The 57,671-nt window shown below is 44.4% G+C and carries 41 protein-coding genes, 2 pseudogenes and 1 CRISPR repeat array (2 of these 44 only partly in view); of the genes and pseudogenes, 6 read left to right on the forward strand and 37 right to left on the reverse strand.

Annotated features, from left to right (window positions below):
• From DW159_RS04805 to DW159_RS04905, 21 genes are all read right to left on the reverse strand, one after another.
• A protein-coding gene (locus tag DW159_RS04805; RefSeq protein WP_015534796.1) for a peptide deformylase crosses the window boundary here: on the reverse strand, positions 1-380 show its 5' portion. The gene continues 31 nt to the left of window position 1, outside the view; 380 of the gene's 411 nt are visible here — the first part of the coding sequence; its start codon is at positions 378-380; its stop codon lies off the left edge, out of view.
• A 20-nt stretch (positions 381-400) separates the two neighbouring features.
• Positions 401-1,594 carry a class I SAM-dependent methyltransferase gene (locus DW159_RS04810; protein ID WP_117549114.1) on the reverse strand — a complete coding sequence of 398 codons (1,194 nt, stop codon included), beginning with the start codon at positions 1,592-1,594 and terminating at the stop codon, positions 401-403.
• A gap of 66 nt (positions 1,595-1,660) precedes the next feature.
• Positions 1,661-2,110: a YaiI/YqxD family protein gene (locus DW159_RS04815; RefSeq protein WP_117549115.1), complete on the reverse strand. Its 450-nt coding sequence runs from the start codon at positions 2,108-2,110 to the stop codon at positions 1,661-1,663.
• Between the two features lie 26 nt (positions 2,111-2,136).
• Positions 2,137-2,343 carry a YdbC family protein gene (locus tag DW159_RS04820; RefSeq protein ID WP_117549116.1) on the reverse strand — a complete coding sequence of 69 codons (207 nt, stop codon included), beginning with the start codon at positions 2,341-2,343 and terminating at the stop codon, positions 2,137-2,139.
• A gap of 139 nt (positions 2,344-2,482) precedes the next feature.
• Positions 2,483-2,905, reverse strand: coding sequence for an ADP-ribosylglycohydrolase family protein (locus DW159_RS04825; RefSeq protein ID WP_117549117.1), 423 nt, complete (start codon positions 2,903-2,905; stop codon positions 2,483-2,485).
• Between the two features lie 37 nt (positions 2,906-2,942).
• Positions 2,943-3,203, reverse strand: coding sequence for a hypothetical protein (locus DW159_RS04830; protein ID WP_117549118.1), 261 nt, complete (start codon positions 3,201-3,203; stop codon positions 2,943-2,945).
• Between the two features lie 22 nt (positions 3,204-3,225).
• Positions 3,226-9,992: a CRISPR direct-repeat array (repeat unit 32 nt; unit sequence ATTTCAATCCACGCTCCGACGAACGGAGCGAC).
• 175 nt (positions 9,993-10,167) lie between these two features.
• Positions 10,168-10,458 carry a CRISPR-associated endonuclease Cas2 gene (gene cas2, locus DW159_RS04835; protein ID WP_044998422.1) on the reverse strand — a complete coding sequence of 97 codons (291 nt, stop codon included), beginning with the start codon at positions 10,456-10,458 and terminating at the stop codon, positions 10,168-10,170.
• 10 nt (positions 10,459-10,468) lie between these two features.
• Complete coding sequence (gene cas1c / locus DW159_RS04840; RefSeq protein ID WP_117549119.1) at positions 10,469-11,500, reverse strand: type I-C CRISPR-associated endonuclease Cas1c; 1,032 nt, start codon at positions 11,498-11,500, stop codon at positions 10,469-10,471.
• Entirely contained in the window at positions 11,497-12,162 is a 666-nt protein-coding gene (gene cas4 / locus DW159_RS04845) for a CRISPR-associated protein Cas4 (protein WP_117549120.1), read from the reverse strand. The genes cas1c and cas4 overlap by 4 nt, the downstream gene beginning before the upstream one ends.
• On the reverse strand, positions 12,162-13,073 hold the full coding sequence (gene cas7c, locus DW159_RS04850; protein WP_117549121.1) for a type I-C CRISPR-associated protein Cas7/Csd2: 912 nt from the start codon (positions 13,071-13,073) through the stop codon (positions 12,162-12,164). The genes cas4 and cas7c overlap by 1 nt, the downstream gene beginning before the upstream one ends.
• Positions 13,074-14,819 carry a type I-C CRISPR-associated protein Cas8c/Csd1 gene (gene cas8c / locus DW159_RS04855; RefSeq protein ID WP_117549122.1) on the reverse strand — a complete coding sequence of 582 codons (1,746 nt, stop codon included), beginning with the start codon at positions 14,817-14,819 and terminating at the stop codon, positions 13,074-13,076.
• Positions 14,816-15,478 (reverse strand): type I-C CRISPR-associated protein Cas5c, encoded by a 663-nt coding sequence (gene cas5c / locus DW159_RS04860; RefSeq protein WP_117549123.1) that lies wholly within the window; start codon positions 15,476-15,478, stop codon positions 14,816-14,818. The genes cas8c and cas5c overlap by 4 nt, the downstream gene beginning before the upstream one ends.
• Positions 15,479-15,516: 38 nt before the next feature.
• On the reverse strand, positions 15,517-17,658 hold the full coding sequence (gene cas3, locus DW159_RS04865; RefSeq protein WP_117549460.1) for a CRISPR-associated helicase Cas3': 2,142 nt from the start codon (positions 17,656-17,658) through the stop codon (positions 15,517-15,519).
• A 358-nt stretch (positions 17,659-18,016) separates the two neighbouring features.
• Positions 18,017-20,158 (reverse strand): ATP-dependent helicase, encoded by a 2,142-nt coding sequence (locus tag DW159_RS04870; RefSeq protein ID WP_187115850.1) that lies wholly within the window; start codon positions 20,156-20,158, stop codon positions 18,017-18,019.
• Between the two features lie 156 nt (positions 20,159-20,314).
• Positions 20,315-28,618 carry a leucine-rich repeat protein gene (locus tag DW159_RS04875; protein WP_147323103.1) on the reverse strand — a complete coding sequence of 2,768 codons (8,304 nt, stop codon included), beginning with the start codon at positions 28,616-28,618 and terminating at the stop codon, positions 20,315-20,317.
• A 188-nt stretch (positions 28,619-28,806) separates the two neighbouring features.
• The gene (locus tag DW159_RS04880) at positions 28,807-29,505 is read right to left on the reverse strand and encodes a zinc metallopeptidase (protein ID WP_015533113.1); all 699 of its coding nucleotides are present in this window, start codon (positions 29,503-29,505) and stop codon (positions 28,807-28,809) included.
• A gap of 177 nt (positions 29,506-29,682) precedes the next feature.
• Complete coding sequence (locus tag DW159_RS04885; protein ID WP_117549126.1) at positions 29,683-30,468, reverse strand: GH25 family lysozyme; 786 nt, start codon at positions 30,466-30,468, stop codon at positions 29,683-29,685.
• Positions 30,469-30,598: 130 nt separating this feature from the next.
• The gene (locus DW159_RS04890) at positions 30,599-30,922 is read right to left on the reverse strand and encodes a hypothetical protein (RefSeq protein WP_117549127.1); all 324 of its coding nucleotides are present in this window, start codon (positions 30,920-30,922) and stop codon (positions 30,599-30,601) included.
• Between the two features lie 440 nt (positions 30,923-31,362).
• Positions 31,363-31,647, reverse strand: coding sequence for a hypothetical protein (locus tag DW159_RS04895; RefSeq protein WP_117549128.1), 285 nt, complete (start codon positions 31,645-31,647; stop codon positions 31,363-31,365).
• Between the two features lie 793 nt (positions 31,648-32,440).
• Complete coding sequence (locus DW159_RS04900) at positions 32,441-33,451, reverse strand: GGGtGRT protein (RefSeq protein WP_004853826.1); 1,011 nt, start codon at positions 33,449-33,451, stop codon at positions 32,441-32,443.
• Between the two features lie 29 nt (positions 33,452-33,480).
• A complete protein-coding gene (locus DW159_RS04905) occupies positions 33,481-34,182 on the reverse strand; it encodes an iron-sulfur cluster assembly scaffold protein (RefSeq protein WP_004853825.1) in 702 nt (233 codons plus the stop codon).
• A 356-nt stretch (positions 34,183-34,538) separates the two neighbouring features.
• On the opposite strand from DW159_RS04905, the gene DW159_RS04910 reads away from it, so the two are divergent.
• A complete protein-coding gene (locus tag DW159_RS04910) occupies positions 34,539-35,456 on the forward strand; it encodes a PHP domain-containing protein (protein WP_117549129.1) in 918 nt (305 codons plus the stop codon).
• A gap of 35 nt (positions 35,457-35,491) precedes the next feature.
• On the opposite strand, the gene yajC is transcribed toward DW159_RS04910, so the two are convergent.
• From yajC to DW159_RS04925, 3 genes are all read right to left on the reverse strand, one after another.
• Positions 35,492-35,866, reverse strand: coding sequence for a preprotein translocase subunit YajC (gene yajC, locus DW159_RS04915; protein ID WP_015533108.1), 375 nt, complete (start codon positions 35,864-35,866; stop codon positions 35,492-35,494).
• Between the two features lie 19 nt (positions 35,867-35,885).
• Entirely contained in the window at positions 35,886-37,019 is a 1,134-nt protein-coding gene (tgt, locus tag DW159_RS04920) for a tRNA guanosine(34) transglycosylase Tgt (protein ID WP_117549130.1), read from the reverse strand.
• A 310-nt stretch (positions 37,020-37,329) separates the two neighbouring features.
• Positions 37,330-38,976, reverse strand: coding sequence for a S1C family serine protease (locus DW159_RS04925; RefSeq protein ID WP_242992614.1), 1,647 nt, complete (start codon positions 38,974-38,976; stop codon positions 37,330-37,332).
• 181 nt (positions 38,977-39,157) lie between these two features.
• Between DW159_RS04925 and DW159_RS04930 the strand changes: the two genes are divergently transcribed.
• Genes DW159_RS04930 through DW159_RS04945 form a run of 4 tightly spaced genes read left to right on the forward strand, consistent with a single transcriptional unit; the run spans position 39,158 to position 42,239 of the window.
• Entirely contained in the window at positions 39,158-39,430 is a 273-nt protein-coding gene (locus DW159_RS04930) for a hypothetical protein (RefSeq protein ID WP_015533105.1), read from the forward strand.
• Positions 39,431-40,096 carry an ATP-binding cassette domain-containing protein gene (locus tag DW159_RS04935; RefSeq protein WP_055224210.1) on the forward strand — a complete coding sequence of 222 codons (666 nt, stop codon included), beginning with the start codon at positions 39,431-39,433 and terminating at the stop codon, positions 40,094-40,096.
• 19 nt (positions 40,097-40,115) lie between these two features.
• A complete protein-coding gene (locus DW159_RS04940; RefSeq protein WP_022216215.1) occupies positions 40,116-41,231 on the forward strand; it encodes an ABC transporter permease in 1,116 nt (371 codons plus the stop codon).
• A gap of 18 nt (positions 41,232-41,249) precedes the next feature.
• Positions 41,250-42,239 carry an ABC transporter permease gene (locus DW159_RS04945; RefSeq protein ID WP_117549132.1) on the forward strand — a complete coding sequence of 330 codons (990 nt, stop codon included), beginning with the start codon at positions 41,250-41,252 and terminating at the stop codon, positions 42,237-42,239.
• Here the strand turns inward: DW159_RS04945 and DW159_RS04950 are convergent.
• From DW159_RS04950 to DW159_RS05000, 12 genes and pseudogenes are all read right to left on the reverse strand, one after another.
• Positions 42,190-42,810, reverse strand: a complete 621-nt coding sequence (locus tag DW159_RS04950; RefSeq protein ID WP_015533102.1) for a YigZ family protein — start codon at positions 42,808-42,810, stop codon at positions 42,190-42,192. The genes DW159_RS04945 and DW159_RS04950 overlap by 50 nt on opposite strands.
• Positions 42,807-43,274: a transcriptional regulator NrdR gene (nrdR, locus tag DW159_RS04955; RefSeq protein ID WP_015533101.1), complete on the reverse strand. Its 468-nt coding sequence runs from the start codon at positions 43,272-43,274 to the stop codon at positions 42,807-42,809. Before nrdR ends, DW159_RS04950 begins: the two co-directional genes overlap by 4 nt.
• A gap of 100 nt (positions 43,275-43,374) precedes the next feature.
• Positions 43,375-44,160, reverse strand: a complete 786-nt coding sequence (locus DW159_RS04960; protein ID WP_015533100.1) for an RnfABCDGE type electron transport complex subunit B — start codon at positions 44,158-44,160, stop codon at positions 43,375-43,377.
• Positions 44,161-44,173: 13 nt separating this feature from the next.
• Positions 44,174-44,746, reverse strand: coding sequence for an electron transport complex protein RnfA (locus tag DW159_RS04965; protein WP_015533099.1), 573 nt, complete (start codon positions 44,744-44,746; stop codon positions 44,174-44,176).
• A gap of 650 nt (positions 44,747-45,396) precedes the next feature.
• A pseudogene (gene rsxE / locus DW159_RS14180) lies at positions 45,397-46,038 on the reverse strand (electron transport complex subunit RsxE); the annotation flags it as partial.
• Positions 46,038-46,682 carry an RnfABCDGE type electron transport complex subunit G gene (locus tag DW159_RS14185; protein WP_308936786.1) on the reverse strand — a complete coding sequence of 215 codons (645 nt, stop codon included), beginning with the start codon at positions 46,680-46,682 and terminating at the stop codon, positions 46,038-46,040. The gene DW159_RS14185 and the pseudogene rsxE, both read right to left, overlap by 1 nt.
• Before the next feature lie 48 nt (positions 46,683-46,730).
• A pseudogene (locus tag DW159_RS14190) lies at positions 46,731-47,663 on the reverse strand (RnfABCDGE type electron transport complex subunit D); the annotation flags it as partial.
• A gap of 12 nt (positions 47,664-47,675) precedes the next feature.
• The gene (gene rsxC / locus DW159_RS04980; protein WP_015533097.1) at positions 47,676-49,001 is read right to left on the reverse strand and encodes an electron transport complex subunit RsxC; all 1,326 of its coding nucleotides are present in this window, start codon (positions 48,999-49,001) and stop codon (positions 47,676-47,678) included.
• 219 nt (positions 49,002-49,220) lie between these two features.
• On the reverse strand, positions 49,221-49,778 hold the full coding sequence (locus DW159_RS04985) for a Gx transporter family protein (protein WP_117549135.1): 558 nt from the start codon (positions 49,776-49,778) through the stop codon (positions 49,221-49,223).
• A complete protein-coding gene (locus tag DW159_RS04990) occupies positions 49,768-50,136 on the reverse strand; it encodes a NusG domain II-containing protein (protein WP_117549136.1) in 369 nt (122 codons plus the stop codon). Before DW159_RS04990 ends, DW159_RS04985 begins: the two co-directional genes overlap by 11 nt.
• Before the next feature lie 9 nt (positions 50,137-50,145).
• Entirely contained in the window at positions 50,146-51,195 is a 1,050-nt protein-coding gene (locus tag DW159_RS04995) for an FAD:protein FMN transferase (protein WP_117549137.1), read from the reverse strand.
• Between the two features lie 18 nt (positions 51,196-51,213).
• On the reverse strand, positions 51,214-53,010 hold the full coding sequence (locus DW159_RS05000) for a hypothetical protein (protein ID WP_117549138.1): 1,797 nt from the start codon (positions 53,008-53,010) through the stop codon (positions 51,214-51,216).
• Between the two features lie 238 nt (positions 53,011-53,248).
• Here DW159_RS05000 and abc-f point away from each other — a divergent pair, with 238 nt between their 5' ends.
• The gene (abc-f, locus tag DW159_RS05005) at positions 53,249-55,186 is read left to right on the forward strand and encodes a ribosomal protection-like ABC-F family protein (RefSeq protein ID WP_117549139.1); all 1,938 of its coding nucleotides are present in this window, start codon (positions 53,249-53,251) and stop codon (positions 55,184-55,186) included.
• Between the two features lie 179 nt (positions 55,187-55,365).
• On the opposite strand, the gene DW159_RS05010 is transcribed toward abc-f, so the two are convergent.
• Positions 55,366-57,671: the 3' portion of a hypothetical protein gene (locus DW159_RS05010; RefSeq protein WP_117549140.1), read on the reverse strand. It continues 142 nt past the right edge of the window; 2,306 of the gene's 2,448 nt are visible here — the last part of the coding sequence; its start codon lies beyond the right edge, outside the window; the stop codon is at positions 55,366-55,368.

Consider the following 57,671-nt stretch of genomic DNA (forward strand, 5'->3'; position numbering starts at 1 on the left):
TCATGGAGCACTATCTGGGCTATATATCCGTTGAACTTCATACGCTTTTTTGCAAATGATGCATCCTGAAACTCTACTTCTATGTCTCTATACCTTGTCACCTTTCTCGTGCCGTCCAGAGACAGACATCCCTCCTCTGTCTCGTAAGCCCCCGACTTTGACAGGAGTACCGGATTCAGCATGACAACATTGGCAAATCCCATACTGACGATGATTATCCTCTTCTTATATCCGATCATGTTGCCCGCCATGCCGACGCACCTCGCCTGATTTGCCGCTAATGTGTCCTGCATATCTGCTATGATCCCCGCATCCATAGTCGTCATCGGAGATGACTTCTGGCTGAGAAACATCTGATCTCTTACTATCTGTTTTACCATGGTCTATTACCTTTCCTTATCTACTCACCATTCTTCACGTACAGGAATAATTTCGACTTGAGCAGCTTCTTCGGCGTTGCCGAGATCTCGCATATCTCCTCGTATATGCGGTTGCACACGATAAAATACGCAGCCAGGGCAGTCAGCACATTCTTCTGATTTGCGCTCTGGAAATTGTACTTTCCCGTCTTCTCATTCTTCTCGCTTCTGGCATGTTTTACCAGGTTATAGTCATTCCACCAATCCGCGATCCTGCCATCCACAAATGCGCTGAACGGCTTCAACTCGATATCTTCAAATGTGTCTATCGTCCTCACTGCGTCAAGCCTGATAGCCGGGAATTTCCTAAGCACAGGAGTAAGCCTGTCATGTATATTGTACTTCTTCCTGTAATCGTCCTCCTCTACCATCTTGCAATATATCTCAATCAGAGAATCAATATTGCTGCAGATGTTCAGAAACATATTTATGTATCTGCTTGAAAATGTCGGGAAGTTGCTCTTGTGAATGTCCACATACTCCGAACTGATCCTGACATCCTTCTCAATGATCTGGTATTGCTTCCAGAAAATGTTCAGAAATTCCTTCTCAGTTATGACAACTCTGGTCTTCTTCACCAGAACATTTACCCACAAATGTCCCTGACCTATCCTGTCAAGCCTGACATCCTGACTCGTCCATACATCCTCAAGCGATGCGCCTGAAACCAACGCCACCATATCGCAAACCCGGGCCTCAGTATAATTGGCAAATGTCCTTCCATCATCCCGCGTCCGTTCACTCTTGCCGTACTTCCACGAAGCATACAATACCCCGCCGACCCTGAGCGCCTTCATAGCCTTCTCAAGGATCTTGTGCATATCGCTCTTGGCAACATGGAGCAGTGAAGCACATGCCCACACAGCGTCAAATTCATTCTCATAATTCATGTCCTCAATGCGCATATGTACAGCCGCTTTTCCCGTCAGCTCCTGAGTTTTCCTGCACATCGCCTCAGACGCGTCCAGAGACACAACCTTATATCCCTTGTCCAGAAAATATTTGCTGTCACGGCCACTGCCGCAGCCAAGATCAAGTATCCTGCAGCCCGGCTTGAGATTTTCCTCAAAGCGCTTGTAAATATCCGACATGTCAGCATTTCTGGTTACCTCGGAATATCTGTCAGCATATTTGTTGTAGTATTCTATTGTTCTGTTTGTATTTTTATCATCCATTAAAATCTGACCTCTTCCAGTTCATATGTGGTGAGAGTTCGAATCCCCCTCCACTTTCATATGTATCTACAGATTATTTGCCTTTCGCAGCAGCTTCTCAAAAGACTCCGCAAATCTCTGGTCATCCTCTTCTGTCCTCTTCCTCGGCCCTTTGATATGATTCCTGCTCGATGCCCTTCTCGCCTTTTTATTCAAATGTCTCTCCATAAGCATCTGATCGATATTCTCATCCGTATACCATTTGCCCGACTGATGGATCGCATACGCACCTTTGCCAAGCGCCATTGCAGCCACGCCATAGTCCTGAGTAACCACTATGTCGCCCCTGTGACAAATGCTTATCAACTTGTAATCCACGGCATCCGCCCCGGCACCGACCACGATAACCTCACTGTAATCAGATGTGAGGACATGGTTCGTATCGCATAGAAGCGTTACTGGGATGTTGTATTTTGTTGCTATGTCTTCAACTATATCAATCACCGGACACGCATCAGCATCAACAAATATCTTCATTGACCTAGTCCTTTCTCGTGCTGTCTCTACAGCAACGCCTTTAATTTAGACGCCTCCTCTTCTGTAAGTGTCACACCCTTACCCATCTTCTCATGCTCTGGTGCCCACTCTCTGATATCATACTTTGGTGTGCCACCATTCCACGATATCTTATTAAGTTCCTTAGTCCATCCCTTTGCACTTTCCGAGATCACTCCTATGTGCTCTACTATTTCGTATTTAAAATCTGCCATTTTTATGTATCTCCTTTATCCTCTAAAGATAAAGCCCGTCACAACTCTTTGTTTGATGTGATGGGCCGTTGTCTATCATTATATCTGTTTTTATGAGGCTTTTCAATGATACTATATCATCAGGGGGGCGGGATTGTAATTATTTGGACAGAGAAAACAATTCTCGTTCTATCATGTCCATTGACTTCATCTTCGACAGCCACTCAGCCGGTATGCCTTCGTCATCACAACCTCTTCCAGATCTGATCGCGGCAGCGCACGTATTGCCGCAGTCAAATACTTCTCCAAACGGTGTATATACTCCTTCTTTTAGCCATCTGCGGAATCTGTCTCTGATGTCATCCACATCAACTCTGCCACACGCTTTGATACTGGCGCAAGTGGCAAGCGCCATATTGGTATCATCCGACCAGGTTCCCTCCGGCTGATTGTGCGTACCGTAGCCTATCATATCTGTACATTCAAATGCGCCCCTGAATTTAAATTCATATGGAACGCCCAACGCATCACCTACGGCGAGGCCGTAGATGGCGGATTTTAAAGCATTTGTCTTATCATTCATATCTCTTTCTCCCTTAATATATCATCATTCTATAAATTTACATTGTAAACTGATAATCAGTGCATTCCAATTTGACTATCTGTGTTTTCTCCGATTTAACAGGCAATTCTGGTTGAAAACCAGAGGACTGCATGCACACTGCCAGTCTCTGCTGCTTGAACCAGTAGTAATACTGATCTTTTGATATGTTATTTTCAGCAAGCCAGCCCTTTGTTTTCATACCGCTGTTCCTGCAGTCCTTAATATTTGCAATCCAAGTCTCTAACTGCTTTTCCCGAATGGCAAGGCGTGCTGCCATAATCTACCTCCCGAATATTTGGATTTCAATCCATGCTCCGACGAACGGATCGACTAATTTCTTCAAGGTTTTTATATCCGACTACTTGTATTTCAATCCACGCTCCGACGAACGGAGCGACTTTATCTACTATGTCAAAATGAACACGTACCTTTATTTCAATCCACGCTCCGACGAACGGAGCGACCTTCCTTTGTGCCTGCCTTGGTGTTGTTGAACGATTTCAATCCACGCTCCGACGAACGGAGCGACCTCATTCCTGCATTTATCGAATATACTCCATTTAAATTTCAATCCACGCTCCGACGAACGGAGCGACTCAAATAATATATGTGCTGTTTCCAACTGTTTAATTTCAATCCACGCTCCGACGAACGGAGCGACCTCATCATCAATCTCCAGCGCAAACAAAAAACTAATTTCAATCCACGCTCCGACGAACGGAGCGACGTTGACGCAACACCCTGCCACGACGTAATCTCGGTATTTCAATCCACGCTCCGACGAACGGAGCGACTGGAATCAATTACTTTAAGTAACGGAACTTTGTTATTTCAATCCACGCTCCGACGAACGGAGCGACGTTTCAAATATTCTTTGCTTGGTGCAATCAAATAAATTTCAATCCACGCTCCGACGAACGGAGCGACATATCTAGCTATACACATCTGATCGCCATTCTGTATTTCAATCCACGCTCCGACGAACGGAGCGACAGCTGGGCCAGATGTTGCATCAGGTGCTTCTGGTATTTCAATCCACGCTCCGACGAACGGAGCGACGTACAAAAGCATACCGACCAAGCCACATATTAAATTTCAATCCACGCTCCGACGAACGGAGCGACAATTTCATTTTTATGTAATAAAAACGGTCTGAGATTTCAATCCACGCTCCGACGAACGGAGCGACTGAATATATCAATTCTGCCATTGATAGCTATATATTTCAATCCACGCTCCGACGAACGGAGCGACTACTGGTACATGGAGGCAAAATGACATACAACAATTTCAATCCACGCTCCGACGAACGGAGCGACTACAACAACACTGTAAAAATTCCGAACATTGAATTTCAATCCACGCTCCGACGAACGGAGCGACGCCAATGCGTCAGATAAAGCTGGATCACCTGCAATTTCAATCCACGCTCCGACGAACGGAGCGACTGGGACAGGATGCCGCATCTGGCTGGATCCTCGGAATTTCAATCCACGCTCCGACGAACGGAGCGACCTGACACTTGATATCATGGCCGACAGCGCTGATATTTCAATCCACGCTCCGACGAACGGAGCGACGGCTCTGTTTTACCTCTGCTTCCTTTTTAAAGTCATTTCAATCCACGCTCCGACGAACGGAGCGACTAACACTATCGCAGCTATATGTCAGATGTATAATATTTCAATCCACGCTCCGACGAACGGAGCGACTGAGCTCCCTATGGTTTGATAGGGTAATCAACCATTTCAATCCACGCTCCGACGAACGGAGCGACGGTTGGGGACTTGCTTGTCATTGACGCCTTTGTATTTCAATCCACGCTCCGACGAACGGAGCGACGAAAAGCTGTCATTGTACTTGACTGGGAGAGCAAATTTCAATCCACGCTCCGACGAACGGAGCGACAGCGCGCCCGGCCGTTTTCCTCTTCAAAAATCGCATTTCAATCCACGCTCCGACGAACGGAGCGACGATATATAAGTGGCACTTTTGCCACATCTTTCCTAATTTCAATCCACGCTCCGACGAACGGAGCGACATATTTGCTATTGTTCTCGCCACATCATCAGGTAATTTCAATCCACGCTCCGACGAACGGAGCGACGATCTCCGCCATTTGCATAGTGGTATACTCCCAATTTCAATCCACGCTCCGACGAACGGAGCGACTCATGCTCAAGCTGATGGTTATGAATATGCTTGTATTTCAATCCACGCTCCGACGAACGGAGCGACTTCAGCCAACTATAAATTGGGGTGGAGAGGTAAAATTTCAATCCACGCTCCGACGAACGGAGCGACGGACAAGGAGGTATTCTTCGTTTCAAAGGCTGAGATTTCAATCCACGCTCCGACGAACGGAGCGACCCTCACCGATGCGGAGCCCACATCTATAACCAAATTTCAATCCACGCTCCGACGAACGGAGCGACCTCAAGCTGATTCCAGGATCCCGGAGCAACCACCATATTTCAATCCACGCTCCGACGAACGGAGCGACAGTGCAGCCTTCACTCTTTCTTCATACAAATAGTATTTCAATCCACGCTCCGACGAACGGAGCGACATATCTGGTCAAGCCTTAATGTCTGCTCTTCAAAATTTCAATCCACGCTCCGACGAACGGAGCGACGTATTTGTAACTCTGTTAGCCGTATATCTTCGTATATTTCAATCCACGCTCCGACGAACGGAGCGACAGTCATAGACGAGTCATTTGAGATATTATTGAAAATTTCAATCCACGCTCCGACGAACGGAGCGACTGTTTTAAACTCTGGAATTTCTTGTAGGTACATGATTTCAATCCACGCTCCGACGAACGGAGCGACTCTTTGTAAAATACGCTGATCTCCATATACTTTCTATTTCAATCCACGCTCCGACGAACGGAGCGACTCAATCGTGATGTATGGTGCATCCTGGTCTTTCTTATTTCAATCCACGCTCCGACGAACGGAGCGACCGCCAGAGCCGAGTAAATCAAGGAGGTATAATATATTTCAATCCACGCTCCGACGAACGGAGCGACATAAAACGCTGATGAATGAGCTGTCTATGACGGAATTTCAATCCACGCTCCGACGAACGGAGCGACGCTCCCTGAACCGAAGGTGGACAAGCTCCTACACTGATTTCAATCCACGCTCCGACGAACGGAGCGACCGCTGAAGCAGTATATGAGCCACCTATCTTTCTATTTCAATCCACGCTCCGACGAACGGAGCGACTTCCATACTGTTTTGAGCCAGAAGTTTCATAAAATTTCAATCCACGCTCCGACGAACGGAGCGACAAAAAAAATGGTGAACCCGCTATAAATAATAATATTTCAATCCACGCTCCGACGAACGGAGCGACAATTTAAGTTTTCTGTAAGGGTTTGTTATAAAATATTTCAATCCACGCTCCGACGAACGGAGCGACAGAGTGCGGGAATGCTAACGAGGTATACCATTTAGATTTCAATCCACGCTCCGACGAACGGAGCGACTAAGTGTGCTGTCTCCTGCATCACTACAAGATATATTTCAATCCACGCTCCGACGAACGGAGCGACTGTAAAAAATGTGCTAGATGCGTATGAAACAAAAATTTCAATCCACGCTCCGACGAACGGAGCGACTTGATGTTTCTATATCAAATGACAATGCCAATGCCATTTCAATCCACGCTCCGACGAACGGAGCGACATAACGTAGCTAATCGCCTCAGCAAGTCATCGTATTTCAATCCACGCTCCGACGAACGGAGCGACTCCACACCATTAGCTCTATCGCTATAAGTACAAATTTCAATCCACGCTCCGACGAACGGAGCGACTTTTCCACGACAGGTGTTAAATACTTGACATAGTATTTCAATCCACGCTCCGACGAACGGAGCGACTAGACGCCACGTTCGTCAATATACGAGCAACAACAATTTCAATCCACGCTCCGACGAACGGAGCGACATTGCCCGTCTTGGAAACTGTTAGTCTCACGACATTTCAATCCACGCTCCGACGAACGGAGCGACGGTAAAGTGTTGAATATTTGTTAAACATTTTATATTTCAATCCACGCTCCGACGAACGGAGCGACTTGCGCTAACGTCATACGCTGACATAGGCACTTGAATTTCAATCCACGCTCCGACGAACGGAGCGACTCCTACGGTTGATAGTACATATGAGTACATATCAATTTCAATCCACGCTCCGACGAACGGAGCGACATCAAAAAGTCTCACGCTTACATCTGGCTGATGATTTCAATCCACGCTCCGACGAACGGAGCGACTGCGGTAGATATATACAAGTATTTCAAGCATAAGATTTCAATCCACGCTCCGACGAACGGAGCGACCCAGCAAGGACAGTTTCATTGTCTGCCTGTTTAGATTTCAATCCACGCTCCGACGAACGGAGCGACCAAATAATTGTGCAAACTTAGCCGTTTCATTTGAATTTCAATCCACGCTCCGACGAACGGAGCGACGCTTGCGTCTGTCCACCCCTCAGCGATAACATACATTTCAATCCACGCTCCGACGAACGGAGCGACATCTAAAGCGGGTGAAGTATCTGCTCAAATTACTTATTTCAATCCACGCTCCGACGAACGGAGCGACCAAAATCACGGTTACGCTTGCGCCCGGTGTCTATATTTCAATCCACGCTCCGACGAACGGAGCGACTTGGAATCAGCACAAAGGCCTACAATAGCAAGAAATTTCAATCCACGCTCCGACGAACGGAGCGACGACACTTTCCGAGGTTTGCGAGGTACTTGGCAAATTTCAATCCACGCTCCGACGAACGGAGCGACATCATTAGCAGATATTGCTGCAGTAACAGACAAATTTCAATCCACGCTCCGACGAACGGAGCGACATCTACCGCCGGCGATGTAACAGTAGCTATGACAAAATTTCAATCCACGCTCCGACGAACGGAGCGACCGGCACTCATGGGGTACAATCCACAGCCACAGCAATTTCAATCCACGCTCCGACGAACGGAGCGACGAGGCGACACATGAGCAGTGGGAAAAGTGTCTTAGATTTCAATCCACGCTCCGACGAACGGAGCGACACCTTTGGGATCTTATTCAAGACTGATATAGCCATTTCAATCCACGCTCCGACGAACGGAGCGACCTATATTTCCTGCCTTATCCTTTTTTACCTTACTATTTCAATCCACGCTCCGACGAACGGAGCGACTGTCATTCAGATTGTGAGCGGTATCTAACGTGGAATTTCAATCCACGCTCCGACGAACGGAGCGACGGCACATTGTCAATACTCCAACCCGCACCCGTTATAATTTCAATCCACGCTCCGACGAACGGAGCGACCGGTAATGAGTAGTCAACCGTTGCATTAAAACCATTTCAATCCACGCTCCGACGAACGGAGCGACCAAACTCGGCAATTTTTTTGCCCTTCTTACGGGAAATTTCAATCCACGCTCCGACGAACGGAGCGACAAAATCTCTACAACCTAACTCGTCAAAATATTCAATTTCAATCCACGCTCCGACGAACGGAGCGACAGCATTTTTTCTACAAGTGGGAACTTTTCAAGAATATTTCAATCCACGCTCCGACGAACGGAGCGACGGCGTGAAGCAGTCCATTGTCAACGGCTTTTTAGATTTCAATCCACGCTCCGACGAACGGAGCGACAAAACAGCACTGGGACCGCTTGGAGGTATTGCAGATTTCAATCCACGCTCCGACGAACGGAGCGACCGGGCGGTACAGCAACACAGACGGTCACAGAAACATTTCAATCCACGCTCCGACGAACGGAGCGACTATATGTGCAACTTGTATGCAGGTCCCCTATGTGATTTCAATCCACGCTCCGACGAACGGAGCGACGGCTTTCCTCCTTGTATCTGGTATGATTTTTATTTATTTCAATCCACGCTCCGACGAACGGAGCGACAATATATACATTCCGAACCGTCCCAGCCATGCAATTTCAATCCACGCTCCGACGAACGGAGCGACTTTTAATCAGTATATCACACTTTGTTTTCTTACGATTTCAATCCACGCTCCGACGAACGGAGCGACCATTCATTTCAACTTATGTTTTGCCGATTATTTCAATTTCAATCCACGCTCCGACGAACGGAGCGACATTTTCCACGACAGGTGTTAAATACTTGACATAGTGATTTCAATCCACGCTCCGACGAACGGAGCGACACATCTTCAAAACTTACCGTTCCATCAGAGTTGTATTTCAATCCACGCTCCGACGAACGGAGCGACAACACTCAGTATCAGATGCTATTGTATTACCATCTATTTCAATCCACGCTCCGACGAACGGAGCGACTGTGCTTGCTTAAATGGACTATAGTCCAAATATATTTCAATCCACGCTCCGACGAACGGAGCGACGAGTGCAAATATATGGGGCGACACATCACTTTATATTTCAATCCACGCTCCGACGAACGGAGCGACTATCACAGATGGGAGAGGGGGACTATATATAATATTTCAATCCACGCTCCGACGAACGGAGCGACGGTGACACACAAAGCCTTGCAAGTGAATTGTTGCATATTTCAATCCACGCTCCGACGAACGGAGCGACCAGAACCTTGCACTTGTGGTTAAGAAACTCTAATATTTCAATCCACGCTCCGACGAACGGAGCGACTAAGGTCATTTAGACAAGGTTTGAAAATATTGAGATTTCAATCCACGCTCCGACGAACGGAGCGACTTGTAACACTTCCTATATCTGCGCTTGTAAGATTATTTCAATCCACGCTCCGACGAACGGAGCGACCAATAACAACTATTGCACCGATTGTTACACTCCAATTTCAATCCACGCTCCGACGAACGGAGCGACATTGCTACAAAATAGATTAAAAGTTTATAAAAAGATTTCAATCCACGCTCCGACGAACGGAGCGACAGTTCTCCGTCCTTATTTTCATCTTTATCATGCAATTTCAATCCACGCTCCGACGAACGGAGCGACTGTATAATCCCCTCTTTGCGGGTTTTATAAATATATTTCAATCCACGCTCCGACGAACGGAGCGACAGCAATTTTGCACAAAAAAATCTAAAATTCTATACAAAACCGCTTAATAATATTATTGTTTTTTACAATAAAATCTGTTCCTTATGCATATATACATAGATAAGCTTCTCAACTGTATATTTTTCATGGTGCGAATGCCCCTGTAATTCTATGTTCACTATCATTACGCACAATATCAAAAAATTAATGGCTGATCAACATCTATCCCCTTATCACATCCTATATGATCAACTTTAGTTTGATATTTACTTCCCAAATAATAAAACCTAAGACTGTCCACTGTATCATCAATTATTTCAGATAACAAGGCTTTCAATTTAACGCTCTGTGCTTGGTCCACTATACATTCGAAAACTGAATTCTGTACTCGTCGACCATAATTTTCACATTGTTTTGCAACCTTTCTCAATCTATTTTTCCCTGCAGATGTTTCCGTATTAACATCATAGGTTATCAACAATAACATTCTTATCACCTCATTTCCATAAAAAAACCGGATATCCATCAATATCCCCTCGGAGATATCTTGCCAAAAGCATTGTCTGAACATATGGCACTATTCCCCACTCAACCTTTTCCTTCAAATATGGATGTGTAATTACTTCTTTCTTCTTATTTTGCCACTCCACCAATACCTTTTTTCTTGCATTATCACTTAATAATACTGCTCCATTTTCTTTTTTAGAAAAATCCTTTCCTGTTATTATCCTTTTATTTATAAGTGACAGAACAAACCTATCTGCATAAACCGCTCTAAATTCCTCAATTAAATCTAACGCCAACGAAGCCCTGCCAGGCCTATCCGTATGTAAATACCCTATATACGGATCCAACCCTACAACTTCCAGGGCCGACGCAATCTGATTGGTCAATAATGTATAAACAAATGACAGCATAGCATTTATATTATCTTGAGGAGGTCGTTTATTTCTTACCTGAAACACAAAATCTCTTTTTTGTTGCAATATAAGTTCATTGAACACCCCAAAATAAATACTTGCCGCCTCTCCCTCAAATCCTCTTAATTCATCCTTTGACTTAGCACTTCTTATTAATTCCAAGGAATTTTTTAAATGTAATGATGCGCGTTTCACCCGTTCCGCATCTATCTGCATCGCATGATCCCTAATAGCCCTCTCCAAAACCCATCGTGCATTATATACTTTACCCAATATACAACTTTTTGAAATCTCTAGGCTTTTTTCTGCATCTAATGAGCTATCATATTGTTGTCTCCGCAAAATAACATTTCCCTTTACTTTTCCCGTTATACGAGCTAGAAATTTTCCTTGAGGAGTTACATAACACAATGAAATATTCCGATCTGCACATGCGCCCATAAGTGCCGGACTTGTTCCTTTATATCCAAACACAACTATCCCATCCAAATTATGCAAAGGCAATCGGCCAATTTCTTGGCTATCTTGATATACTACAACAGTTTCTCCTTCTAACCCCAAATAACCATTTTCAGATGTTACATAAAGTGTATTTAATAATTTTTTCATTCAACATTCTCTCCTAACATCTGTGATATATAATTTTTTACTGAACCAGCTTTATTTAATCTTGGCAAACAAATGTCTTTCAATGAGCAAGAATTACATGATTTACTTTGTTTTACCTTGGGAGTATACCCTCTCTTAAAATAATCATGCATCTCTTCAAACATTTTAGTTGCCATATCTCTTAACTCCTGAGAAACCTGCACAACTTCTCTTCTTCTTGTTTCTCCATAATATATTGCGCCCTCTTCTATTTGTGTAGAAAACATTTCCTCTAGGGACATTGCCTGTACTACTAATTGAAGTTTATCCTCCTCCGACACCTTGGGCTTTCCTTTTTTATACTCGATTGGATATATACTATATAATCCACGATGCCCACGTAGAGAAACTCCATCATCACACTTATGGAACTCAACAATATCACACTCCCCTACTGCACCCAGTTTCCTGGATGCAATTGGAAGTGCTCTCACTATAAGTACATCTTTTCTCTTCTCCGTAATATATGGATCATGAGCTTTCTTATGCATAAGCTCACCTACTGCAGTGTGATAATTTTCAGCCCACTGCTGCTCTATATGTATGAGTGCCCATTGGCGTCTGCAAAACTTAAAATGCTGTATACCAGATATCATCAAATACTCTTCTTCTGTGTACTCCATTAAACCATCCTTTTTACCTCTACTGAGTCTGGAATATTATCATTATGTATCTCTACAAGATAATCCTGATACTTTCTTGGATACTCAACGCCATCCACCTTCTTTACTTCAACAGAATCGAATAACTTATATGCTGGGCAATCGCCAAGTTCTTTACTGTGCTTAAATACTATCAACTCACGCACAGCCATCTTGCCTCGAGCTGCAGAATGATCATTTTCAAACATATTGATAATTGCATCCCATAACAACTCAAGATCCTCTTCTGAAAATCCCGTTATCTTTCTTGCAAGATTTGCTGATATATATCCCTCCAAACGATATAACCCATATGGTACAATATTTTTTCTTCCCATCTCTGTACTCTTGTTTTCAGCATCCTTTTCAGTTGTAATTGCAACTCTGGTAATTGTAACTTCCTGACTGATAATTGGATCTATGCTCCTAGCAAATCCTAACTGTACCGGTCCCCTGACCTGTCCACAATTCAGTGAGGCTTTAACAAACGTAGTCATAACTGCCCCAAATGTCCTAATATCATAATAATTCTCGCACATATAATCTCTCAATTTTCTATCGACATCTGGATCTGACTTTTTTAATTTCTTTAATTCTTCCGTAAGCTTTTTGTCTTCAGTCTCCTCAACCCCTAAGCTTTTACAAGCATTTCTATCACTCTTATTTAATGGGACATCCTCTTTTATGTATATTCCATATCCCTTTTCATCTTCCTTAACGGTTTCAACATAATTACGAATTTTTCGTTTTATACAAACATCTGTAACCAAACCCAATCCACTCTCAGGATCAATCCTTGGCATATTGCCAGCATCGGGATCTCCATTTGGATTTCCATTCTCAACATCGAATAACACTACAAATTCGTATCTGTTTTTTATTACATCACCCATTTATTTATCCTCCTTTTTTTCGTACCTTTTCTGAATCTGATGATAATATCCAAGCATGAATTTTCCCTGTTCTTCTAGAGATAATCGTCTTGGAAATCCTATCTGCGTTTCAGCTATGTTTAATTTTCCCATTAACTCTGTTATCGTTTTCTCATACTGAATTTTTAATCCTGTTGAACTTCTTTCAATTTTCTTCAAATGACTATTTTTTAATTTAATCAAAATTGGAAAAACTGATGCTGGTGTTGCACATGCTGAATTAAAATATCGTTCCTTGATAGTTGAATTAATTCCTGGATTTGCATCTTTTTGAACCAATTCCAGTATCGCGAACAACCTTCCTAATACATATGCCTGTTCATTACAATTTTCATTCAATCCCATGTACTTTTCTCCCTCCTTCATATTATAATTTTTTATTAAATACGCTTTTACAATAGCTGCCCTTCCATAAGTTATACCCCCTTGCTCTGCTCGTATTCTTGTCAACACTCCGGTATATAGACTTGTTGGATACCTGTCATCCACCAATATATCCCTTAATACCAACGTTGCCATATTTGATACAGGTTTTTTATCTTTTGATTTCTTGTTGACTGTTTCCATCAACATCTCTTGAATACTCAGATAATCTTTTCCCCATTCTGGTTTAACTATTGACATTCTTTCATAATGCCTTGATAAATTCTCCAATATATTACCAAATGAATTCTGGTAGTAAAAACGAATAGACAATCTCGCTGCATTAGGTGCAAGACATAAAATATAAAACCTTTGATTTAAATCAATCCTTACATCATCTATATCCACTGCTAGTCCATTCTTCAAATTTGTAAAAACTTTTTCCAATTCCTTTTGATTATCTATACTAGAGTTAAAAAAGCTTTTAAATATGTCCTGATACTGGGTTTGAGCCGATTCAGCCCAGTATATAACCATTGAGTCTCCCAATTGAAAAGTGTATTTTTTTTCAGAAAGAAGATAATTTAGCGCTGTTGTATATGCAAATTCAGCCTTCTTGCCTACTGGCGCATTATAACTCTGTTCCTTTCCATAGGATTCAAAAGCTGGGGCATTAAATGAAACCAAAGCCGCGCCACTGGACTGTGCTCCTGGTACACCTTTTATTCCTCTGTGAATCCTTGCTATTTCTGCCTTTTCTCCTGTTACAAGACATATACCATCTACTAAACCTGAATTATTATCCTGATATATATTCCATATCTTTTTTATTTCTTCGTCTTCCTGGGCATAGTCACTTTCCATGCAAAATATCAAGTTTCCACCATCGGTCAAATCTTCCCAATGTGCTTTAATAACCGGATTAACATCTGCATTATCAGGATTCCATTGTTCAAAATACCTGATAATTGCTTTTGCCATTCTTCCCTTTGAATCCTGCAATATGCTACAATGTTTATCTCTCGCAGCCATAAAACATTCTTTTATCCTTTGACTTGTACCTGTACTGTCTATTCCCAACATATATTTTGAATTGTCACACAAAAAATTCGCCGATATACCTGAAGATCTTACCACCATCTGCGGAACATTCATCTGTTGTGGAACCAGTACTTCTTTTTTTCCAAACATTTCGGATACTTTTAATGGAATAATAGCTTTTACTTGTCCATCTTCATCCAGTTCTACAGCACACGATACTTTTGCATGACACCACCCCATACGTGGAACTTTTCCTTTTTCTGCCAAACTCTCGTAGTATTGCATTAGAGACTGTAATATCATCTGATCACCTCACAATCCCTCAAATCTAATACTCCTCTCTTCATGATAGCCCTATAAAACATAGGCTGTATATTGTTTTTATCGCTATAATCTAGATCATATAACATGAAACCTAAATCTTTGTCTGGGACCTCGTCATATATGGTATGTACTTCCTCCTCATCACATATGCAAAAATTGACTGGAAATTCCCTACATCCAAAATATGGCATATGGTAACATTCACCTCTTTTTAATCGTCTCATTATAATATCTTTAAATTTACCTGGATTATCAGAATCATTTGCATTTTCTGTAATCTCAAAATGTGCCTCTATCACATAACACACATCTCTTAAGATCAAAGAAGCTCTTTGCACTATATCCTCCTTTGTGCTAATGTATAAAGGCTTATCTGCTCCATTGTATGCTTGCAATACATTATTTGCAGATATTTTACTCTTTACTTCATTTCGTCTTACGCTCGTAAATCTTATTGGATTCTTAACATATATCTTGTCTATTACCCATTTCATTCCGGGATGCCAATATATTGCTTCCAATATCCCTCTTGCAGCCGATGGTGTTATCACATCATATGAACACCTCTCAACTTTCATCTCAGGTCTGGAAAACAATGCATAATCTCCCCAAACCTTTACTTTTACACCTTTTCCCATGTTTTCACCTCCATTTTTTTAACTATTTTGCCTTCCATTTATAAAAAAATCGCCTCCCCTTCATCTACCAAGCAACCTATACCATATTCTTCTGAATAATATTCCATTGATGTCAATTCATAAAAATCTCGCATATCATCTGAAACGAGGCGTATTATTCCTGCATCATACAATTTTTGAAATTCTGATTTTTCACCACAATAAACCTGAACACAAAACTGTCCTGCTTTTCGCATTCTTTCTTTTGATATGCCTTTTAGCTTTATCTCATCCATCAACTCTTTTGCCTCATCTGTATTACCGACAAAAATTGTTGCCATATCCTGCTCAATTATTTTAAACTCTTTTCCAACCTTTGCATAATTATACTCAGGATGAACAAATTCACCTAAAATTCTCTTCTTATCAAGACCATCTCCCCTGAAATGGTACAATCTCTTAAAATATTCTGATATACACTCTGGACTATCTACTATTTCATAATCACATAATACAGACTTAGCAACCTCAATCTGTTGTTTTTGATTTAACGGAATCCTGCAATTCTCAATATCAAAAATATTAACTATACTCTCAGCTTGATTTCTTTTTCCCTCTCTATTACATCTACCTGCAGCTTGTATAATAGAATCTATTCCTGCAATCTGACGATACACATGCTTAAAGTCTAAATCCACCCCTGCCTCGACTAAACTTGTTGATACTACGACACATTTTTCTCCATTCTGCAAACACTTTCTTATTTTTTTCAAAACAATTTTTCTATGCAATGGGTACATATTTGTTGATAGATGAAACACTCCTATTCCACATAGTTCCATATAAATATCTTGAGCCATTCTCTTCGTATTTACGATACACAAAGCGCAATCTTCATCTTTTAGCATACTTGACAATTTGTCTCTCGATATTGTTCCGATGTTATTGTATTTAACTCTCTTAAAGTATTCAAATTGTTCCTGCAACCTTGGGCATAGTTCCATAAATTGTGTGTTTTCTGGAAATAATGAACCTAACGCTGGCTGTGTCGCTGTGCATAGTACTATACTTGATCTATATCTATTTACTAATTCACTAATCATATAAATACAAGGCTTCAAGTAATCAGTAGGCAACATCTGAGCCTCATCAAATATAATGACACTATTTGCTATATTATGTAATTTCCTGCATTTTGAAGATTTATTTGAGAATAACGACTCAAAAAACTGAACATTCGTTGTAACTACAATAGGTTTATCCCAGTTTTCACTAGCCAATTGCATCGGCTCAAAATCTTCTCGTCCATCATAATCTACATTACAATGATTTTCCAAAACGTTCTGTTCTCCAAGAATATCCCTAAACACTTGCGCATTCTGCTCTATAATACTGGTATATGGAATTACATATATTACACGATCCATATCATTTTCTACTGCATGTTTTAATGCAAATGCAAGTGATGCAATAGTCTTTCCTCCCCCGGTTGGAACTGTTAGTCTAAAATAGCCTTTTTTATTCCGTCCTTCATTTAAACAATGTTTTAATATTTCTGTTCTGCGTCCATTTATTGATTTTGTATTATCATTTTTCAACCACTCACTAATATGATTCTCCAGTTTATTCAGTAATATCTCTACATTTTCCCCTGAGTTTCTATTAACATCCCCGTTTTTCATAAAATATTCTGTATCCAGGAAATCAGCATCAACCAAACACGAATATATCATTCTGAGAAAAACACTTAATGGAAAATCTGCATCTGAAAGGTTCTGTAATATAATTGGATCTGTTTTCAATTCAGGAATTTCTATTTCATATTTATACGAACTATAATCATATATCTTTTTCTTCTCACATCTATACCTTAAACTTGAATGGATAACTGTATTTCCATAATCTGGCAACCCCGCATGATGCCCTGCAATACAATAACTTAGCAACTGATAATACCCACCCAATTCCATACAAATTTTCGCACCTGCTGTGGAATGATCGACTTTATCATCTGCGTCATTAATTATCTTTTTTTGAAACTGCTCTGAATATTTACCAATATCATGCAATAATCCGCAACAATATCCCCAATCTGATTTTCCAAACTTACCAGCAAACTTTGCAGCTTTATCCGCAGTTCCATACAAATGATCCTTTATGCTTTGTTCCCTATAATTATCCTTGTGTGCTATATATTTCAAATTATCGCTCATTATTTTTCCACCATTTTTAATTCATATCAAAATAGCATTACAAATATTATGTTTATAATTATACTCCATTCGTTTTTCTATGTATAGTTTTATTATTTATCATTACACAGTTATCCTTTTAATAATTACATATTTACCACATAGTTATTCCTCTTTTATTTCTCCGATTTTTCTTCAAATTTTACATCATTATATGTCCGATTTTCTCCACACAAAACAGTCTTTTTAACACACACTCCCCACATAAAAACACCGGCAACTAACGATCATCAATCGCCCATTGCCGGTATTTGCTCCACCAAATCAGGTATGTAAATATATGCAATTCTATGCATACCTCCCATCCTCACACTCTTTCAAGTGCTATCCCTATCTTCAGATTTCTCTCCGTTGCCATCTTGTCAAACTTGATGACATAGCACCCTATATCTCCCCTGATACCGGTTATCGTGCCCTCGCCGAACACCTTGTGTCTCACCCTGTCTCCGGGCTTTAGCTCGGTGTCCAGCGGCATATAGCGGCTCTCATTTGCGGCTATGTAGCTCTTGGTGTCGTCGACAAGGCGCTGCGGGAGCTCGTTCACGTAGTCGATTGCTTCCCGGTCTATGTTGAAGATGAACCGGGACGGGTATCTGAAAGAATCATCGTAGTTCAGCCCCTCGGCATCGCTGATGTACAGGCCGCGCTCCGCTCTGGTGCACGCCACGTATGCCATGCGGCGTTCCTCCTCGAGCATCGCCTCAGTATCCACATGCTTGCTTGGGAATATACCTTCATTTACACCGCACACGAACACATATGGGAACTCCAGGCCCTTTGCGGTGTGTATGGTCATCATCGTCACAGAATCCTTGTCCCTCTCCCTGTCATTGTTCGTGTAGAGAGCTATGCTCTGCAGATATTCCTCCAGCGTATTCTCCTCACCGGAGGTCTTCTCATATTCGTCTATCGACTGCTTCAGCTCTGCCAGGTTGTCCAGCCTTTCCTGTTCGCCCGCCTGTCTGAGCATCGCCTCGTAACCCGTGGCGGCCATAAGCTCTGTCACAAGGTCTGACAGACTTTTCTCCTTGTATGTCCTCCTGAAATTTTCTATGATATCGACAAAGGCTGAAGCACCTGTCGACTTAACAGTCTTCTCCTCCAGAAGATCCTGAAGACCGCTGTACAGTGAGCATCTGTGAGTCTCACAGTACGACTTCAGCATCGACATTCTCTTTTTGCCAAAGTTCCGCTTTGGTTCATTTATCACCCTGTGAAATGACAGATCATCCGCGTATGCCACCATCCTGAGATATGCCAGCACATCCTTTATCTCCTTGCGTTTGTAGAACTCCGTTCCGCTGTAGAGGATATACGGGATCTTTGTCTTGATAAATGCTTCCTCTATGCTTCTCGATACGAAATGTGATCTGTACAAAACGGCTATGTCACTGTACTTTGTGCCCGCCTCAACCAGTCTTTTTATCTCATTTGTCACCCACTGGGCTTCATCCCCGGTGGTCCTGGAATGTACGTACAGAGGGCGTGCCTCAGACGGCTTCACAGCCACAAGCCTGTGGGGCAGTCTGTTCCTGTTCTTCTCGATCAGTGAGTTGGACACCGCCAGTATGTCAGGAGTTGAACGATAATTCATGTCGAGGAATATGGTCTGTGTATTCTCATGGTTCTTGTCGAATTCCAGTATGTACTCTATCCTTGCCCCGCGCCACGTATATATGGTCTGATCCGGATCGCCCACGATGAACAGATTCCTGTGATAACCGCTGAGTATCTCCGCCAGCGCATACTGGTTACCGCTGACATCCTGAAACTCGTCCACCATGACATACATCATGCGTTCCTGCCATTTGCGGCATTTCTCCGCATCGGTTCTGAGGATGTGGAGCGCAATGGTTATGAGATCATCATAGTCAAGTCCATACACCTTCTTCTGTTCGTACAGGTATCCCAGAAATACTTTTTCAGGTATGTCTGAAGCCTTCTCATAATCCGCCAGCAGTCTGTCGTTGCTTATGTCCGCCAAATATGTGATATGCTGCATCTCGTTCTTCATAGCCGATATGTGATCCCTCGCCATGTCAAATGTATATGTTCTCGACTGTATATGGGCATTCTCGTACACCGTTTTGAGTATATCCTCCGTGTCCTCGCTGTCCATCACCACAAAGTTCTGGGGATAATTGATGGCATGGATATCCTCCCTCAGAAGCTTCACACAGAAGCCGTGAAATGTGCAGATGTATCCCGTATCACTGTCCCCGATCATCTGTCTGATACGTTTGCTCATCTCCCTCGCCGCTTTATTTGTAAATGTGACACACAGTATATTCGATGTGGATATTCCAAGCTCATCCACCAGATACGCATATCTGTATGTGAGCGCCTTTGTCTTGCCGGTTCCCGCTCCCGCAATTATGCGCACATACCCTTCTGTGGTGGTCACTGCCTCCTTTTGCTGTTCATTCAGTTCATCTATAAAATTATCCATACAGTCCTCCATATATTCACAAACATATGTTCAGTATAGCAGATTATATCTTTCCTGTCACTACACTCATGGTTTTACACCAGAACGATCTTCACATAAAAAACAGGACAGCCACATCATCTGTGACTGTCCCGCCAATGCATCAACGCATTTCATTTATTTTGACTTTTTGTATACCGCTTTCTTAGGAGTGTTCATTCCCTTCGCCTTGAGCTTCTTTGCATATGCGTCATATTTCTTCTTAGGAAGATATATCTTCACATTGCTCTTGACACCCTGGAAAGCATTCTTACCGATAGTCGTTATCCTTGTAGACTTTATGGTAACTTTTCCAAGCTTTCCACACTTGCTGAATGCTGCACCGCCTATGGTCTTAACGTTTCCTCCAATCACAACCGTGGTGAGATATTTGCGTCCTGTAAATGCTTTCGCTCCTACAGCCGTAACATTGAAGTTCACTCCACCGATCTTGACACTGGATGCAACCGTGAGTGACTTGAACTTCTTGTCGTTCTTCTTGCTTGTACTTCCAACAAGTGTCACTGTTCCCTTGCCATTTGAAGCAGCATTTGTCACCTTGTATTTCAGATAGCCAGGCACGCCCTTCTGCGAAACTTTGTATATCTTGCCCTTGCCAGCCTTGATAGCAAATGTCTTGCTGACGGAGCCTCTGTAATTACCCTTACCTGTGATCGTTACTGTCGCTGTACCGATATTCTTGTTATTCTTGTACTGTACGGTGTAATCCACACCATTCTTCAGTGTTGTTTTGCCTCTCCTCAGCGCAAGCGATTTAACAGTGATCGATGATCCTGTGTATGTATATCCATTCTTTTCTATACCCCTTACGACCACATTGTTCTTGGAATTTCCTATGTCTATTCCAAGGGCAGCTACTGACTCATAACGCTTGTATCCACACTTGGTACAAGTAAATGTCTTCTTACCTGCCGCTGTGTCTGTAGGCTTGGTCGTTATCGCGCCCTTGTCCCATGTGTGATTTGCCAGGCCTGACTTCTCTCCACATGAGCACTGATACCAGTGAGATCTGCTGTCGCTCTTGTACTTATTGCCGTAATCGTGTACATGCTGCTCCGGCTCTTTCTCGACGGTAATCTTTACATTGAATACAACTCCATTGTAAGCCCTGTTCCATCCTGTAACTGATGTCCAGTCATAATTTACTGTGTCTGCAGGCTTGAAGCAAAGCTTGTATGTATTGCCATCCTCAACCTTTGTCGTTCTGTCTGTATACCATGTGTATACTCCATCCTCGCGCTCTGGAAGCTCTATGTCTGCAAGAGTCATATTCTCCTTAGCACTCAGTGAATCTATCGCCTGAGTAAATACTGCATTTGCAGGAAGAATCTGAACAGTTATCTCCACATGCTCTGCTCTCTCGTATACATCCTCATCTTCAGGTACAAATGTTGCAAGGAAAGTCTTTGTTCCAACCTCTCCTACAGATTCATCTGCATTCTCCCAGATGAACATTCCACCTGCTGTCTCAGGCAGGAGTATCTTGCCAACAGTGTCTCCGTATGTAGCTGTGACATTCTCCGGAACTGTAAATACAGGATCCTGCTTTCTCACATACACTGAAAGCTTCACTGCAATTCTCACACTTCCGTCTTCCAGTTCCTCATATGTTCCCTCTGCTGCATCGATCTTGCTCCAGTCATAGTTTGCTGTGTCGTCTGGAACAAAGTATGCATCGTAGTTCTCACTTGTTCCGGCCTTTCCTACCTGCTGTGTTCCATCTGCCCACATGTACTTTCCTGCTGCCGATGTTGGAAGCTCCACATCCGCAAGGGTCTTGCCGGCATATGCGTCGCCCGCCTTTCCAGCAGTAAATGAAGGTATTCCCTTCTCCACGCTGGATATGATCAGTGTGAACTCAGCCACTGTCTGATTCTGTCCTCTCACCGTGAACTTGACTGTCTGTGCCTCAGCACTTGCAGTCTTCGGCGTTCCATATACCTTTCCATCGTATATCACAAGTCCTGCCGGAAGTGTCTGTCCCTTTGCAAGGGAGTATAACACATATCCGTTGTCCACAGCTTCATCATTCTGGATCTCTATGGCTGTCAGATCATATAATGGCTCATCCTTTGTGGTTGTCTTTCCAACCTGCGCCTTAACTGTATCCTCTGTCTTTGCAAGAGTTATATTTACGGCCTCCTGCTTTGCCATATTTACCGTAACTGTTGCCGGCTCATATGTCATGACGCCGCTCCAGAGACGGTTGTTACTTGTAGTCATGGCTGTGTCATCCGGTCCAAATACAACTGAATCCACCGCCATTCCATCTATCGGCTCACCGTCTATTGTGATGTAGAACGACTTGCCACCCTGTATATAGAGTGCATCGTCACCGTCAACACCTGACTTCTTCTGACATCTTGTTGCCGATGAACTCTTCTCTATCTTTGCATCGCCATCCTTGAAGCAATATGCAGGATAATCCACATCAAGCTTGTAGAAAATGGCGCTGTAATTTTTCAGTGCGTACACCATATCCGGGATCACTGTGGTGAGTATGCTTCCGCTTCCAAGACTTGACGTATATGCAAGCTGCTTCATATTACCATAGTTTACGATCATTGCACTGTTTGTGAGGTTGCCAAATGTAAACTGTGCATCAGCTCTATTGATGAGCTTTGCATTTGTATTCAAGGTGATCCTCTCACTATTTGCTGCTGTGATATCCCCGTAGTTATCTACTGTTGCTGAAGCCTGAACATTTCCTTTCAGATTCCATGCACCTCTGTTGACCAGTGATCCTGTCATAGTCAGAGCGCCGTCCACATTCCATGTGCCAAGGTTCTCAACATCACCGGTAACTGTCGCTGTCGATGTATTTGTAAGAACTGCGCCATCGGCGATGGTCAGCTTTGAATCCTTGAGGATCTCAAGCTGTTTTACCTCCACCTCTCTGTCAAGTGTGTAGTCTCCGCCTATAGTTAATTTGCCGGCGAGAGACATATACAGTGAACCCAGACTCTCAACCCGGTAATTGTCAGCGGTGCCCTTTACAGTAGCTGTGGACTTTGCATTCTCGTCTACATACTCTACCTTGCCAACCTTACCGCCTGCCGCAAGTACAAAGTCACCTGTGACAGCGCCCTCTGTTCCTGCCTTGACGTATATATTTCCAATGCTGTGACCATAGTTAAATACCAATGCCTTGCTATGCTCATTGTTGACGTCATTTTTTCTGAGTTCTCCTGACTTTATCTCGGCATACAGATCTCCCTTCACATCTGACTGCTGGACAAAGTTGTTGCACTTCTCAGCGCACCATCTTCCATCAACCACACAGTTCACATTTCCGGATACGGCTGTTCCCGACACTCCGTTGAAGTAGGAGCGCTTGTTCATGTAATCCGCACCGTATATAAATGTATTGTAATGATCAGTTATACCAACTCTTATATCCACATCACCGGATACTGATCCACCCGATGTAACATACATATTCTCAGACTTGGTTGATTTCGGTGTGTACATCTGTGCAGACTTTGCAAATGTGAAGTCTACCTTCTCCGCATTTGTATTGTACGCACCGTATACCACGCTTCCTGCTCTTCCGTCCTCTGCCGCGAAGGTCACTGTCTTGACATCAGCGTTTCCTGCCGCAGCTACAGTGCCTGACACATAACCGCTCATGATCGTCATGGTTACATTTCCATCTATCGTCACTCGGTCTGCCTTGCTGTCAGTTGAACCCGCAGCACATATATTGCCGACATTTCCGCTTCTGAGTGTCACCGATATGTCACCGGTGTATTTATTTGCTGTGTCCGTATAGCCTGATATGCTGTAGCCTGACAGATCATATGTAACCTCTCCGTCTATTCTGAGTGGTCTGTTGTCGTCTGCCACTCCATTATGATCAGCATCCAGATATACTGAGCTCTTGCTGCTATCCGACGGATCAACTATTATCACTGCTGAATTTCCACCGAGATCAATGGTCTTATCCTCTGTGTTCACAGATACACCAAGCTTGTTGATATCAGGTATCTCCGTGCCTGCCGGCAGTACCTTGAATACCACTGGGAAATCAACCGGTGTTCCATTTCGTCCTGTTATGACAAATACTACTGTGCTTTCACCTGCATTCTTGGCTGTTCCTGTTATCTTACCCGACTCAAGCACAAGTCCTGATGGAAGTGTCGAACCGCTCTTCAATCTGTACTGCATGTCAGTTCCATAATTCTTTGTGGTATCTCCTGTAACCTTGAGGATCGTGAGATCGTACGCTGGTGAATCCGCTGTGTACTTGGTCTCCGCCGCCAGAATCGGATCTGCGTATTCCTTACTGATGTCTATCTGGTCTGCCACATAATCCACTACAATAGACATAGATGAATCCGGGCCTGTCACCTTTGCACTTCCGTTGCTTCCCTGTACCGGCTCGCCGCCATTTGCCGACACATAGGCTGTGTAACCCGGCACATCGGTATAGCTAACTGTGATCGCCTGTTTGCAGGCAACATATTTGACATTCTCATATTCAACTACATATGACTGTGCAGCCAATTTTGCTGATGTGTTGTCCATGTTTGTTGAGCCGCCTGCATAGCTGTAATACACTCCTGTCCAGCCGCTGGCATCTATATCATCTGCAAATTTTCCTGCTGCCACCCACACACCTGTGTTGCTGAACTGGTCTGAAGGACACTTGAGCGTACCCTTCTGATATACTCTTGCCCAGCCTGATGTCATGTTGACCTTGCCCACATCAAACAGCGCATCCTCGCCTATTGTGAGTGTCGTGTCATACTGTGTCATATTGAGAGCCGCAAGCTTCGTATCTCCATTCACAACTGCCTTGGCATACTTTGAATAACCAAGCCTGTCAGCGGTCAGCGTATCGTTAAATACTGCGGATGATCTCTCGTTCAGTGACACATAATCCGTTACCTCAACAGGAGCATTTACATCAACTGCCGCACTGTCATAGATTATCAGAGCCATTGCCGTGAGCTTCTTATTCACAACGTAGGTTCCTCTGATAGTTACGATATCCTTGCTGTTTCTCATGAATGCACCGGTATATTTTGATGTTGTATCCGCTGCAAATCCGCCCTTATCTACAGTGTTCTCTGCGATCTCATATGCGATGGTTCCATCCACGGTTGAATTCGACAGAACATACATAGTTGCTGCCTTACCACCACGGATATTTATACTCACCGCATCGCCGTCTTCATATGAAAGCTCTGAATCCTTTGCACCGTATATTGCTTTTACATTTCCCCCCGTCATGGTGATCCTGATATTTCGTCTTATGGCGTTGTCCTCGACACCTGTTATCGTGTACTCCGACAGATCTCCGGTGTACAGAGGTGTCTTGCCATCTGCCTGTCCATCCTGATTGTCGTCCACGTATATCTCTGTCTCTGTGTCGTCCTTTGCCTGGATGACCACTGATGTTCCGTTGAGACATATAGTCTTCTCATCCTCGTCAACTACGATTCGGCCATCCTGGTTGTCCTGCTTCTTCTCCTCATTTGAGACGATCACATTCAGTGAGAGCTGTGCCTTTGAACCATTTCTTCCTGTCACATGTACTATGACATTCTTTCCATCTTCATAAAGCTTGCTTGCCGTTCCGACAACCTTGCCATCGATCAATGAGAGTCCCTCAGGAAGTCCATTTGTCTCGTCTATCTCGTATGTGACCTCGCCCTCTCTTGCGTCGTTTGATATGACAAGATCTGCCATGTCATAGAGAGGTGAAGCTGCCGTGTATTCTTTTCCAAGCAGTGCTGAAGGGTCAACAGTTGTCTTGGATACCACGATCTGCTTTCCTGTCGTTACGACCGTCACTGTACAAGGCTCATTCGGCATGCTGAACGTGTACACGCCATTTGATTCAACCGCTGAATTTTCCGCTGTGTCGCTCTGACCTCTGAAGGTCACCTTGTCAAGAATATATCCCTTGTTCACGGTCGGTGTTATCTTGACATCTGCGCCGCCCTTGACATATGTACCATCAGGATCAATATACTGTGACGTCTTGCCTGTCATGGTGTACGTTGCGGCCTTATCGTTGGACACAACATCTAATGAATAATTTACATTTGCAACATCCCCTACAGCCGAGTCCTCTATTACGCCCCCCTTTGAGAATATATTTGGCAGATACCCATCAGTCGCCTTAAATGTTCCCTTGAGGATTCCACTGTGGAGTATGTTTGAACCGCCTGCTGCATATATACCCTCATTTGCAGTTACCGTTACCCCCTTGTTGATAACGATCACGGCATTGCCCTGGCTTCCGTTCTCTGTGAAGTTACCAAAGTAAATATTGTCAGCAGTTACATCCTTGTCTATCACAAGATTCTGTCCGCCATAATATATATTCTGTCCATAGGTTATAACAGATGAGCCGGTGGTATTCATGCTTGGAGCCATATAATACTTCTCCGGCATACTGCACTTGTCATCAAATGTAACTTTTGCATCCTTGTTATTACCTATATACATCTGGAAACTTATTCCGTCTGCATTTGTAAAATCTGTGTTGTTGATCTTTATATCAACAGGAACTGTATTCTCGGTTGAACCAGAATAGCTCTCATTTGCCAGATAGAAAATATTATTTCCCGCCAGTCCATTTATACTGCTGTCTGACAACGTTATGTCAACCTTTGTTCCGATATTTCCGCAACTGTAATCACCTCCGGCGAGTCCACATTTTGCAAAATGTATCTTTGCTATATCCGCCTTGAGTTCCCCTGCCAGTGCAAAGTTGCCCATCATGGTAAACATGTCGCTGCCCGCGTATTCATACGAGTTCACAAGCGGATCGCCATTTTCGTCTACTATGGATTCATCATTCATGCCATCCACATTGACCGTCATATTTCCCAGACAGCTACCGCCGTATACAAACCGTGCTGAACTGCTGATAACGTTGCTGACGCTTATGTTAAGATCCTTACTGATGCTTCCGCCCTGCTCTACATTCAGAGATCTCGTAATGCTGCAGCCCGAAACTATGGCATCTACAGAACCATTTACCGTCACATTTGACAGCTCCAGAGCATTTACATAGGCTGCATTACAGTTGTAAAGTTCTGCCTTTATATCACCTTTTACACCTGTGCTCAGATACATGCCATTTAATGTATCTGTTGTTGCCACAGCCTTCATTGCAACTCTGGCAGAAGTGATACCGGAACAATTTGAAATTCCATATACCCTGCCGCTGGCGCCAGTGATATTCTCCATGTTCACAGTATACGTATATGTTCCTTCTTCCTCCGGCTGAGTCTGACTGAACGAAACCGAATTCATGCCACATGTTGTGTAACCGGCAGCGCAGTTCTTTATATCTATATCAGCCCTTCCGCCCAGCATACCGCCATACATTCCATATATGGTGTTGAACTTTGCTCCTGAGCCATCAATGCTGACATTTACATTTCCCTTTATATTTGTATTATTGGTGCCATACACAGACATCTCTGATCCAGACTGGCTTTTCAGCTTAAGGTCCAGATTTCCAAGGATAGTCGCACTTGACGCACCATATAAACTGGCACTTCTTCCATCCTTTATGGCTGATATTCCGTCAAATGTAAGGCTCACGTCACCATCAACCTTTGCCCCCTGGGAAACTCCGTTCAGGCTGTCTACCTTGGAATCAGTCACCTTGGCCGTCAGTGTCTTACTGAGCACAGCTCCATTCTGCACGAGATACACTGAATTGGCGCTGGCTCCTTTCATATTGAACACTGCATCGCCATTAATAGTGTATGCCTTTCCTGTGTAATATCCATCTGTAGCCAGTGTGACAAATGTGTTGCCGTCACAGCTATAATTGATATTCTCCGTGATGTCTCCATCTATGGTCGATGTGCTGAGACCATAGAGCGTCTTTATCTTAACTGACTTCTCCGTGTCTATCAGTACACCACCAGTACAATATGTTCTGAAAAGTCCATACAGACTTTCAACTGCCGCGTCGCCCTTCACACTGATAGTTACCGCAGTCATGTTCTCCGGAGTCTCAACAGTGCTCTCAAATGCTCCATATACAACAGGCAGTTCAGCACCGTCTATGGTTATGGAGATCGGCGAACTGCCATTACCATGATAGATTCCATATATATTGCCATATTGTATGTCCGTGCTTCCATCCAATGCGAAAGCTTCCTCGCCCTCATCAAGGATTCCATCCCTGTCTTTGTCATTGTAAATATTTAATAACTGCTCGCTGTCAGTGGAATTCGGCGACTGCTTTATGATTACCGAATTGCCGTTGAGCGTGACACCTGATGGTGTAGAGCCTGACGACTCATATACATACTCCAGCCCCTTTCCCGTATTCGCAGCTTCAGACTGTGTTCCGTCCGCCGCAAATGCCGTTATTCCCGATGCCATACCTATAGCCGCAAGCACCGACAAGGCCGTTATACCTCCTCGTAGCCTTCTCTTTCTCATCAATTACCCTCCCTTAATTAATTGTTTCGCAGACCATCCCCGCTATAATTGTGCACTATAGCAGAAAAAATCTTGCAAATATGTAGATTTTTGCCACTTTAACCATTTTACCATAGCAAAGTTGCAAATACTATCAACAAATTCACAAGACTTTTTTATGCATTTTTATATTTTCTGTTATAATTCCGCTATCTTCTCCTGTTGCCAAACAATAATACAAGTCTGAGCAACTGAAGTGATGCTGATACCATAGCTGCCACATATGTCATAGCTGCCGCTGTGAGTACACTTCTTGCACCCTTGAGTTCATCCGGATAGAGATATCCGCTGCCCTCCAGTATCGCCATGGCTCTTCTCGATGCATTGAACTCCACCGGAAGTGTCACAAACTGTAGGACAACAACCAGTGAGAACAATATGATTCCGAGTGTTATAAGGTAATCAACCCTCGGAATGAGAAGTCCTATAAGTATGAGCGGCCATGATATGGCTGAGCCTATATTTGCCGCTGGAATGATTGCTGACCTTATGGTGAGCGGTGCATATGCATTTGCATGCTGTATGGCATGTCCGCACTCATGGGCTGCCACGCCTATCGCTGCGATGGATCTGGAACCATACACGCTGTCCGACAGATTGAGCGTATGCTCCTTAGGATTGTAATTATCAGTCAGATCTCCTGAGATGTGATGTATTGACACATCCGTTATCCCCGCATTCCTGAGTATCATGTATGCGACCTGGTCCGCTGTGTAGCCTGACCGCGATCCCACCTTCTCATACTTCTTGTATGTGGTCTTGACTCTTGCCGACGCTATCATGCAGAGCACCACGCCTATGAGAACCAACAGATATGTTGGGTCAAAATAAAATCCATAATATGGCATATATATCACCTTTTCCTTTCATGTATCCCTGACGGGGGCTTTTGTTTTCCACTATCCTATAGTATATATTGCGCTTCGTCAACAGGTGTGGATGATTCTTCATATAAATTTCATTTTTGCCGGAACTAATTTTATACTTCGTTTTCCTGCCATTTTTCTTATGTCATTTACCTGCAGCTATCTGCCAAGCATCTCATTTACCTTATTCTGCACCTTGACATGATCATACCCTGCCTTCTTCAGCCTGTTCTTTCTGTCATCGCCATTTCCCCAGTCGCCGGCTATGACCTCTCTGGCTATCACATCTATCGATTTCTTCTGTGAACTGCCAGTCTTTTTTGCGGCATATTTTTTCCATGTCGTCTTATCTATATATGACTTGTTAAGATCGAGATTGCCATCGTAACCCGGAAGTCTTCCAACGGATGTGTACTGTCTGATATCACATTCGTATTGACCTTCATTCCATGGATGCTCCTGATATCCCGTCCGCTCGTAATCAGGATACTGTGCAACCCACAGCCTGTATCCCAGGCCCTTTACATTGTCCATGGCGCTCTTCTGGATATAGATCAGGGGCTTAACACCGGTCTTACTGTACACATGATCACACCACTCTTTGCACCATGCCCTGTCACTTCTGCCAAACTGCGGATTATTCTGCCCCTCCCAGTCAAGGACAAGTATCGCCTTGCCCACATATTTCTTACTGTATGCTATGAAATACTCAGCCTCACTGTGGGGATCGCCACCATTTGCATAATGGAATGCCCCCAGGAGTTTTCCCGCTTTCATCGCCTGGTCACAGTGCTTTGCAAAATACCTGTTCTTGTAGTCCGTGCCCTCCGTAGCTTTCACTATCACAAAGTCACAAGGCACCTTGGTTATATCTATAGTATCCTGCCACGCTGATATATCTATACCATCCATGTAGCCCTTTAATGGAACCTTATTAGAAGCCATAAAATTGTCTCCTGAATTCTTTTGTCTGTATATAATATTCCAGACATTGAATCAGGAGACAATCTTAGGATCATTATTCCGAACTTATACTTATCTGTCTCGTATTACATGTGTCACTGTCATAACACCCTTATTCATGCCACCTTTCCTTATCTCCGCCCTTGTAAAACCGCTTGAATATCGATATCAGGTAGTCCCATCCCCGGGTACATATAATCGCAATGACAAATGCCCCGAAAAACGCAGCCACAGGATAATACCACACAAATGCTATGTGATAAAATGATAGTCCAACAAAAAGTCCCACCTCACACACAATGACACTGGTGATCAAAACCTGAAAAGAGGTAGGAATCTTCTTCAGCACTCCTACCTCTTTCGTAAATTCCGTTATTACCGATATCAAAGTGCAAAGAACCGCAACAACTACAAGATATACTGCGAATCTGTCCATGCGTATTCACCTCCTTGTCCATGATATAGTTTAATGTATTCCGGAAGGTGGTATGTGGTTATAAAATATTATTATGTTCTTACATTACATTGACTATAATTTTGATATAACTTATACTGTAATTACAATTTTATACATACAATTTGTAATTCTTTTTAAATTAAACCTCGCATTAATGCGGGGTGTTTTACGTTATATGGGGATCTCCAAAATGTATATATATCAAAATTACTTCTGTATGAAAATAGAATAATGTATTTAACCGGGCAGCCGAGGGGTGTTACACCATATCCGTTCGAGTCTTGGAAGGGAGTGGTGCCTTATGAGTACATATGAGGAATTCATGGTTATATTAACCGTTGCGATACTTATTGTGACAATTCTGAATCATAGAAAATAAGAAAAACACCTCAGCCGACTAAGCTATGAGGTGTTTCATCTTAAAATGGTTTTTGCCGGACGGATAGGACGTATCTATCGCTCGGCTGTCTTGTTAAGTATATTATACAATATTTTTGACGTTTGTCAAAAATAAAATTCTGAAGTGCAAGATCAAATGCCGCATGGGACTTACCAAATCGTCTGGCATGACTGACACTGGTACAATTAGCATTTGTACATATAACTCTGTTCAGATATTCAAGCAGACCTGTCTTATCAAGATACAATCCACTATTCTTGTCCTTCGTAAAACTGTCATTACTTGGATTAAAATAAATGCCCATCTCATGCCCTCCTTGTTTATTTCAAATGTCTTATATATAATTCTCAGAATTCATTGATATAGGCCTTTTCTCTGAAATCGGGATATTAATTCAACCTCTTTCCGAGTTGCCATAAAGCTGTGTCCATCCTCAAGTGTTATATTTCCAAGTTCAATGTTCTTATCTATGCTACCCATTATATCTGTTTTTATAAGGCTTTTCAACAATGCTATATTTTCTGGAGTGCGATATTTTTTTTCTTAATCTCTCCCTGAGTTTAAGCAGAAAGAACGGAACCAGAATGACCATCTTTCTATTGTTTATATCCTCTGTTTAACAATTCATAAGTTTTACGACCGGAACTCTATAGATTATCGGCGCATCCAATCCAAGATCTACTGACAAAGAATATGTATCTGGAACAGATTCAGATACATTGTTCAGATATATTATACAAGGATTCGGAAAATGTATCTGGTATATGTCATGTCCTTCCTCGTCCTGCGTTTCTTCCGATCGGTAGACCCACTTTAGACCGAAATCGGATGCATGTCAATAGATTTTCGTAAATGCGCTAATAAAGCGAATTTGCGCTAAATACGCGCATTTTCGCGCGGTCCATTGGCATATCAACTGTCGTCCAGTTCTCGTATAAGCATAGTATTTTGCCAATCGTTCACATAAAAAAATCCACATCCTGCCCACGTATATTTACGTGGACAAAATGTGGACAAAAACGCATTTTATACTGAATGCGAACAAGTTTTTAGAAAATTCTGAATTATCTCACAATTCCCAAAAGCCTTGATTTTACTTAGAACTTACCAGCGTTAGCAGCTTCCTCAACAGAAACAGCTACAGCAACTGTAGCACCAACCATAGGGTTGTTACCCATTCCGATAAGTCCCATCATCTCTACGTGTGCAGGAACTGATGATGAACCAGCGAACTGTGCATCACTGTGCATACGTCCGAGAGTATCTGTCATACCGTATGAAGCAGGACCTGCTGCCATGTTATCTGGGTGAAGTGTACGTCCTGTACCACCGCCTGATGCTACTGAGAAGTACTTCTTACCCTGCTCGATACACTCCTTCTTGTATGTACCTGCAACTGGATGCTGGAAACGTGTAGGATTTGTTGAGTTACCTGTGATAGATACACCAACATTCTCCTTGTGCATGATAGCAACACCTTCCTGAACATCGTCAGCGCCGTAGCACTTAACTGTTGCACGGATACCATCTGAATATGCCTTCTCGTATACTACATTGAGCTCAGCCTTCTTGTAGTCATACTTTGTCTCAACATATGTAAATCCATTGATTCTTGAGATGATCTGAGCTGCATCCTTACCAAGACCGTTAAGGATAACTCTAAGAGGTTTTTTACGAACCTTGTTAGCCTTCTCAGCGATACCGATAGCACCCTCAGCTGCTGCAAATGACTCATGACCTGCTAAGAAACAGAAGCACTCTGTCTCCTCCTCAAGTAACATCTTACCAAGGTTACCATGTCCAAGACCAACCTTACGATGATCTGCAACAGAACCTGGTATACAGAATGCCTGAAGACCCTCGCCGATAGCTGCTGCTGCGTCTGCTGCCTTTCTGCATCCCTTCTTGATTGCGATTGCTGCACCTACTGTATATGCCCAGCAAGCATTCTCAAAACAAATTGGCTGAATACCCTTTACCTGATTGTAAACGTCAAGTCCAGCGTCCTTTGTGATCTTCTCAGCTTCTTCGATTGAGCTGATTCCATAGCTGTTAAGTACAGCGTTTATCTGGTCTATTCTTCTTTCATATGATTCAAATAATGCCATTGTCTCGTTCTCCTTTCCTCTATTTCCGACTACTCTTTACGTGGATCGATGATCTTAACAGCGCCCTGCTCTGGCTTAACACGTCCGTATGAACCTGAAGCCTTCTCCCAAGCTGTGTTAGGGTCATCACCCTTCTTGATAAAGTCAGTCATCTTTCCAAGAGAAACGAACTGATATCCGATAACTTCGTCATCTGCATCAAGTGCTATTCCTGTTACATAGCCCTCTGCCATCTCAAGGTAACGAACACCCTTAGCCTTTGTTGCATACATTGTACCAACCTGTGAACGAAGACCCTTTCCAAGATCCTCAAGTCCGGCACCAACTGCAAGTCCGTCATCTGAGAATGCACTCTGTGTACGTCCGTATACGATCTGAAGGAATAACTCTCTCATTGCTGTATTGATAGCATCGCACACAAGGTCAGTGTTGAGAGCCTCAAGGATTGTCTTACCCTGAAGAATCTCAGCTGCCATAGCTGCTGAATGTGTCATACCTGAACATCCAATAGTCTCGACAAGAGCCTCCTCGATAACACCCTCTTTTACGTTAAGTGAAAGCTTGCAGGCACCCTGCTGTGGTGCACACCAGCCTACACCATGTGTAAAACCAGAGATGTCTTTGATTTCCTTTGAGTAAACCCACTTTCCTTCTTCTGGGATAGGAGCTGGCTCATGCTTTGCACCCTTTGCTACAGGGCACATGTTTTCAACTTCCTTAGTGTAAATCATTGTGAAACTCCTTTCAAAATATGAATTCTTAAAAGCGGTTCCGAATTCTCTAATTCAAACCATCAGTGGTATTTTCTCACAAAACAGTTATGAAGTCCATAGCTTATTGAAAATTTTTGTCGCATTTGCGTGTACTTTATCAAGTACAGCGCGCCTTATTGAGAAAGTTTTTAACAAGGCACAGTTGTCAGGGTTCATATGTCCGCTTATATCATTTGACCGTAACCATATTCACTTGAACATATGTATTTATCTGATATACAATACTTCTGTCAGAGCACATTCAACCCAGACATGCGCCGCTTCAGACGCTGCTCAGATACATGATATAAAAAATAAAAACGGAGGTTTTCAACATGAGATTTATAGATATGCACCTTCACACCACCGCTTCCGACGGCTCCTGCACCCCATCAGAGGTGTGCCAGCTTGCCATTGACAGGAATCTTGCAGCGATCGCCATAACCGACCACGACACAGTAGACGGCGTAGCAGATGCAATCACATATGCAGATAACTGGAACAGCACTCTTTCTCCGATCCAGAACAGTGATTCCACCAACTGCTCTGGCTTTTCTGACAGCAGTGACCATCATATCGAGGTAGTTCCCGGCATAGAGATGTCCGCCATCTACAACGGTGTGGAGATCCACATTCTGGGCTTCTATATGGACTACAAGAACCCTGAGCTCATCTCCCGTCTTGCCGCCATCAAACAGGCCAGATACGACCGAAACGAGCAGATGTGTGAGAGATTCCGCGCCGACGGAATAGACATGACCATGGAGAAGCTGCAGCATGGCAATCCTGATACTGTCGTCACAAGAGCTCATTTTGCCAGAATTCTCATAGCCGAAGGCGTATGCAGGGACATGAACCAGGCGTTCAAAAAGTATCTGGGCAAGAAATGCAAATATTACATTCCAACACCAGACACACCGGCCGCCGATGCCATAAGACTCATAAGAACCTACGGCAAGGCTGCCTTCATCGCCCATCCCCTCATATACGGATTTGGATATAAACAGATAGAGGACATGCTTGAAGAACTGAAGCCATATGGCCTTTCAGGGCTTGAGGTCTACCACTCTTCCAACAATGCCTATGAATCCGGAAGGCTTAGGGAGATCGCCAGAAAACACGGGCTCCTCATATCAGGAGGTTCCGACTTCCACGGCGCAGCCAAACCCGACATATCCGTGGGAACCGGAAGGGGCGGCCTTCGGATCACGGAAGCTGTATTTCAGGATATAAAAAAAGCGGTCACTGTATAATGACCGCTTTTTTATTTACTCTGATGATACCTTTATTATATCTTTGACTTCTTATCCTTATCATCATCTGTGACTGTTGATGATCCCTGCTTCTCAAGCTCTGCAACAGCGCTCTTGTGCATCGGTATACGACAGTTCTTGTTGTTACCAAACTCTACGATGATAGTTGAATCATCAACCACATCAAGGATGGTTCCGTAGAAACCACTGGTTGTCATGATATTATCACCAGGCTCCATCTGTGAAAGCATCTGGTCTGTCTTGGCCTTCTGCTTCTTCTGTGGTCTGATCATCATGAAGTAAATGATTGCAGCAAATATGGCAATATATACAACAATAAACATAACTGATGAACCGCCACTGGCCTGTGTTCCTGTTGACGATGATAAAATTGTTGAAAGTGAATTCATTCTCTGGTCTCCTTTTTGATTACTCTTCTCCACCAGCAAGGCTCTCAAGCATCGATTTCTTATATGACTGATATCTTCCTCCTTCTATAGCCTCTCTGATGTCTTTCATCATATTATTATAAAAATACAAATTATGCAAGACGCAAAATCTCATACCGAGCATTTCATTTGCCTTGAGCAGGTGTCTGATGTACGCTCTGCTATAGTGCTGGCATGCAGGGCATCCGCAGCCCTCCTCTATAGGTCTGTCGTCTGTCTCAAATCTCGCATTCTTGAGATTAAGCTTGCCATGCTTCGTGTACACATGGGCGTGTCGTCCATTTCTGGATGGATATACGCAATCGAAGAAATCAACACCTCTGTCGACCGCCTCAAGTATATTTGCAGGGGTTCCAACACCCATGAGGTATGTCGGTCTGTCCTCAGGCAGATACGGAACGGTCACATCGAGTATGTGGTACATCTGCTCTGCAGTCTCTCCTACCGCAAGTCCTCCTATGGCATATCCCGGAAGATCAAGCTCGCTGATCCTCTTGGCGTGATCTATTCTGATATCCTCGTATATGGCACCCTGATTGATTCCAAACAATAGCTGATTCTTGTTGATCGTATCCGGCAGACTGTTAAGTCTCTCCATCTCATTCTTACATCTGACAAGCCATCTGGCTGTTCTCGCAACAGAATTCTCCACGTACTGTCTGTCAGCCAGTGCAGGGGCACACTCGTCAAATGCCATGGCTATTGTAGATGCCAGATTCGACTGTATCTGCATGCTCTCCTCAGGTCCCATGAATATCTTGCGTCCATCGACATGGGAATTGAAGGTTACGCCCTCCTCCTTGATCTTCCTGAGTCCCGCCAGGGAGAATACCTGGAATCCGCCTGAATCAGTGAGTATCGGTCTGTCCCAGTACATAAACTTATGTAAACCGCCCATCTGCTTGACTATCTTATCCCCAGGTCTCACATGGAGATGATATGTATTTGACAGCTCGATCTGACATCCTATGTCCTTGAGATCCGTTGTTGCCACAGCTCCCTTTATGGCTGCTGCCGTTCCAACATTCATGAACAGAGGTGTCTGCACTGTTCCGTGAACAGTCTGAAATTCAGCTCTCTTTGCCCTTCCATCCTTACAAAGTATTTTGTACATTGTTATGTAAACCTTTCTTTTTCATTTTTCCGAATCTTACGCTATACTTAAGCGTACTCTTTATAATGCACCATTTAAAGTATATTTGCAAGCAAATTTACAATCCACAGGCATTTACCGCCGAACTTGACCGCATACCGGATGAATACGAGGACTTCCGATACAATGCAGGCAGATTACAATTTTGACAGCCACATATCTTACATACAAAACGGCACCTGTAATTTCACTTACAGGTGCCGTTATATCAATATATAGACTTTCAGTTCTGTTAGCTCCGTGCTAAATCACCACTGAATTATCTGACTTATCACTGCTTCTCCTTCAGCGTAGCTGTAGCAGTCTGCTTCTCGTAGTTACCATTGTTGTTTCTGTAGTATACGATAGTTACCTTATCGCCAGGATTGCAGGCCACGATCTTGTCGTGGAATGTCTCCATATCTGCTATGTCCTCACCGTCAAGGCTGCAAATGATATCTCCTGACTGGAGTCCACACTCCTCTGCTGCTGAACCCTGCTCAACTGATGAGATATATACACCCTCAGGCATGTTCAGGAGCTGTGCGTACTGGCTTGTGATGGTCTGGGCAGATATACCGAGGTAAGCCTGTCCTGATGTTGTTCCATCATTTGACACATTCTTGCCTGCTATCAGGTCATTGATTATATCCTGTACATCTGATATAGGAAGTGCATAGCCCATACCCTCAACGCTTGTATCTGAATACTTGGCTGTGTTGATACCGATCAGCTCGCCCTGCATGTTGACAAGGGCACCACCACTGTTACCAGGGTTGATGGCTGCATCTGTCTGAAGTACCTTTACTGTCTCATCTGAAGCACTTATCTCTCTGTTAAGTGCGCTTATATATCCAACTGTAACTGACTGTCCATATCCAAGTGCATTTCCGATTGCCACGCACGGATCACCCACTGCAAGATCATCCGATGAACCTACCTGAATCTCCTTTATCTCATTCAAAGTGTCATCCGATATGTCCGAAAGCTTAACTGTGACAACTGCTATATCATTGTTCTCAACGTATCCCTTTACCACCGCATCTGCACTCTTGTCATCGACAAATGTAACTGACAATGACTTAGCATTCTGTACCACATGATAATTAGTTGCAAGATACAGGTACTGGTCATCCTTGCCGATGATGATACCTGAACCGGCTCCTGTTGACTCCTGCTGATATGAATTGAACCAGTAATCATATGTTGTTACGTATGTTCCTGTGATCGATACGATGGAAGGCATAACCTTCTTGGCAACCGTTGACACATCGTACACTGTACTTGTCGTGTCTGATGATGCCTGCTTGAGCTGTGGTGCATTGTTCTCTGTTGAACCCTCAGCACTCTGCTCTGTTGTGGTCTGCGAATCTTTGCCGAGAAGCTTATCCGATCCATATCTGACCCCCTGGAATACAACGCCTGCCACAAGTCCGAATACAACAGCCGCTGCAACCACACTTGCTGCCTTCTTGCCAAATCCGCTCTTCCTGTTCTTTGGCTTCTTATCTTTTGCCTTCTTCTGTCTCATATTGTTATCTGAAGGCTTTCCTGTTCCCATATTGTTCATTGGATTGCCTGCCTGATTCTGATAACTCTGATTCATTCTCTGGCTGTCATACCATGCTTCCATGCCATTTACATTTCTCTGAAAACCTGAATATGAAGCGTTCTGTGTACCGACTGTTTGAGCATTCTGCGATGAACTCTGTGCGCCGGCAGTCTGAGCGTTCTGTGCTGAGCCATGTACACCGGCTGTCTGATTGTTCTGCGCTGACTGTGCGCCCTGAACATTCTGTGTCTGCTGTGAAGCATTTGTTGAAGGTCTGTCAAATCTTGAATCTCCTCTATTGTTCATATAGCTGTAATGATACAGACCATCCTGCTGTGGTGCCTGACCACTATTTCCATTCATCTGGTTCTTGTTTTCCTGTTCCATCTCTATCATCCTTTCGCATCTTTATTATCTTAATTCCTGTAATCGGTACCTTTCTCTTTCTTACAGTTGTTACTATACGCAGTAAATGTGTCATATTTGTGTCTTTATTGTTTTAATTCTGTGCACAAATGTTATATACTAGTCAGGTACGATCTCAAATAACCCTTATGGAGGATAATATATGTTTAGAGTATGGGGAAAACTTATAAAAGATAACCACCTCATGAAGGATACCGTGATATGCATATCCGACTACGAGATGACGCGTACCCACAAGGTATACAAGGCCCTTGAGGATATGTGCTACGAGTTTGACCTGGCAAAGCCGGTGTGGCTTAAGAAGAATAAGGATGAGTTTATCCACCACGCCAGAACCAGATTCACAGCGGATAACTTTGTGGAGGATATAGATTTTGACTACCTTGATTTTCAGGTAATAGAGGAGGAATACTAGATGTTTTCTGTCTCTTCAGTGAGCAAAAGCTACGGCAAAAATAAAGTTCTGACAGATGTGTCACTGTCCGTATCCCCGGGTGAATGCATCGCCCTTCTGGGAATCAACGGATCGGGTAAATCCACCCTGCTGGGAATACTATCCAGAAACATAAAGCCAGACTCAGGGTGCTTCGGTTTCGACTGTCAGGCAAATGCTGCTCTGCTCCCACAGGACAATCCACTCATACCGGAACTCACAGCCATTGACAACATCAGACTGTGGCACCCCGGAAGCAGGAAAACAGTCATGAACTCCCACAATATGAGCATATGTCAGTCTCTCGGTGTGGATTCATTTCTGGACAAACGTGTCTCAAAGCTCTCCGGTGGAATGAAGAAGAGGCTAAGCCTTGCCATCACGATGATGTCTGACCCGGATCTGCTTCTTCTCGATGAACCTCTGGCCTCGCTTGATCTTCTATGCAAGAACGGGATACTGAGCTATCTCCAGAATTACATATCACATGGAGGAAGTGTCATCATCGCCACACATGAGACATCTGCGCTGGATATATGCAACAAGATATACACACTGAAAAATGGACACATCCAACTGGCCATAGACAGAAATATCTCACCCGGATACACCTCACCTGAAACCTACATCAATCTGATCAGATCATAGCTTTATCTAAAGGAGTTTTATGTTTTACCGACTTATACGAACTGATTTGAAAAGAATAGCTCATTATGGAATATACATGGTAGTCGCAGCATTTGTCATGATGACGGTTTTCCTGTGTCTTGCGTTAAACGCGAACTCTTTTATCTACTCTGATGACCGCTCCGAACCACTTTCAATCGGAATCGTGATGAGTGCAGATTCAAAAACCGCACAGATGGCATACAACACGATATCTGATATGGACAGCTACCACTCATCATGTGTATTCACAGAATTTTCAGACAAGGATACAGCCCTTTCAAGGCTCTCTGACGGAGACCTGTTCGCTGTGATCTACGTCCCTGACAATATCATAAGCGACATCATGGACGGAACGAACACACCTGTCGAGGTATACTATTCTGACAACCGGTCCATCGATACATTTGTGCTGAATGACCTCTTCCGCTCCACCTCCTCCATGCTTGGCATATCCCAGGCGGCCATATATTCGGTTCAGGCGATAGGAAGGAACATGGAGCTTCCCGAGGATATTCAGGACACGCTCAGCAACGATGTAAATGCCATGTTCATGACTAAGGTTCTTGACAGGACTGCCAACTTCACCGTCGACAAAATAAATGCAACCAGAGCAGCAAATACCACCGACTTCTACACAAGTGCGGCGGTTCTTCTCATGATGATGCTGTGCAGCGTTGTTTTCTTCCCATTCCTGCTCGACCTCCCAGCCTCTTACATAACAAAGCTCAGGTCACAGGGAATTGGCAAAGTCAGACGCAATGTCAGCAATTTCATATCCATGTTCATATGGCTGTATATCCTTTATATAACTGTATACATGGCTCTCGCCCTGGCATCACTGTTTATCGATGAACTGCATGTAAATATCCACATGAGCGGGATACTGTTCGGAATCGTCATAGCTACATGTGTCGCGGTATATACACTGCTCATAAGTCTGCTTCCCGCAGGGATACACGGCTGCACACTGCTTCTCACTGTGGTCACTGTCATACTGGCCTATGTGAGCGGCTTATTCATACCGGAAGCCATGCTTCCAAACTTTGCAAAGGATATATGCCATGGATCGCTGCTCAATAAGCTTGTGCAGACACTGTGCATATATTTATCATAAATTTACGGAGATACATCTATGAACCATATAAGACAGATAAACTTACTTATAAAGAGAATACTGTGCCGTCCCGCCATGATCGTCGTTCTGCTGGTCATCCCCGCTGTGCTGATCGCTGTGAGCTTTCTGCCAGCCAGAAAGCAAAGCACCGAGATCGTGTCCGGCGTGTATATTGAAAGTTCTGACGAACACACGGATGCTTTCCTGTCGTATCTCACATCGACATCCACGGGATTTACCTTCAGGCACTATGAATCCCTGAAAGACATGAAGGATGATGTAGCATCCGGCAGGATCGACTCCGCGTACATGGTTCCTGATGGTTTCAGTGAATCAATGATCCACTCTGACGGGAAGCGCCACATAACCGTGTATACAACCGATGGAAGCTCATTCCAGTCTGTGTCCGAAGAATCCGTGTATGCCGCCCTCCTGTATGCATATGCGGCAGACATGTCTGTATGTATGCTCCAGGATCATTATCTGTCAAATGTCCCATACGACGAGACCCAGATGTCAGAATACATCAGTGATAGATTTAAGGGATATATCGAAAATGAGGACATTTTCACCATCGAGAGCGGACTCACCGGAAAATACACGGCATCGACAGATATTGCGCCAAACAATTTTCCTGTGGAAATATTGGTTTACATAACTTTGTTCGTATGTTCTCTCCTGGGACTTCAGAACTATCTCCGAGATCTGGACTGTGGGGCTTACTCTATCCTCTCCTCCAGAAAAAAAGCCGGATTCTGTGTAAAAAATATAGCAGCGGGAATTATTCCCGCTGCCATTATCAGCTTTATATCCTTGATCATATATTCCGGCACCAATGGCTGTCTCAATGTCCTGCTGCATATCGCCGCAGTGTCAGTCATCAGCCTTGCTGCTGCACTCATATTCAGAGTGATATTCAGGCGCTATAAGATATTTACTATAGCTCTGCCATTCATCATCATCTGTACTCTTCTCCTGAGTCTTCTATCAATGCTCTCGCAGATGTAGACTCTGTGATCTGCTTTACCAGACATCCATAGCTGTCAGCCGGCACCGCCACATTGAAGCACACATCTGCAGTGTAATCCGTACTGTCTATCAGTGCATCACTGTTGCTGAGAAGATATTGTACCTTACCCGAATCGTTGTAGTTCGTGGTTATCTTCACCAGCTTCATAAGCTGCATCTTATGTATACCCGCATCAGACAGTGCAAGCTTGGCTGCCTCGGTGTATGCTCTCACAAGACCACCTGTTCCGAGCAGTGTTCCACCAAAATACCTTGTGACCACTATACATATATTAACCACCGCATTCCCCGTGATAACCTCCAAGATGGGTTTTCCAGCCGTTCCCTGCGGTTCTCCGTCATCAGAGAATCTTAGCAATGTATTCTCGCTGCCTATGGCAAATGCATAGCAGTTGTGCCTTGCATCATAGTGCTGCTTCCTGATCTTCTCGACAAAGGCATATGCCTCTTCCTCCGAGGACACAGGGACTGCATAGCCGATGAATCGTGATTTCTTCTCGACTATCTCGTCCTGCCCCTCCTGTAATATCGTGTTGTATGTCTCTATCATCGCTTCTCCGAATTGCTGGTGAGCAGCTTGCCCAGCTCATCCATAAATGTATTCACATCCTTGAACTCTCTGTACACTGATGCAAATCTTACATAGGCTACCTGATCAAGATCCTTGATCTTATCCATGACTATCTCACCTATGGTCGTGCTCTCTATCTCTCTCACTTCCATGTTGAAGATGGTGTTCTCTATGTCATCTATGCACTTTGTGACTGCTTCCGCTGAAACCGGACGCTTATGGCATGACTTTATGACACCTGACTCTATCTTGGAACGGTCATAAGTCTCTCTGTTCTTGTCCTTCTTGATGACTATGAGAGGTATGGTCTCCACCTTCTCATATGTGGTAAATCTCTTACCACAGGCGTCACACTGTCTTCTTCTTCTGATCGCACTTCCATCCTCCGCTGGTCTGGAATCGATAACCTTTGTATCATCTGCTGAGCAAAATGGGCATCTCATATAATTTTCTCCTTACGATATTATAGTGCAGACGCATTAGAGGCGCTCCGCGCGGCGTCCGCGTCATCGCAAGAAATCTCCCACCTTCGGAGGGACCTTCTTACGATATTATCTTTACTGGGCACTTGGCCTTACATGCACCACAATTTGTACACTTCTCCGGATCTATGTGAGCAAGGTTTCTGTCTATCGTGATGGCTCCAGCCTCACAGTTCCTTGCACACAGTGTACATCCGATACATCCTGCGCTGCAGGCTGCCTTGACCTGAAGACCCTTGTCATGGGAATTACATCTGACAAGTCTCTCTGCATCATATGGAACCAGCTCTATCAAGTGTCTCGGGCACTCTGTGACACATTTGCCGCATGCCTTACACTTCTCCTTATTAATTACCGCAATTCCATCTATAATGTCAATAGCCCCAAACTCACATACTGCCTTACATGAGCCATAACCTGTACATCCATATGTACATGCCTTAGGACCGCTGTTTGGATTGTTCTGTGCCAGCTTACAGTCCCTTGGTCCAACATACTCGTATACATCCTTCGCCTTCTCGCAGTCTCCTGCACACTTGACAAATGCCACATACCTTGTATTTTCAGCGTTTTCCACGCCCATGACCTCACTGATCTTCGCTGCCACTGCCTCGCCTCCAACAGGACACGCTGATGGCGGCATCTCACCTTTGGCGATGGCCGCTGCCAGTCCGTCACATCCCGGATAACCACATCCACCGCAGTTATTTCCCGGAAGGAGCTCTCTTACTGCTATTTCTTTCTCATCTACTTCTACCTTAAATTTCTCTCCTGCGACACCCAGAAGGATACCTATCACAATACCTACGCCTGCGACGACTGCCACAGCTATCAATATTCCTGTCATATCCGCACCCTCCTTATATCAATCCTGAGAAACCGAAGAACGCGATCGCCATAAGACCTGATGTGATGAGAACTATAGGGGTTCCCTTGAACGCCTCAGGTATAGGGCTGTGCTCAAGTCTCTCTCTGATTCCTGCAAGTATCACTATGGCTATAGTAAATCCGACTGCAGAGCCACATCCGTTGATGGTACTCTCAAGTATACCGTAACCGCTCTGTACATTTGAGAGAGCGATACCAAGCACGGCACAGTTGGTCGTGATCAGTGGAAGGTAAACTCCAAGTGATTCATACAATGACTTGACCTTCTTCTTGAGGAACATCTCAACAAACTGTACAAGTGCTGCGATCACAAGGATGAACACTATGGTGTTGAGGTACTCAAGTCCGAATCTTCTCAGTATGCCGTAATACACAACGCTGGTGACAAATGAAGCTATGGTCATGACGAACACAACCGCTGCGCCCATTCCGGTTGCTGTGTTGACACTCTTGGACACTCCAAGGAAAGGACACAGTCCGAGAAACTGGCTGAGGATAACATTATTTACAAGTGCCGCTCCGATGGCTAACAATAAAATGTTCATTATCTCTTACCTCCCTTTCCTTTTTTCTTCTTTATATGAGCCATTGTCTCCTTGAGCTTTATGTCGGAATCTGCTGGCTCGTTCTCTGCAGAGTGTTCTGGCTGCTCTGCTTCCGTCGGCTGATCCGTTGATGGCTGCTCTGCTGCCACTTTGTCTGCTACTTCCTGTTCTACTGCTGGCTGCTCTGTTGACTTCTCATTCTGGAGATTGTCCTGACTGTCTGACTGAGTCTCTGTAACAGTCTGCTGCTCCTCATCTGGCGTCTTTTCCTGCTGAACTTCCTCAGCATGCTCCTTAAGCATCTTTCCTGTCGCATTCGGAACAAGCTTTATGTCGGCGAGGACTGACTCTCTGGTCGGTGCATATGGGCTGAGTCTTGGCTCATCCTTCTTCGCCTCATCTGGCTTGTCAGCCTCTGGCGCTGTATTCTTTGCTGCATCCTTATCTGCCGCTGCAGGTGTCTCTTCCTGCTTCTTAACCTGTTTTGCATCCGCTGAAGGTTTCGCCGGAGCCTCTGCTGCCTTTACAGGAGCCGGATTCTCTGAAACCAGCTTGCCACAACATGCTGCATTGATACAGCCTGCACATGAGTCCGGTCTGCATGCTGCCGGGATCTCCTCTCCATTTGCCAGTGCCTCGGCTGCCTTCTTTGCATTTCTCTTGTTGATAAATGCTATGATGAATGCAAGCACGAAGAATGCACCAGGTGCAAGTACGAATATTGTTATAGGTGTGTACAGGCTGAGTGCATTGCCTATACCCTTTATAATTCCCGATGAGTTCTGAAGTAAGTTGCCATCTCCAAGTATCTGGAATCCAAATACACAGCCCTTTCCGACAAGCTCTCTGAACATTCCTATAAGTGTAAGGCCAACTGTAAATCCAAGACCCATTCCAAGTCCATCAAATATAGATGGAAGCACCTTGTTCTTGGAAGCATATGCCTCGGCACGACCAAGGATGATACAGTTTACAACTATAAGTGGTATATACAGTCCAAGGCTGCTGTTGAGTGATGGCAGGTACGCCTGCAGCAGAAACTGTATGATAGTAACAAACGAAGCTATGATAACTATAAATGATGGTATTCTGACCTTATCAGGTATAACCTTTCTGAGTGCTGAGATCATGAAGTTGCTGAGCACCAGGATACATGTGGTCGTAAGTCCCATTCCTGCGCCATTGATGGCTGATGATGTAACCGCAAGTGTCGGACACATTCCAAGCATCTGTACGAAGGTCGGGTTCTCTTTCACAATACCATTATATAAACGCTCTGTACATTTTCCCATTACTTGTCACCTCCGTTCGACGCTGCAGATGAATCAGCAGCACCGCCATTTATGGACTTCACATACTCAAGTCCCGCATTCACCGCATTGGTAACCGCATTTGTTGTGATGGTAGCTCCTGACAGGGCATCTATCTCCTCGTCCACTGTTGCACCTGACTTGGTGTACTGGAACTTGTCGACCTTCTTGCCTGCAAACTGTGACTTGAAGCTGTCTGTGTCAGCCTCCATACCAAGTCCTGCAGTCTCTGAGAGTGACAGGAATGAAATTCCATTTGTCGTTCCATCCGCTCTGACTCCCATGGCAAGCTGAAGGTCTCCACTATACGCCTCATGTGATGTGACAGTCACAACATATCCAAGTGCTGAACCATCGCTGCCCTTTGCTTCCACGATCTCATCTATATCTGCGTTATATCCGGCATCTGACAGGATCTTTGCAGCCGCATCGGCATCAAAGTCAGCATAGCTGTCAAACGAATCCGCATCATCGAATACCGCCTTATATGCCTCTTCCTTTGCTTTCTGCTCTGTAACTGCTATAGGATCCTTTGTGATCTTATATACATAAGCCAGTGCAAATCCTGCTATGACTGTGATTATCATGATTGCTATAGTTGCTATAACAATCGACTTTGTATCCATCTTGGACTTTGTTCCGGCTGTGTCACCCTGGGCTGCAAGCTCTGCGCCCTCTCCGAAGCTCTTCGGCTGTGTCCATCTCTCAATGAGTGGCACAAGCAGGTTGGAGAATATGATCGCATATGATACGCCCTCTGCTGATCCTCCGTATATTCTGAAACAGAATGTGAGTATACCAAGTATCACACCGAACAAGGCCTTACCCGCAGGTGTGATTGGTGATGTAACATAGTCAGTTGCCATAAAGAATGCTCCAAGCATCAGACCACCACCGCACAGGTGTGCTGCGAGGAATGTAAGATCAAAACCTCTACCCGATGCAACCGCATATATCATAATGAGCACCGCAAATGTTCCTATATATGTAAATGGAATAACCGGCTTTATAACTCTTCTGATCAGAAGATAAGCTGCACCAACAAGTAAACATACAACTGATGTCTCACCTATGGTTCCCGGTATATTTCCAAGAAACATATTGAGTACATTGACATTTGCCAGATCCCCTGTGTTCTTGAGCACTGCAAGAGGTGTAGCAGTTGTCACACCATCATACGAGAATGATGTCATTCTTCCTGCAAATGATATGAGAAGGAAACATCTTGCGCCCAGCGCTGGATTCATGAAGTTGAATCCCAGTCCTCCAAAGAGCTGTTTAACTATTATAATGGCAAATGCACTTCCGAGTATCGCCATCCACACCGGTACATCCGGTGAGAGGTTCAGTGCAAGAAGAAGTCCTGTTACAACTGCACTGAGATCGCTTATGGTTACTTTTCTGTTCATCATCTTCTGGTACAGCCACTCAAACAGCACGCATGAGACCACGCATGTGAGTATAAGTATCATAGCGTTCAGCTCGAAGTTGATGATTCCAAATACGGTTGCCGGAAGCAAAGCAATGATCACATCCAGCATAATGCTCTGTGTACTTCGTTTATCTCTGACATGTGGAGATGACGAAATCTTAAATGTATTATCCAATATGTACACCTCCTACTTCTTTTTATTCGCAATGATGGATTTTCTTGTTCCCGCAATGGTCTGTGTCAGATGTCTCTTCGCCGGACACACATACGAACAGCATCCACACTCACAGCACTCCATTCCGTTGTGAGCCAGGAATCCCTCTGTATCCCCATGCTCAGCCAGTGAAGCAAGCATCGAAGGAACAATACGTCCCGGACACACATCAACACAGCGTCCGCATCTGATACAGTTGCTCGGTTCAAGGTCTGCCACCTCGTCATGTGTCATACACAGCAGTGCCGACACTCCCTTGGTTGCAGGAACATCCAATGAGAAAAGTGCCTTTCCCATCATAGGACCGCCTGAGATCACCTTCTCAGGAACCACACCATCCTTAAATCCACCCGCAGCCTCTATAAGCTCCTGACAGTTTGTTCCTATCCTCACCATAAGATTGCATGGATTCTCTATGGCATCACCTGTTATGGTGACTATCCTTGTGTAGAGTGGTCTTCCCTCTATAACTGCCTCATATATGGACACGATGGTATCAACATTGTGAACTATACATCCAGCATCCGCTGGAAGCATCTTGGAGTTGACATATCTTCCAGTGTTAGCATATATGAGCTGACGCTCGGCACCCTGAGGGTACTTGGTCTTCATCACATGGACTTCGATCTTGTCATTGTCCTTTACCTTATCCCTGAGAAGTTCTATTGCCTCTGGCTTATTATCCTCTATGGCGATGATTCCCTTTGCATGATCAAACAGATTGATACATATCTCAAGTCCCAGTATCAGCTTGTCCGGTTCCTCCATCATCCTTCTGTAATCCGAAGTAAGATATGGCTCACACTCTGCACCATTTACTATTATGTAGTCGATCGCATCCTCGTTCTTCGGGGACAGCTTGACATTTGCAGGGAAACCGGCGCCGCCCATTCCTACTATTCCGGCCTCCTTTATGATCTCCTTCACATCCTCTCTATACAGAGTGGACAGATCTTTTACATTTGCTGCAAAGTCGATCTCCTCAAACAGGCCATCATTCTCTACAACTATTGATTCAACCTTTGATCCACCAGGCACATATCTCGGCTCGATCGCCTTGACCTTTCCCGATATGGATGAATGTATATTCGCTGACACGAAGCCACTGGTCTCCGCAATCTTCTGACCAACCAGGACTCTGTCGCCCTTCTTCACTATAGGTGTGGCCGGTGCCCCTATATGCTGACTCAGCGGGTACACGCAGTCACCTTTTGGAAGGTATTCTCTGACAGGCTTTTCCATTGACAATTCTTTGCCTTCATATGGATGAATTCCGCCCAGAAATGTTAACAAACCCATGTTCTACCTCTTTTCCTTATATATTTTTATTAAAAAAATCTCCCTATATAATAACGCTTTAAGCCCTCAAAAACAACCTAAATGGGGATATATTATCATTTTAAAATATGGAAATTCTTCTGCTTATCCGCATAAAAAACGATCACATATAAGATATAGACACTTATGTCTTTTCTGTATCTTACATGTGATCATTTATAAATTCATTCGGATATCATTCTAATATTCTATGGACGGAAGCTTTCTGACAAGCACAGCCCCCGCCAGGCCTATGCACACACCGGCTATAGTTCCCGATATGCACAGCACCGGCATATACAACATGATATTGCCACTCTTCATGAGAAGTGCTGCCATTGCTATTTGCCCTGCGTTGTGGCTCACTCCGCCTAGTATGCTCGTTCCAAGGAGACCAAACAGATCCTTTTTCCTGCAAAGCGTCATGACCATAAGTGACAACACCGCTCCCGCCATGCTGTATACCATAACCGTCATATTGCCAAACAACAGCGATGACAGCACCACTCTCACCAGTGACACTATCCACGCATCTGATATCCTCAGCCTGTACATGACAACTATGGTGACCATATTTGCAAGTCCCAGCTTGATTCCCGGAACAGCTATATTCACCGGGATCATGGATTCAAGATAGGAAAATACCATGGCTATGGCCACGAACATACCTGTGTATGTGATCCTTTTTGTACTCCAGCCATGCATTCTATCCACCGCCGTCTCTGAACTTTTCTGATCATTTTTATCTCTACTGCACATCTATATCTCTTTCCCCGCCACCTTGTATCTCTATGACAAGCTTGTGTGGAAGACATGTTATCGTCTCTCCTCTCCTGCTCTTCCAGCCCATATCCACGCACACCTTATCCGGACAGTCCGCATCACTGACACGGATCTTCCCAGATTCAACCACAACAGTGTTGCTGCCCCTGTCCGTGTTAAACTCATAGGTATCGTCGACTGTCATGTCTATGGTCTGCACCAGTTTGTCATCTATATACACATCCGCGGTATTGCCCGTCGGAAGCACAAGCCGCATGACAAGCCAGCATATAATTCCCGCTACTAAAAGGACTACACACAATATCAGATCTTTTTTTCTAAACCATCCTGCCATATCTTCACATCACTCTGCCAATTTATAGTCTTCTGCCATTATGGTGAATCGGTCCTTCAGGCCTTCACTGACATACACATTCTTATCCTCATCTATGATGACGGCCTCCGCACCATACTCCTGAATGGTCTTCATAGCCTTATCCTTATCCATCAGCATACACAGTGTGGACAAGGCGTCACTGGTCAGTCCGTTATCACACACTACCGTGGCCGCTATAGTGCCATTCCATGCCGGATATCCTGTCCGGGGATCAAGTATGTGGTGGTATCTCCTGCCATCCTGCTCAAAATACTTTTCATAATCTCCCGATGTGGATACAAATGCCGTCTCCCCATCGCCAAACCTTATGACACCCATGGTCGTTCCCTCTCCAGCTCTCGGATCCTTGACACCGACCTTCCAGGCTGTACCATCAGGCTTGCTTCCGTATACGACTATACTTCCGCCCAGGGCCACACATGCACCGGCCGCATCAGTACCCTTGAGATACTCTGCTGCCATGTCACAGCCATATCCCTTGCCGACTGCTCCCAGATCAAGCATCATACCAGGCTCTGATATCCTTAACGTATCGCCATCCACACTTACCTTTGACACATCCACCAGCCTCAGTGCACTGTCTATATCCGCCTGTGATGGAATCTCTGTCCTGCCATCTTCTATCCCCCACACATCCGCCAAAGGCCGTATGGTGATATCCAGCAGATCGTCATGAGCCCTCGATATGTCAAGCGTCTGCTTCAGCACACCCGCAAGCTCGCTGCTCACCGTGATATCCTCATCAGGCTTATATGTGTTGTTCACCCTGTATATCTCAGAGTCCGCTGAGCGCCATGACAGCACATCCTTGTCCAGGCTGTCTATGAGCTTCAGCATCCCGTCTATATTCTCACTGCCATGGCTTCCATACACTGTAAATGACGCAGCCGTTCCCATGGTGATCGTGTTCCTTGTATATTCACTTTCACCTGACCGTCTCACGCCTGATATGATGACCATAGCAATCACAGCCACCATGACAACCACTACGGCTGCTATCCTGTACCATTTCTTCATGGTCTGCCTACCTCTGTGTTATTTCAGATATTCATCGTGAACCTGTTCTCTCAGCGAATATCTGAAGGATTTCTCGTACTCCACATTCTCATTGATGCTGTGGTTTACCTCCTCGAAGAAGCTCTGGTTGATGATATCCATGGAGTAGAATATCGGGTAGTTACTGTTCTTCTCCCACATCATAACTCCACCATCCACGGATTCCTTACCGTACTCCTCCTCGTAGCGCTTCTTGCAGTCTCCACTGCACAGATATACATGACACAAACCGTTGAGGGTCTTCTTCAGCATATCCGTTCTGAGTATATATCCATCACAGTCTATCGCCCAGTCTGGTATCTCATCCGGCTTCACTATGACTATGATCGGCATATATCTGTCAGGGCTCTCAACAATCGCATTCAGCTTGTCATAGCTGATCTCCTCAGGGCTTGATCCCTCCTCCATGACTATCCCGGCGTCTACAAAGCCAACCTGATTGAACATATCCTTCATGAACTTTGGCCTGCTGTATCTTCTCTCCTTGACGTTGATGGTCTCACATATGTTCTCCACATTCACATCATATATATCCCCGGCACTCACCATATCCACTGTCACATGCCATATAGCACCAGCCTCTGAATTGCTTATGTGCTGGAAATCCATATGAAACTCACCGGCCTCATATGTTATATATACCTTATATCCTATGGTGGAATAATCCACACTCGTGAGTTCCTCGGGCATCTGTGGGAACACCATACTGATGTGCTCTCTGACCCATTTGTATATGATCTCACACGCCTTGTCATAACCCGCCGCAGGTATTCCTACCCTGTGGCTGTACACAACATTCGGAACCATAGGCTTTATCTCAGTCTTCACCTCTGGTCTGACCGCTGGAACGAACTGCTCCTTGTCAAGCAGCCTTGATATATACTCGTTGTGGACTATCTCCTTGTTGATCAGATAAATAACTCTGTCAGGAGTCAGCTCCTTGTGATACTTCTTGTTGAGCAGTATCTCAACCAGTTCGCGCTTGCTCACAGTGTGGAACTGCGCCACGATGTCCGGATTGTTGTCCAGATATTCCCTGAGCTCAGGCTTAAGCGGATCCTGCGTGATCCTGAGCCTGTATTTGCTTCTTATGGCATTCTCCCAGTTCTTCTCCTTGTACTGTGAGTCGTGAATACTGTTGAAAATCTGCATGATAGACCAGTCGCACAGCTCCAGATTGGCTATGATACTGTTCATGACTCTGGACAGATCCTCATGTCCAGTCCACAGATCGGTCTCCTTGGAATCAGAACCCAGCTTATACTTATATCTCATCTCATGCTCTATCTCATGCCAACCCTCGAAGAGCACCGTCCTGAGCTGTACCTCAAATGTCTGGTCAAATGGCTTGTTCCACACACTTGCAGGTATGTTTCGCAGATATTTGCTCGGTATCCTGAACACACCGTTACATTTCTGTGCCTCAAATTTGTTCTCCTCATTCTTCGTCTTGGACCAATTGTCCAGAAGAAACGTCTCCTCAAGTATCTTCTCACATATATCCATGTCCTCCAGATAGAACAGGTTGATTCGTATACCTATGATATCCTGAATCTTTCTTCCACCTTCCTGCATGGAGTATTTACCAGTCTCCAGCTTGTGCAGAAGTGACGATTCTGACTTGATTCTCGATGTACTGTTAAAATATATTCCCGCATTGTTCAGCTTCGTGACAAGAGTGTTGAGCAGACTCATCTTCACATTGTTGATCTCCTCTATCTCCTGTTCCTGAAGAAGCTTCTCGTCACTATTATAGTCATAGATGCTATAATCCATTCCATCATTCCTTTTCTGTAATTATATATCAATCCGCCCTGCGGCGTCTTTCCTATATCCACGCATATCTTTATCTAGTATATCACAATAATTGTGTATTTTGCTTAAAATAATATGAACATTTTATAAAAAACAGTGCAATTCCACCCTTATAGTATAAAATCCACTCCATTTTCTTGCGAAAGTAAAGGCTTGTATATATAATTAAAAGGCTAGAACACAAATGAGAGGTTAAATTATGATTTTAGACTGTCAGAACATCTGCAAAGCATTTGGCACAGATGTTATATTGGACAATATTTCTTTTCATCTTGAGGAAAAGGAGAAAATGGCTATAGTCGGCATAAACGGCGCCGGCAAGACCACTCTTCTCAAGATAATAATGGGTGAGGAAAGTGCTGACTCCGGTCAGGTCATAGTGTCAAAGGACCGGACAATCGGTTATCTGTCCCAGTATCAGGAGAGCAATTACAACACCACTGTCCGCGGAGTCATGATGGATGCACTAAAGCCTATCCTTGAGCTTCAGGACAGGATGCGCGAACTGGAACACACTATGGCTGAACAGACCGGTGAGGAGCTCGAGAGATCTCTGGGGCTCTACAACCGCTACACCCACGAATTCGAATATAAGAACGGCTATAGCTGTGAGAGCGAGGCAAATGGAGTTCTCAAAGGACTAGGTTTCTCCAAGGAGGATTATGACCGCCACACGGACTCTCTGTCCGGTGGCCAGAGGACAAGACTTGCACTCGGCAGACTCCTCATGGTGAAGCCGGATATCATCATCCTCGATGAGCCGACAAACCATCTGGACATGGAATCCATCTCATGGCTTGAGGGCTTCCTGTCATCCTACCAGGGAAGCGTCATCATCGTCTCCCACGACCGTTATTTCCTCGACAAGATCGTGACCAAGATAGTCGAGCTCGACAATGGCCACAGCCAGGTATACAATGGCAACTACACCTACTTCGCACAAAAGCGTGCAGAGATCCGTGAGAACATGATGAAGGCATATCTCAACCAGCAACAGGAGATCAAGCATCAGGAGGAGGTCATCACGAAGCTCAAGCAGTTCAACCGTGAGAAGTCCATCAAACGTGCAGAGAGCCGTGAGAAGATGCTCTCACGTATAGAACGTCTCGACAAGCCAACCGAGGTTGCATCCGAGATGAGGATCACTCTTGAGCCAAATGTCTTAAGCGGCGAGGATGTTCTTACGATCGAAGGACTCTCCAAATCATTTGGCGACAATAATCTGTTCTCAGGAATAGATATGGATATCAAACGTGGCGAACACGTCGCCCTGATAGGTGGAAATGGAACCGGAAAGACAACCATACTGAAGATGATCAACAGGCTTGTATCCAAAGATGCCGGAGCTATCATACTTGGATCACGCGTCAAGATCGGTTACTACGATCAGGAACATCAGGTACTCACGATGTCCAACACCATATTCGACGAGATAAGCGACGCCTACCCTGATCTGTCCAACACCAGAATCCGTAATGTCCTTGCGGCATTCCTCTTCACAGGTGAGGACGTGTTCAAGAGGATACAGGATCTGTCAGGTGGCGAGCGTGGACGTGTGTCCCTTGCCAAACTGATGCTCTCTTCCGCCAACTTTCTTATTCTGGATGAGCCGACGAACCACCTGGATATCACATCAAAAGAGATACTGGAGAATGCCATAAGGAACTACACCGGCACTGTCCTGTATGTATCTCACGACAGATACTTCATCAACCAGACGGCCACAAGGATCATCGAGTTAAGGGACAAACAGCTCACAAGCTATATAGGCAATTACGATTACTACGAGACCCACCGAACGTATTCCACAGATTCAGGAAGTCCATTCACTCCAATAAGCGGAGTCTCTGACGCACCGGCCCAGACCTCTCCCGCTGTCTCACAGGCCAAGCTCTCATGGCAGGAAAGCAAAGCTGAAGCGGCAAGGCAGCGCAAGAAGGCAAATGACCTGAAGAAGCTTGAGGCATCCATCGAGGAACTTGAGAACAGGATCGCAGAGATCGATGAACAGTTTCTTCTTCCTGAGAACGCCACAAATGTCGGTCTGCTGAACGACCTCACAAAGCAGAGGAACGAAGCCGACACAGAACTCAACGAGCTCTACACAAAATGGGAGGAACTGTCCGAGGAGGACTGATGGCGGGATCGCTCATGTCAAACCTGCAGGCTTAACTATATCAACAAATACAAAAAAACACCATATACGACTACAGCAAAGAGGATCCATATAAGGTATCCACTCACCGTATTCATATATGGTGTTTTCTTTGTTATCATGCACAGTTCCCTGTACATTTATGTCAATCTCTCTACATTCTAATGTCTCACATGAATTATCTTCATGGCATACTGTCCCGACAGATCATATGCAGAATTGCTTATATAGACCTGATCGCTGCTGCCCATTCCACCCTGAATGATCCAGTATTCAGGCATATTTCCGCTGTTAGAACCCCAGTCATGCACATATGCCTCACATGCCGAAGCCGGAACTCCAAGCTTTCTCAGATATTGCTTAAGTGCAGTCGCTGAAGAGAACTTTCCAAAATAGATTCCGACATGGGTCGGCTCTCCATTCGTATAGTAGACAACTATATCACCAGGCAGGAGCGCATCGTATGAGAAGTCCTCCCTGTCCGCTGTGAGCTCGTAATCCGTCGCCTCACCCCAGCTTCCATTCTGCGCCAGAATCGCCTTGGCGATGACCTTGCGGAGTGCCCAGTCTGAGCATATATTTGATGAACTGATCACGAATCCGCCATTTGCAAAGTCAGTGTACTTGACTGACATATCACTTCCCGGAGTGCTGCTGCCTGCGTATCTAAGCGCATTTGCCACAAATACATTGCAGTAGATTCCTGTCTTGCCCAGATATTCATTGACAACCCTCTTCATCCATTCATCAAAATCCCAGCTTATCGAATCTGTCTTGAAGCATCTTCCCCAACTGTCAAATTCATACTCCACATCACCCACTACTATCTTCGTGAGTTTACTGCAGCGTCCATTTGCATCGCTGAAATAATACACCTTCTTGTTGTTGATCTTGGCGTTCTTAAGGCCCTCAGACTTGTCGTTGAGCAGCTTGCCACTTCTGTACTCGGAATATCCTGTACTCTCGTCATAATACACATATTCAGTTACAGTTCCCTCATCGCCTACATAAGCCGCACTGTAATCACTAATCGTCTGCCAGCCCTTTGTTCTGACAGCCTTACCTGTTTTACCAAAGTAACTGCAGTTGTCCTGCAGTCTCACCACAGAATTCTTCTTTACTATCCATCTGTTATTCGAGAATACTCTGTACGTGTCTGCATATCCCGATACAGTATGTGTCGATCTGTAATATATCGCATCAGATATTCCCGTGCTGTCCGTGTGGAGCACAACATGTCCAAATGAAGGTATCCACGCATTCACCGCAGCCGTCCAGCCGCCCTCACTCGACACCTTCTGACATCTGTATCTTATGCCGTCCACCTGTACAAAATAGGTTGCCTCTCCGTTTCTTATGTAATACTTCTTATCCCTTGAGATCTCATACCACTTCGTGACGTTGCTCTTCGCACCGTTCACAAAGTAATAATATCTTCTGTTTACCTCGTATACACCGGTTGCCGTACTGGTCCATTTCCCCGACGAATACTGGTACAGTCTTCCCGACTGCATCCGCCTTACTGCCTTGCCGTCCACCGCAAAATAATACACGCAGTTTCCTGATGTGATCCAGGTCGATCTCACCGCAGCGCCGTCACTTCCAAAGTAATAATAGTCTTCTCCAAACTGCTTCACCACGTTCTTGACCGGAATACCCGCTTCGTAGTAGTACACTCTGGAATTTTCTGTTCTGAGTCCCTTGTACGCATTTCCATTCTTGTCAAACAGGACTTTTATATTATTTACCATGACCGCCTTATTCTTGACGGTGATCCTGACTGTTCCATTATAGCTGTAGAAATAATTGCCGTGATAAGCGCTCACAACATGCCCATCAAAAAGCTGGATATACTTCACATCATTTCCAGACATGCTTCCGGATATATCCGCGTCAACAAGCTCCCCTGCCGGTGAACTGCTGCCATATTTGTACCAGCCATCTCCCACAACAGCCTTGCCACTCACAAAGTAATCACAGTACCCGGATCTTGTGAACAGTCCTGTCGCCGGACTGCCCTCGGTATAATACACTCCATTGTAATATCCTGTCAGAGCTACAGAATAGTCCCTGGCAAATGTAAACTTTTTGAGCTCTATGGTATTGCCGCTCTTAACACTCATGTTGACATATCTGCTTGAAGAATTATAATTCGCTGACTTCAGCATCTCAAAGCTGGTGTCTGTGTAGCTTCCGTTATACTGAACATTTGCATCGCTGTCATCCGCTGCGACAAGATAAAACTTGGAGTTATATCTTATCAGTGCATATGTTATAAGTGTATCACTGTCCTCACCTGAACCAATGAAGTAACTCTCGCCCTCCGCAAAGCTGAGTCTGAACATGCCATCGGTGGAGTTCGTAAACACATATGTACTGCTGTTCATCTTAAGTGCTGTTTTCTCCACCACGCTGGTAGGCGTCGCCACCCCCGGAACCTCCGTATCCGCATATACAGATGCAGCCA

This window comes from Coprococcus sp. AM14-16 (genome assembly GCF_003434675.1).
Classification (GTDB): Bacteria; Bacillota; Clostridia; order Lachnospirales; family Lachnospiraceae; genus Coprococcus; species Coprococcus aceti.

Bases quoted from the DNA above. Each gene is read 5' to 3' on its own strand.
- DW159_RS04950 (WP_015533102.1), bottom strand. From the start codon at position 42,810: ATGATAGAGACATACAACACGATATTACAGGAGGGGCAGGACGAGATA.
- DW159_RS04885 (WP_117549126.1), bottom strand. From the start codon at position 30,468: ATGGCTTCTAATAAGGTTCCATTAAAGGGCTACATGGATGGTATAGAT.
- cas2 (WP_044998422.1), bottom strand. From the start codon at position 10,458: ATGTTATTGTTGATAACCTATGATGTTAATACGGAAACATCTGCAGGG.
- DW159_RS04940 (WP_022216215.1), top strand. From the start codon at position 40,116: ATGTTTTACCGACTTATACGAACTGATTTGAAAAGAATAGCTCATTAT.
- DW159_RS04960 (WP_015533100.1), bottom strand. From the start codon at position 44,160: ATGACAGGAATATTGATAGCTGTGGCAGTCGTCGCAGGCGTAGGTATT.
- DW159_RS04930 (WP_015533105.1), top strand. From the start codon at position 39,158: ATGTTTAGAGTATGGGGAAAACTTATAAAAGATAACCACCTCATGAAG.
- DW159_RS04995 (WP_117549137.1), bottom strand. From the start codon at position 51,195: ATGAAGAAATGGTACAGGATAGCAGCCGTAGTGGTTGTCATGGTGGCT.
- DW159_RS04815 (WP_117549115.1), bottom strand. From the start codon at position 2,110: ATGAAGATATTTGTTGATGCTGATGCGTGTCCGGTGATTGATATAGTT.
- abc-f (WP_117549139.1), top strand. From the start codon at position 53,249: ATGATTTTAGACTGTCAGAACATCTGCAAAGCATTTGGCACAGATGTT.
- DW159_RS04910 (WP_117549129.1), top strand. From the start codon at position 34,539: ATGAGATTTATAGATATGCACCTTCACACCACCGCTTCCGACGGCTCC.
- cas4 (WP_117549120.1), bottom strand. From the start codon at position 12,162: ATGGAGTACACAGAAGAAGAGTATTTGATGATATCTGGTATACAGCAT.
- DW159_RS04810 (WP_117549114.1), bottom strand. From the start codon at position 1,594: ATGGATGATAAAAATACAAACAGAACAATAGAATACTACAACAAATAT.
- tgt (WP_117549130.1), bottom strand. From the start codon at position 37,019: ATGTACAAAATACTTTGTAAGGATGGAAGGGCAAAGAGAGCTGAATTT.
- DW159_RS04895 (WP_117549128.1), bottom strand. From the start codon at position 31,647: ATGGGCATTTATTTTAATCCAAGTAATGACAGTTTTACGAAGGACAAG.
- cas8c (WP_117549122.1), bottom strand. From the start codon at position 14,819: ATGATATTACAGTCTCTAATGCAATACTACGAGAGTTTGGCAGAAAAA.
- DW159_RS04820 (WP_117549116.1), bottom strand. From the start codon at position 2,343: ATGGCAGATTTTAAATACGAAATAGTAGAGCACATAGGAGTGATCTCG.
- yajC (WP_015533108.1), bottom strand. From the start codon at position 35,866: ATGAATTCACTTTCAACAATTTTATCATCGTCAACAGGAACACAGGCC.
- DW159_RS04905 (WP_004853825.1), bottom strand. From the start codon at position 34,182: ATGATTTACACTAAGGAAGTTGAAAACATGTGCCCTGTAGCAAAGGGT.
- DW159_RS04900 (WP_004853826.1), bottom strand. From the start codon at position 33,451: ATGGCATTATTTGAATCATATGAAAGAAGAATAGACCAGATAAACGCT.
- cas7c (WP_117549121.1), bottom strand. From the start codon at position 13,073: ATGGGTGATGTAATAAAAAACAGATACGAATTTGTAGTGTTATTCGAT.
- DW159_RS04870 (WP_187115850.1), bottom strand. From the start codon at position 20,158: ATGGATAATTTTATAGATGAACTGAATGAACAGCAAAAGGAGGCAGTG.
- DW159_RS04825 (WP_117549117.1), bottom strand. From the start codon at position 2,905: ATGAATGATAAGACAAATGCTTTAAAATCCGCCATCTACGGCCTCGCC.
- DW159_RS04965 (WP_015533099.1), bottom strand. From the start codon at position 44,746: ATGAACATTTTATTGTTAGCCATCGGAGCGGCACTTGTAAATAATGTT.
- cas5c (WP_117549123.1), bottom strand. From the start codon at position 15,478: ATGGGAAAAGGTGTAAAAGTAAAGGTTTGGGGAGATTATGCATTGTTT.
- DW159_RS04830 (WP_117549118.1), bottom strand. From the start codon at position 3,203: ATGGCAGCACGCCTTGCCATTCGGGAAAAGCAGTTAGAGACTTGGATT.
- DW159_RS04935 (WP_055224210.1), top strand. From the start codon at position 39,431: ATGTTTTCTGTCTCTTCAGTGAGCAAAAGCTACGGCAAAAATAAAGTT.
- nrdR (WP_015533101.1), bottom strand. From the start codon at position 43,274: ATGAGATGCCCATTTTGCTCAGCAGATGATACAAAGGTTATCGATTCC.
- rsxC (WP_015533097.1), bottom strand. From the start codon at position 49,001: ATGGGTTTGTTAACATTTCTGGGCGGAATTCATCCATATGAAGGCAAA.
- DW159_RS14185 (WP_308936786.1), bottom strand. From the start codon at position 46,682: ATGGATACAAAGTCGATTGTTATAGCAACTATAGCAATCATGATAATC.
- DW159_RS04985 (WP_117549135.1), bottom strand. From the start codon at position 49,778: ATGTGCAGTAGAGATAAAAATGATCAGAAAAGTTCAGAGACGGCGGTG.
- DW159_RS04880 (WP_015533113.1), bottom strand. From the start codon at position 29,505: ATGCCATATTATGGATTTTATTTTGACCCAACATATCTGTTGGTTCTC.
- cas1c (WP_117549119.1), bottom strand. From the start codon at position 11,500: ATGAAAAAATTATTAAATACACTTTATGTAACATCTGAAAATGGTTAT.
- DW159_RS04945 (WP_117549132.1), top strand. From the start codon at position 41,250: ATGAACCATATAAGACAGATAAACTTACTTATAAAGAGAATACTGTGC.
- DW159_RS05000 (WP_117549138.1), bottom strand. From the start codon at position 53,010: ATGGATTATAGCATCTATGACTATAATAGTGACGAGAAGCTTCTTCAG.
- DW159_RS04890 (WP_117549127.1), bottom strand. From the start codon at position 30,922: ATGGACAGATTCGCAGTATATCTTGTAGTTGTTGCGGTTCTTTGCACT.
- DW159_RS04875 (WP_147323103.1), bottom strand. From the start codon at position 28,618: ATGAGAAAGAGAAGGCTACGAGGAGGTATAACGGCCTTGTCGGTGCTT.
- DW159_RS04925 (WP_242992614.1), bottom strand. From the start codon at position 38,976: ATGGAACAGGAAAACAAGAACCAGATGAATGGAAATAGTGGTCAGGCA.
- DW159_RS04990 (WP_117549136.1), bottom strand. From the start codon at position 50,136: ATGGCAGGATGGTTTAGAAAAAAAGATCTGATATTGTGTGTAGTCCTT.